Source organism: Vibrio paucivorans, assembly GCF_054053395.1.
Map to the genome: position 1 here is coordinate 1149701 of NZ_CM133230.1, position 57671 is coordinate 1207371.

47 protein-coding genes and 2 pseudogenes (2 of these 49 running past the window's edge) are annotated in these 57671 nt (G+C 45.2%); 22 read left to right on the top strand and 27 right to left on the bottom strand.

The annotated features are described in order from the left end of the window. The 3 genes in view from ACXABW_RS05445 to ACXABW_RS05455 are tightly spaced (each overlapping or abutting the next) and all read left to right on the top strand, a layout consistent with a single transcriptional unit that may run on beyond the window. Positions 1 to 96, top strand: partial view of an ABC-three component system protein gene (locus ACXABW_RS05445; RefSeq protein ID WP_457524395.1) — the 3' end only. 912 nt of this gene lie to the left of the window's left edge; only the last 96 of its 1008 coding nucleotides appear in the window; its start codon lies beyond the left edge, outside the window; it ends in the stop codon at positions 94 to 96. Continuing rightward, on the top strand, positions 93 to 536 hold the full coding sequence (locus ACXABW_RS05450; RefSeq protein WP_457524397.1) for an ABC-three component system middle component 2: 444 nt from the start codon (positions 93 to 95) through the stop codon (positions 534 to 536). Before ACXABW_RS05445 ends, ACXABW_RS05450 begins: the two co-directional genes overlap by 4 nt. Then, positions 533 to 2386: a hypothetical protein gene (locus tag ACXABW_RS05455; protein ID WP_457524399.1), complete on the top strand. Its 1854-nt coding sequence runs from the start codon at positions 533 to 535 to the stop codon at positions 2384 to 2386. Before ACXABW_RS05450 ends, ACXABW_RS05455 begins: the two co-directional genes overlap by 4 nt. 176 nt (positions 2387 to 2562) lie before the next feature. On the opposite strand, the gene ACXABW_RS05460 is transcribed toward ACXABW_RS05455, so the two are convergent. Continuing rightward, positions 2563 to 3537: a nuclease-related domain-containing protein gene (locus tag ACXABW_RS05460; RefSeq protein WP_457524401.1), complete on the bottom strand. Its 975-nt coding sequence runs from the start codon at positions 3535 to 3537 to the stop codon at positions 2563 to 2565. Positions 3538 to 3753: 216 nt separating this feature from the next. On the opposite strand from ACXABW_RS05460, the gene ACXABW_RS05465 reads away from it, so the two are divergent. Next, positions 3754 to 4383, top strand: coding sequence for a class I SAM-dependent methyltransferase (locus ACXABW_RS05465; protein WP_457524402.1), 630 nt, complete (start codon positions 3754 to 3756; stop codon positions 4381 to 4383). After that, positions 4373 to 5500, top strand: a complete 1128-nt coding sequence (locus ACXABW_RS05470) for an HNH endonuclease (protein WP_457524403.1) — start codon at positions 4373 to 4375, stop codon at positions 5498 to 5500. The genes ACXABW_RS05465 and ACXABW_RS05470 overlap by 11 nt, the downstream gene beginning before the upstream one ends. A gap of 17 nt (positions 5501 to 5517) precedes the next feature. Here ACXABW_RS05470 and ACXABW_RS05475 read toward each other — a convergent pair whose 3' ends face one another. The 9 genes from ACXABW_RS05475 to ACXABW_RS05515 all read right to left on the bottom strand — a co-directional run bounded on the left by ACXABW_RS05475 (position 5518) and on the right by ACXABW_RS05515 (position 16912). Then, on the bottom strand, positions 5518 to 6279 hold the full coding sequence (locus ACXABW_RS05475) for a substrate-binding periplasmic protein (protein ID WP_457524405.1): 762 nt from the start codon (positions 6277 to 6279) through the stop codon (positions 5518 to 5520). Positions 6280 to 6407: 128 nt separating this feature from the next. Beyond that, positions 6408 to 7913 carry an NADP-dependent phosphogluconate dehydrogenase gene (gndA, locus tag ACXABW_RS05480; RefSeq protein ID WP_457524953.1) on the bottom strand — a complete coding sequence of 502 codons (1506 nt, stop codon included), beginning with the start codon at positions 7911 to 7913 and terminating at the stop codon, positions 6408 to 6410. Then, positions 7904 to 8401, bottom strand: coding sequence for a gluconokinase (locus ACXABW_RS05485; RefSeq protein WP_457524407.1), 498 nt, complete (start codon positions 8399 to 8401; stop codon positions 7904 to 7906). Before ACXABW_RS05485 ends, gndA begins: the two co-directional genes overlap by 10 nt. An 87-nt stretch (positions 8402 to 8488) precedes the next feature. Then, a complete protein-coding gene (locus tag ACXABW_RS05490; RefSeq protein ID WP_457524409.1) occupies positions 8489 to 9811 on the bottom strand; it encodes a TRAP transporter large permease in 1323 nt (440 codons plus the stop codon). Further along, positions 9804 to 10361, bottom strand: a complete 558-nt coding sequence (locus ACXABW_RS05495) for a TRAP transporter small permease subunit (protein ID WP_457524411.1) — start codon at positions 10359 to 10361, stop codon at positions 9804 to 9806. The genes ACXABW_RS05490 and ACXABW_RS05495 overlap by 8 nt, the downstream gene beginning before the upstream one ends. Positions 10362 to 10446: 85 nt before the next feature. Then, the gene (locus tag ACXABW_RS05500; protein ID WP_252030365.1) at positions 10447 to 11463 is read right to left on the bottom strand and encodes a TRAP transporter substrate-binding protein; all 1017 of its coding nucleotides are present in this window, start codon (positions 11461 to 11463) and stop codon (positions 10447 to 10449) included. Between the two features lie 424 nt (positions 11464 to 11887). Continuing rightward, entirely contained in the window at positions 11888 to 13288 is a 1401-nt protein-coding gene (locus ACXABW_RS05505; protein WP_457524413.1) for a fructose-specific PTS transporter subunit EIIC, read from the bottom strand. Positions 13289 to 13663: 375 nt separating this feature from the next. Next, positions 13664 to 14890: a mannose-6-phosphate isomerase, class I gene (manA, locus tag ACXABW_RS05510; RefSeq protein WP_457524955.1), complete on the bottom strand. Its 1227-nt coding sequence runs from the start codon at positions 14888 to 14890 to the stop codon at positions 13664 to 13666. Between the two features lie 120 nt (positions 14891 to 15010). Beyond that, positions 15011 to 16912 carry a PTS fructose transporter subunit IIABC gene (locus ACXABW_RS05515; RefSeq protein ID WP_457524415.1) on the bottom strand — a complete coding sequence of 634 codons (1902 nt, stop codon included), beginning with the start codon at positions 16910 to 16912 and terminating at the stop codon, positions 15011 to 15013. Between the two features lie 370 nt (positions 16913 to 17282). Here ACXABW_RS05515 and ACXABW_RS05520 point away from each other — a divergent pair, with 370 nt between their 5' ends. Continuing rightward, positions 17283 to 18122: a helix-turn-helix transcriptional regulator gene (locus tag ACXABW_RS05520; RefSeq protein ID WP_265687505.1), complete on the top strand. Its 840-nt coding sequence runs from the start codon at positions 17283 to 17285 to the stop codon at positions 18120 to 18122. A 3-nt stretch (positions 18123 to 18125) separates the two neighbouring features. Here ACXABW_RS05520 and ACXABW_RS05525 read toward each other — a convergent pair whose 3' ends face one another. Beyond that, entirely contained in the window at positions 18126 to 18902 is a 777-nt protein-coding gene (locus ACXABW_RS05525; protein ID WP_457524417.1) for a PTS sugar transporter subunit IIA, read from the bottom strand. A gap of 10 nt (positions 18903 to 18912) precedes the next feature. Then, entirely contained in the window at positions 18913 to 19212 is a 300-nt protein-coding gene (locus ACXABW_RS05530; protein ID WP_252030374.1) for a PTS fructose transporter subunit IIB, read from the bottom strand. A 260-nt stretch (positions 19213 to 19472) separates the two neighbouring features. On the opposite strand from ACXABW_RS05530, the pseudogene ACXABW_RS05535 reads away from it, so the two are divergent. Together ACXABW_RS05535 and ACXABW_RS05540 are read left to right on the top strand one after the other, a co-directional pair. Continuing rightward, positions 19473 to 19884: pseudogene (locus ACXABW_RS05535) on the top strand (PTS sugar transporter subunit IIA); the annotation flags it as partial. Between the two features lie 80 nt (positions 19885 to 19964). Then, positions 19965 to 21344 (top strand): annotated as a pseudogene (locus ACXABW_RS05540) (fructose-specific PTS transporter subunit EIIC); the annotation flags it as partial. Positions 21345 to 21452: 108 nt separating this feature from the next. On the opposite strand, the gene ACXABW_RS05545 reads toward ACXABW_RS05540, so the two are convergent. Together ACXABW_RS05545 and ACXABW_RS05550 are read right to left on the bottom strand one after the other, a co-directional pair. After that, the gene (locus ACXABW_RS05545; protein ID WP_265687508.1) at positions 21453 to 21782 is read right to left on the bottom strand and encodes a DUF1496 domain-containing protein; all 330 of its coding nucleotides are present in this window, start codon (positions 21780 to 21782) and stop codon (positions 21453 to 21455) included. Between the two features lie 90 nt (positions 21783 to 21872). Beyond that, positions 21873 to 22769, bottom strand: a complete 897-nt coding sequence (locus tag ACXABW_RS05550) for a 1-aminocyclopropane-1-carboxylate deaminase/D-cysteine desulfhydrase (RefSeq protein WP_457524419.1) — start codon at positions 22767 to 22769, stop codon at positions 21873 to 21875. Positions 22770 to 22930: 161 nt separating this feature from the next. Here ACXABW_RS05550 and ACXABW_RS05555 point away from each other — a divergent pair, with 161 nt between their 5' ends. Further along, positions 22931 to 25408 (top strand): bifunctional diguanylate cyclase/phosphodiesterase, encoded by a 2478-nt coding sequence (locus ACXABW_RS05555; protein ID WP_457524421.1) that lies wholly within the window; start codon positions 22931 to 22933, stop codon positions 25406 to 25408. Here the strand turns inward: ACXABW_RS05555 and ACXABW_RS05560 are convergent. Further along, positions 25398 to 26666, bottom strand: a complete 1269-nt coding sequence (locus tag ACXABW_RS05560) for a sensor histidine kinase (RefSeq protein ID WP_457524423.1) — start codon at positions 26664 to 26666, stop codon at positions 25398 to 25400. The genes ACXABW_RS05555 and ACXABW_RS05560 overlap by 11 nt on opposite strands. Then, complete coding sequence (locus ACXABW_RS05565) at positions 26666 to 27340, bottom strand: response regulator transcription factor (RefSeq protein WP_252030386.1); 675 nt, start codon at positions 27338 to 27340, stop codon at positions 26666 to 26668. Before ACXABW_RS05565 ends, ACXABW_RS05560 begins: the two co-directional genes overlap by 1 nt. 158 nt (positions 27341 to 27498) lie before the next feature. Here ACXABW_RS05565 and ACXABW_RS05570 point away from each other — a divergent pair, with 158 nt between their 5' ends. The 6 genes from ACXABW_RS05570 to fabV all read left to right on the top strand — a co-directional run bounded on the left by ACXABW_RS05570 (position 27499) and on the right by fabV (position 35056). Next, positions 27499 to 28503 (top strand): glycosyltransferase family 2 protein, encoded by a 1005-nt coding sequence (locus ACXABW_RS05570; protein WP_457524425.1) that lies wholly within the window; start codon positions 27499 to 27501, stop codon positions 28501 to 28503. Further along, positions 28500 to 29900 (top strand): ArnT family glycosyltransferase, encoded by a 1401-nt coding sequence (locus ACXABW_RS05575; RefSeq protein WP_457524426.1) that lies wholly within the window; start codon positions 28500 to 28502, stop codon positions 29898 to 29900. Before ACXABW_RS05570 ends, ACXABW_RS05575 begins: the two co-directional genes overlap by 4 nt. Further along, positions 29897 to 30289, top strand: a complete 393-nt coding sequence (locus tag ACXABW_RS05580) for a GtrA family protein (protein WP_457524427.1) — start codon at positions 29897 to 29899, stop codon at positions 30287 to 30289. Before ACXABW_RS05575 ends, ACXABW_RS05580 begins: the two co-directional genes overlap by 4 nt. 371 nt (positions 30290 to 30660) lie before the next feature. Further along, positions 30661 to 31287, top strand: coding sequence for a TetR/AcrR family transcriptional regulator (locus ACXABW_RS05585; RefSeq protein ID WP_457524429.1), 627 nt, complete (start codon positions 30661 to 30663; stop codon positions 31285 to 31287). Between the two features lie 81 nt (positions 31288 to 31368). After that, on the top strand, positions 31369 to 33651 hold the full coding sequence (locus ACXABW_RS05590; protein ID WP_457524431.1) for an acyl-CoA dehydrogenase: 2283 nt from the start codon (positions 31369 to 31371) through the stop codon (positions 33649 to 33651). A 202-nt stretch (positions 33652 to 33853) separates the two neighbouring features. Then, positions 33854 to 35056, top strand: coding sequence for an enoyl-ACP reductase FabV (fabV, locus tag ACXABW_RS05595; protein WP_457524433.1), 1203 nt, complete (start codon positions 33854 to 33856; stop codon positions 35054 to 35056). Between the two features lie 68 nt (positions 35057 to 35124). Here the strand turns inward: fabV and ACXABW_RS05600 are convergent, their stop codons facing one another. Beyond that, complete coding sequence (locus ACXABW_RS05600; RefSeq protein WP_252030395.1) at positions 35125 to 36807, bottom strand: aspartate:alanine antiporter; 1683 nt, start codon at positions 36805 to 36807, stop codon at positions 35125 to 35127. 243 nt (positions 36808 to 37050) lie between these two features. Beyond that, complete coding sequence (locus ACXABW_RS05605) at positions 37051 to 37314, bottom strand: GrxA family glutaredoxin (protein ID WP_239842121.1); 264 nt, start codon at positions 37312 to 37314, stop codon at positions 37051 to 37053. A 264-nt stretch (positions 37315 to 37578) separates the two neighbouring features. Between ACXABW_RS05605 and ACXABW_RS05610 the strand changes: the two genes are divergently transcribed. Further along, the gene (locus ACXABW_RS05610; protein WP_457524435.1) at positions 37579 to 38811 is read left to right on the top strand and encodes an iron-containing alcohol dehydrogenase; all 1233 of its coding nucleotides are present in this window, start codon (positions 37579 to 37581) and stop codon (positions 38809 to 38811) included. Between the two features lie 56 nt (positions 38812 to 38867). Here the strand turns inward: ACXABW_RS05610 and ACXABW_RS05615 are convergent, their stop codons facing one another. From ACXABW_RS05615 to ACXABW_RS05635, 5 genes are all read right to left on the bottom strand, one after another. Further along, positions 38868 to 39722, bottom strand: a complete 855-nt coding sequence (locus ACXABW_RS05615) for a MurR/RpiR family transcriptional regulator (protein ID WP_252030397.1) — start codon at positions 39720 to 39722, stop codon at positions 38868 to 38870. 303 nt (positions 39723 to 40025) lie between these two features. After that, positions 40026 to 41672 carry a pyridoxal-dependent aspartate 1-decarboxylase PanP gene (panP, locus tag ACXABW_RS05620; RefSeq protein WP_457524437.1) on the bottom strand — a complete coding sequence of 549 codons (1647 nt, stop codon included), beginning with the start codon at positions 41670 to 41672 and terminating at the stop codon, positions 40026 to 40028. 196 nt (positions 41673 to 41868) lie between these two features. Continuing rightward, positions 41869 to 42381, bottom strand: a complete 513-nt coding sequence (locus ACXABW_RS05625) for a hypothetical protein (RefSeq protein ID WP_252030399.1) — start codon at positions 42379 to 42381, stop codon at positions 41869 to 41871. Positions 42382 to 42465: 84 nt separating this feature from the next. Beyond that, positions 42466 to 43371 (bottom strand): lysine exporter LysO family protein, encoded by a 906-nt coding sequence (locus ACXABW_RS05630; RefSeq protein WP_457524439.1) that lies wholly within the window; start codon positions 43369 to 43371, stop codon positions 42466 to 42468. Positions 43372 to 43395: 24 nt separating this feature from the next. After that, entirely contained in the window at positions 43396 to 44316 is a 921-nt protein-coding gene (locus ACXABW_RS05635) for an HDOD domain-containing protein (protein ID WP_457524441.1), read from the bottom strand. Positions 44317 to 44698: 382 nt separating this feature from the next. Here ACXABW_RS05635 and ACXABW_RS05640 point away from each other — a divergent pair, with 382 nt between their 5' ends. Further along, a complete protein-coding gene (locus ACXABW_RS05640; protein ID WP_457524443.1) occupies positions 44699 to 45286 on the top strand; it encodes a TfoX/Sxy family DNA transformation protein in 588 nt (195 codons plus the stop codon). Between the two features lie 109 nt (positions 45287 to 45395). On the opposite strand, the gene ACXABW_RS05645 is transcribed toward ACXABW_RS05640, so the two are convergent. From ACXABW_RS05645 to ACXABW_RS05655, 3 genes are all read right to left on the bottom strand, one after another. Next, entirely contained in the window at positions 45396 to 45941 is a 546-nt protein-coding gene (locus tag ACXABW_RS05645; protein ID WP_457524445.1) for a hypothetical protein, read from the bottom strand. Between the two features lie 160 nt (positions 45942 to 46101). Continuing rightward, positions 46102 to 46599, bottom strand: coding sequence for a response regulator (locus ACXABW_RS05650; RefSeq protein ID WP_457524447.1), 498 nt, complete (start codon positions 46597 to 46599; stop codon positions 46102 to 46104). Beyond that, positions 46592 to 48547 carry an ATP-binding protein gene (locus ACXABW_RS05655; protein ID WP_457524448.1) on the bottom strand — a complete coding sequence of 652 codons (1956 nt, stop codon included), beginning with the start codon at positions 48545 to 48547 and terminating at the stop codon, positions 46592 to 46594. Before ACXABW_RS05655 ends, ACXABW_RS05650 begins: the two co-directional genes overlap by 8 nt. A gap of 212 nt (positions 48548 to 48759) precedes the next feature. Here ACXABW_RS05655 and ACXABW_RS05660 point away from each other — a divergent pair, with 212 nt between their 5' ends. The 3 genes from ACXABW_RS05660 (at position 48760) to ACXABW_RS05670 (ending at position 52002) form a co-directional block, all read left to right on the top strand. Then, a complete protein-coding gene (locus tag ACXABW_RS05660) occupies positions 48760 to 50022 on the top strand; it encodes a DUF945 family protein (RefSeq protein WP_457524450.1) in 1263 nt (420 codons plus the stop codon). A gap of 130 nt (positions 50023 to 50152) precedes the next feature. Then, a complete protein-coding gene (gene serC, locus ACXABW_RS05665) occupies positions 50153 to 51247 on the top strand; it encodes a 3-phosphoserine/phosphohydroxythreonine transaminase (protein ID WP_457524451.1) in 1095 nt (364 codons plus the stop codon). Positions 51248 to 51393: 146 nt separating this feature from the next. After that, positions 51394 to 52002 (top strand): hypothetical protein, encoded by a 609-nt coding sequence (locus tag ACXABW_RS05670; RefSeq protein WP_457524453.1) that lies wholly within the window; start codon positions 51394 to 51396, stop codon positions 52000 to 52002. A gap of 84 nt (positions 52003 to 52086) precedes the next feature. On the opposite strand, the gene ACXABW_RS05675 is transcribed toward ACXABW_RS05670, so the two are convergent. Further along, entirely contained in the window at positions 52087 to 54411 is a 2325-nt protein-coding gene (locus ACXABW_RS05675) for a YgiQ family radical SAM protein (protein WP_252030411.1), read from the bottom strand. A gap of 135 nt (positions 54412 to 54546) precedes the next feature. Between ACXABW_RS05675 and ACXABW_RS05680 the strand changes: the two genes are divergently transcribed. Both ACXABW_RS05680 and ACXABW_RS05685 read left to right on the top strand, forming a co-directional pair. Continuing rightward, positions 54547 to 57060 (top strand): EAL domain-containing protein, encoded by a 2514-nt coding sequence (locus ACXABW_RS05680; protein ID WP_457524455.1) that lies wholly within the window; start codon positions 54547 to 54549, stop codon positions 57058 to 57060. Between the two features lie 438 nt (positions 57061 to 57498). After that, positions 57499 to 57671, top strand: partial view of an EAL domain-containing protein gene (locus ACXABW_RS05685; protein WP_457524457.1) — the 5' portion only. The gene runs 1912 nt beyond the window's last position; 173 of the gene's 2085 nt are visible here — the first part of the coding sequence; it begins with the start codon at positions 57499 to 57501; its stop codon lies off the right edge, out of view.

Here is a 57671-nt window from a genome sequence, read left to right on the forward strand (position 1 = left end):
GGTAAACTTTCATCTCTTGCCAAAATAGATGTTAAGCAAGGCTATTGCCATCATTTTGTCAATAATGGCAATATAAGGTCATGGAGCAAAAAATGAATACTCAAGAGTTCGATATATATAATACTAATCTTGAATCAGGTATTCGTACAGTAGTAATTTTAGATGCTATATTTCCTAATCAACTTGATTTTGAAAGCCTATTAAAATCAGATTTTATATTGGTTAATTCAGGTGATTTTTTGGGGCCATCAAGTTTACATGTCAAAGTCCCCAATCGAAAAGGAGAACTTATTACAAGGCGTGAGATTGTACGTTCAGGCATTGAACTGATGATGCGCTTTGGTCTAGTTGGTACTAATTTATCAAAGAGTGGGGTTAGCTATATTTCTACTGAGGAAGCAAAGCCGTTTCTAAAATTAATGGATGCGAAGTACTCTAAAGACCTTCAGTCTGTCGCTCGTTGGTTGGCAAGTAGAATAAATGGGAATGAATTTGATGAGTTCGATGATGAGCTGAGAAAGGTGATGAGTATATGACCAGTGATGGCATAAGAATAGAAGAGTTGGTTTTATTTGGTACTGAAAATAGAAGATCTTCAGTAAGAGTAAGTGAACCAATTAAGATTATTAATGGCGCATCAAATACAGGTAAGAGTTATTTTATATCACTGATTGAATTCATGCTTGGTCGAGAGGATGTAAAGTCAATCAAAGAATCAAAAATATATTCAGAGTGTCTGTTAAAAATAACTATTAACAATAAGCCTTTTTCAGTTTATAGAAAGCTAGATGATATAAAGTTTGAGGTTTATAATGGTTTTAAAGGAAAGGTAGAGGGTGAGTTTTATTCATTTTTCAAAGTTGGGAAGGCTACTAATACTGTTAAGAATATAAGTGAATTCTATCTTGGTAACCTAGGGGTTAGAGGTGTTAAGATATGTAATAACTTATCTGGTTCGAAAGAAAATCTTACTATTAGAACTTTATCTAAAGTGTTTGTTGCAGATGAAAAAAGTATAATCGATGATATTTCTCCTATACTTACTCTGAATAATAGAGAAGACACTAAATATCAAAATATATTTTACTATATGTTAAGTGGAAATGATAATAGTAAAATAGCAACTTTGAAAAAAAGAACTGAGTTTATTAGTGAAAAAAAAGGAAAAATAGATGTACTGGAGGATGTTGTTGGTGATCTCGAAAACGATTTAATTTTCCCTAATGAAGATAAAAAATCGCTTGAAGAACGTCAAAGTAAGCTTAAAGATAGTATTGTAGAAGTTAGAAAGAAAATATCCAACTCTCAAGGTGGACTTAGTGATGTCCTTGAAAAGAAAAAACTGACATCTCAGAAGTTAGATAAGATAAACTACGAAATAAGAAATCTCAAAGTTAATGAGGTTAATTTCATAAAACTCAATGAGTTATATGAAAAGGACATTGAACGGCTATCTTCTCAAGAAGAAGCAGCTTTTCTACTTAAGATAAATCATAGGGGTGTCTGTGGTTCTTGTGGTAGTGTGATTGAGCAAAGGTGCAATGACATTTCAGAGATAAATAAAATTTCAGAAGCATCATTGGCAGAAATAGAGAAAATTAAAGATAAAAAAAACGAGTTGTCGCTTGCAATTATCTCAACAGCACATAAAAAGCAATCACTTGAACCTGAAGTGACTAGGCTTTCATCAATGCTGAAAAATCTTGATGTGGAATGTGATAAAAGAGCTCCAGAGATCAAGCGATTCGATGAAGACTTAGGTATTTTGAGGCATGAGTTGACAAAAGTTTCTATCGACTTACGTACTCATGATAGGCTTAGTAAATATAAAAAAAGGTTACAAAAGTCTGAGCTTGATAAAGCACCCAAGCCATATAACAAAGATGTTTTTAAGGTAGATGAAGGGTTTGTTCATAAGTTTTGTAAGAAATATCAAGAAGTTCTTAATGAAATAAAATTCCCAGGTGAGAATAAAGTTGAATTTGATTCTGAGCTACTTGATGTGGTAATTGACGGCAACCCTAGGGAAAGCAATGGTAAAGGTGTGAAGGCTATTTTACATTCAGTTTTTAAAATAGCCCTGATGCTTCACTGTAGAGAAGAGAGCTTGTTCCATCCTGGCTTAATATTATTGGACTCTCCTCTTGTTACTTATCGAGACCCTGTGACGCATAAATTAGGAGAGCTGTCTGAAGATGAAGCTAAATTGTCTGAAACATCAGTGCGCTTCAATTTCTTAAATTATCTGACAAAGATTAGCCATTTGGCTCAGTTCATCATCGTGGAAAACATAGATATTCCAGAGCAGTTTAGGGAGTCACATTCTGTAGAAACATTCTACGGTGCAAATGCAACAAATGGTTTGCGTAAAGGGTTGTTGGTATAGATTTAGCGTGATGCGCGTCGCAAAATTTGCATGTGTGACAGAGTGTATATCTCCGAAAGTCGACTTGATATAAGTCTTTATTAATCAATAAGATATTGTGCTTAGTCGAATCCCTCACTCACCGCCATATTCTAAAGCCCCAGCAGAAATGCTGGGGCTTCTTCGTTTATGTTGCTTTAATCAATGCAGGATGAGAGCGTATAGTGAAATTGGGAATGCGCCCCACACTTGCAGCCGACGGTGTAAACATCTTTACGTTTCGAAACTCGAGTATTTTTGTCTCCACAACTAGAGCAAGTCTGAGCCATCGAAGTATTTGTATCGCAATCTGAACAAGTCACGTAATAGCCATACTTACCGTATTTAGGCAGGGTATTGTTACTCTGGCATTTCTTACATTGAAACCACGAAAAAACCTTTTTGGTGTTTGGGTATTGAGTGCCTTCAGCCAGTATTCTCTCTGAATGGGGAGCACTTTCGTCTAACTTAGCATTATCTTGTTTTTGGTTAGGGGATAATGGCTTATGGGCCCCAAGTAAGAAGTATTTGATGTTCTTGAGTTCAGATGAGCTAAAAGAGGGGTTCGGTTTTAAAATATTGCTGTTGCTAGAAATAATCTCCTTAACTCGTTTCCCGATCATTTCCGCTTTAACTATCTGTGGAGATAGTTTAGGTGGGATATGATTTCGGTCAATAATGGCATCGTTGGAAGCAGCACATAGTATGTCCCAGCAACGTCCACCAAAATATCCTTGAAGCACAACGACAAGTATCTTCGCCAGTATTGACTCGGCATTCTCGTTTAATAACTCTTTCAACAGCTTGGCTTGCAGCTCTGCTTGGGTAATTGGTGATGGCATGCCGGCCCACCGACCTCGCACCGTTCTTTGCCACTCCAATTGCTTGTTTATCTTCACAGTGCCCTTTATGGACTTTGACTCAATGAGAATAAAGCCCTTTTTATAGATAACTAAATGATCTATCTGAGCGAACTCACTTTTGTGTTGAATTCTTAAATCATTGAAAACAAGAACATCGCTTCGATCTGAAAATTGACGTTTTAAATAAAAAGCAACATCACTTTCCACTTGATCGCCCAGCTGCTTTTTGTAGTTGGTTGATGTCGAAAGATCTTTGTCTTTAACTATCATTGCCCTAGCCTTTTTGTTTTCTTTTTATGCTACCACGCCCTTATTCTTGTTGGGGGAAGATAGATTAGAGTATGCGTATTTTGTGATGCAGAATAAAAATAGCTAGCTATAGAGATGAAGGTTTCCATCACATTAACTCACTCTTTTCTACTGCTTTATCGCCATATACAATTAAGATGGTTATCATGCCTTTAGGGAAATTTTTGGGTACTTGCCATGGATGTAAATCTTTCTTTTTACGACAAAAATGCCGCTCAATTGGCTGAGCAGTATGACTCTGTTGATTTTGAATCCGTACATAGCAGTTGGCGTTCATACTGGCCTCTCTCTGGGAGCTCAGTGCTCGATGTAGGGGCAGGGTCAGGCAGAGACGCCAAGTGGTTTGATTCGCATGGCTGCAAGGTTGTGGCGATCGAGCCTTCAGCTAGCTTTCGTCTTTTGGGCCAAGAGCGTACCTCGGCCGCAGTTCATTGGATCGATGCCCAGCTTCCAGGCCTTAGTTCCTTAGATGCTACATCTCACAGCTTCGACCTTATTCTTGCCTCAGCAGTTTGGATGCATATTCCTGTGCCTAAACGCTATCAGTCTCTTCTCTCTATGTCGGAGCGGTTGGCTGAAGGTGGCAGACTAGTCATTACTCTACGACATGGAACGTTTGGTGATGGCCGTACAAGCTATGGCGTATCTATTGCTGAACTAGAACAGATTACTCAACGATTAGATTTGGTGATTTGCCACGTTGCTGAGACAGAAGATGGCCTCTCTCGGACAGGAGTGACTTGGCAGACTGTGGTACTAGAAAAAGCCCCTTCTGTGCACAATAAGGAAGTAAGCCGTGTCTCTTGAGTTCTATGTAGAAAAGTTCCAGAATCTAAACATGAATAGTACCGGTGGTAAGAAAAGCCCACATAAGGTGTGCATGTTGCTGACCGTAATGGACTTAATCCAAGCGGGTCATCTGGTAAAGAATCGTATCGAGTTCAATCAAGCGGTGAAAGATCGCTTTAGCCATTACTTTGAAAGTTACGCCCAAGGCAATGATCGTAATACTCCAGAGAATCCGTTTTACCATCTAAAAAGTGAAGGCTTTTGGCACTTGAACTATCACACTGGCTTTGATGAGGTAAACACCAAAAGGTATTCAGCCAAGGCGATAGAGTATGCTTATTTAGACCAAGAGCTGTTTGAATATATGGCAAGCCCTATTGTTTCAAATGATTTGAAAGACGCGCTTGTGGCGAATTTCGCCGATCTTCCATCCTTGTTCCGCCAGTGGCTATTAGATATTGGTAAGTCAGAGAAAACGGCGAAGAACTACGTGGGAGCAATTAGAGGCGCTATCTCTAATTGGCTCGCAGGTACAGGTGAACTGGAGCAGCCACTCACTGAGGTTAAATCTTATAAGCAGTTTATTCGTTATGAAGAGCGAGTCAGGCAGTTGGATGAGTTTAAGGTTCGTGATTCTCGTGGTAAAGGGATGTATAGCGCTGCTTTAAATCACTACCACCAGTTTTTAGCCGATCTATCTCAGGTTGATGTTAATGCCGATGTTCGTGGTGTCATGAGCGATAAAAAACTGACGGAAACCGAAAAAACAATCTTGATTAATACCCGAATGGGGCAAGGCCAGTTTCGCTCAAAACTTATCGAGATGTGGGGTGGCTGCGCGGTGACGGGGTATCGAAATACTCAACTTCTGCTCGCTTCACATATTAAGCCTTGGCGCAGTTCAAACAACGAAGAGAGGCTCGATAAGTTTAACGGATTGCTGCTTGTTGCGAACTTAGATAAAGCATTCGATCTCGGGTTTATATCATTTGATGATGTCGGCAAGGTGATGATTTCAAAGTATCTAGAAGCGCCCGATGTTTTAGGGCTAAGGGAAGGGATGTCCTTTAATATCAGACGAGAGAATAAGCCTTACCTTGGTTACCACCGTGGAGTTCTATTTAAGGGCTTATAAGTAGTCAATCATCTACCTTATTGTAGATACCCATCCATAATACCCTGTAGTGTTCCATCTTTCTTCGCTCTTTCGATGATTTGGTTGATTTGGGGAATATAGTTGGTACAGGGTGATTCACGTGACATGCCAAAGTAGACGTCTGTGGTGGAAACGGGAGTGGGCAGTGCCACGACTTTATGCAGCAAGCCTTGCTGTTTAAGGTAGAGAGTGCCGTCGACGTAGTCTTGTATGAAATAGTCGACTCGTTTTGCGATAAGCATCTTGACGCTTTGCTCTTTGTCTTTGCCGAGCTGAAGCGGCAAGTTTTGCTGCTTGGCAAATGTATCGAACTCTTCACCAAAACTTCCACCCAGTGGGATCATGCCTGTGAGGCCGATTAAATCTTCAAACTTTTCAAATTGGAACTCGTTACCTTTGAGTACGAATAGCCGTGCTTCATTGGTGTAATAGGGCGCGGTATAGCGGTAGGTAATACTGCGTTGTTCAGTCCAATACAGCGCAGACACAAGGTCTAACCGTCCGGATTGTACATAGGCTAATGTACGTTTCCATGGTAGCGAGATATCAATTTGTACAGGAATATCCAGTTCTTGACCGACAAACCTTATAAAGTCATTAGCGATACCGGTTGGTTGCTGAGTTTGAACGTCGGTATAGGTGACGGGTAACCAGCCACTAGCCCCACCCACTTTTAAGACTTCACAGCCCTGAGCATAGGCATTGTGAGAAAATATCAATGATGAAATCGCACATAATGACGCTAGTCTCTTCATCATTCCCAATTCCTATCGAGCCCACGGTCCATACGAATTATAGTCTATCTATTCGGGAGTTATATCGCAGCTTAGCGCGTATGGGACTTGAACAAAAAGCGCCCACAGTGGAATGTGGGCGATGTAGTGGTCTAGCTGACTTGAACTTGAGTCCGAGGGTGAATGCTCCAGCTCATATGGTACTTTTCCTCTTCTGGCACATCGATACGGGAGTAGGTATGAGAACCGAAGTAGTCTCGCTGGGCTTGTAGCAGGTTTGCTGGAAGCACTGCGCTAGTGAGTGAATCAAAATAGTTGAGTGCTGAACTGATCCCCGGCATTGGAACGCCATTGAGTGCTGCATTGGCAACGGTATGGCGCCAACCCGTAGAATACTGGCTAAGGCTTGTTTTGAAGCTTTGCGCAAACAGTAAGTTTTCTATGTCTGGTTCGGTTTGATAAGTGGTTGCAATATCTTGCAAGAACGCAGCTCGGATAATGCAGCCAGCTCGCCAAATCTTAGCGATGGTCGTGAAATCTAATTGCCAGCCTTCCATCTTCGATGTCGCTTTAAGCAAGTCGAAGCCCTGCGCGTAAACAGACAACTTGGAGCAATACAGCGCATCGTGCAGTTGAGAAATGATTTCGTCTTTGTCCAAACCAGAGTGTGCTTGACGCTGAGATTGGAACATTGCACTGCCTTTAAGGCGAGTGTTCTTCTGGCTACTTTGCGCTCGTGCAAAAACCGCTTGTGCAATGGTTGGTGCTGGCGCGCCAGTTTGCAGGCTATTTACCGCAGTCCAAAGCCCAGTACCTTTTTGGCCGGCTTTATCTAACACAATCTCAACGAACGGTTTGTTGGTCACGGGATCGGGTGTTTGTAAGATATCGGCGCTAATTTCCATGAGATAGCTATTGAGCGCACCTTGATTCCATTTTGCAAAAACCTGTCCGATTTCATGGGCTGGCATGCCTAATACTACCGACATGAAATGGTACGCTTCGCAGATAAGCTGCATATCGGCGTACTCGATGCCGTTGTGAACCATTTTTACATAGTGCCCAGCTCCCGCCGGTCCAAGGTAAGCAGCGCAGGGCTCGCCTTGCTCAAACTGACCAACAGGAGTGCCACTGGTATCGACTTTAGCCGCGATAGCCGTCCACATAGGCTCGACAAACTGCCATGCACTTTGTTCACCACTCGCCATTAACGCTGGGCCGGTTCTCGCACCAACTTCACCGCCAGATACCGCAGTGCTAATGAAACGCAGTTTACCTTGGTATCGCTGTGCTCGCGCTTCGGTATCGGTCCAAAGGCTATTGCCGGTATCAATAACAATGTCGTCTGTTTCTAGCCCGGCACTTAGCAATTCGTCGATAACCGAATCCACAATATTGCCGGCAGGCACTGAAAGCGCGATAACGCGCGGCTTTTCAAGCGATGCCAGTAACGCTTCTAAACTATCTACGATATTTAGTTGGCCTTTGTTCTCAGCGCTGGTGGAGACTTGATTTCCTTCTAGCCTTGCTTTCTCGCGGTGTACTTCACTGATATCAAAACCAGTCACATTGAAACCTTGGTCGAGAAGATTGAGCGTTAAGCTTTTCCCCATCACGCCAAGACCAATGAGTGCGATATTGGAGCGAATCATGATAATGCCTCGATTGCCCTTAAGGCTTGTGATGTGACTTGGTCGGCAGGCAGCGATATGTCAATAAACAAGGCTTCGTTTGGCGCTGGTTCAACTAAGGCTTCAAATTGGCTTCGTAGCATGGCTTCGCCATTGAAGTAGTGGTTTTCGCGTGAAGACAATCGTTGCCAAATGGTCTCGAAATCGCCTTGCAGAAATACGATGACTAAGTCTTCGTTGCTGCGACGTAAAATGTCACGATACATAGGTTTAAGTGCCGAGCAGGCAATCACTGCCGACTCGTTGTCGGTGTAGATACGGTTGAGTGTTTCCAGCCATCCGATTCTGTCTTCATCGTTGAGTGGAATACCTTGAGCCATTTTGTCTACATTGGCTTTTGGGTGGTAGTCGTCGCCATCATGAAATGGCAGGCCGAGTGTTTTGGCGATGTTGCTACCAATCAGGCTTTTTCCGCAGCCTGATACACCCATTACTAAAATCTTTTTCGCTTTCATTGGGCAATACTATCCTTAGCCTCCAGCTTGCGCTGGAGGGCATACCTAATTTTAGGGAATTTGTACGAGTTTTTTATTGCTGGTGGATTACTTCCACCACATGGCGAGCTCTGGGAAGGCAATCACTAATCCAAGCACTAAGACTTGTAGGCCTATGAATGGCAGTAGTGACGAGAAGATCTCACCCAAGCTGATGTCTTTTGGTGCTACAGATTTCAAGTAGAACGCAGCTGGGCCAAACGGTGGCGACAAGAATGACACCTGCATGTTCAAACAGAAGACAACACCAAACCAAACAGGGTCGTAACCAAGGCTGGTGATAATCGGGACGAAGATAGGCATGGTTAGCAGTGCCACACCCACCCAATCTAAGAACATGCCCAGCACTAATAGAATGACCATCATGATCAGGAGTGTCGCGAGTGCGCCTCCGCCACTCAGACCGAGGATCACTTCTTCTACAAAGTCGATACCGCCCATTAGGTTATAGATGCCAACTAATGCACTAGCACCAATACCGATCCACATGATCATCCCACAGGTGCGCATGGTTGCGATGGCACTTTCCTTCAGCATATTGAAGTTCAGTTCACCTCGGATCAGAGCAGAAATCATGATGCCAACGACACCCAGAGCCGATGCTTCGGTAACGGAAGCCACACCGGTGTAAATACTGCCTAGTACCGTTGCAACGGATAGCAGTGGGAAGAAAAGTGCTTTGAAGTAGTTGGGCTGATTCGCCATGTCTTCAGCCAGCTCTTCATCACTTGGAATAGGGGCAAGCGCTGGGTTAAGTTTACAGCGAATCAGCACGTAGCCGATGTAGCAGCCAGCAAGAATAAAGGCTGGCAGAAACGAGGCTTTAAACAAGTCACCAATCGATACACTGGCGGTCATGCCGTAAATGATCAGTACGATCGAAGGTGGCAGCATGGTACCCAAGGCACCGCCAGCACAGGTAGTACCGATGGCGAGCTTACGGTCGTAGCCGAGGCGGAGCATCTGTGGCAGAGCCAGAATACCAAGCAGTACGGTTTCACCGCCGATAACACCTGACATTGAAGCCAGAAGTACCGCAACCAGCAAGGTTTGAACCGCGACACCACCTCTCACGCGGCGGCCAACAGATTTCATTGCATCGAATAAATCTTTGGCAATGCCAGAACGGTCAAGCAGCGCAGCCATCAAAACAAACATAGGGACGGCCAAAAATACGTAACCTGAAGCAAAGCTGTAAGTTCGGCTGGCGATTAATGGCAGGGCGTCTGGGCCAAACCAAAATAAGGTAAAGAAGATAGCGACAAAGCCCGTCACGAACGCTAGCTGCATACCGGTAAGTAGCAACCCGATCATCATTACCAGCATGAGGATACTGCCCCATGCGATACCAATCGAAGATAAATCAAACATCGTCTTTCTTCCCTAGACCTACGATCTCTTGGATGAGGTGCAATACAAACTGGACAACAAGAATACAAAGACAAACGAAGATGATGCCTTTTAGAAGAGCAGGGTAAGGAGCGTTCAATACCGAGCCGGAGGTTTCAAGGCGCAGTTCACCCCATGGAGTAAACCAAGATTCTTGAACCATTGAATACGAGGCGTAAGCAAGCATGCCAGCAAAGGCTAACCCGATAATATGGTGAATAAGGTTTAGGTACTTACGGGCTTGGTTCGATACTGAATCATAAATCAGTACCACTCGAACGTGTTTGTTCGCAGCGAACGCATAAATACCACCGACGATAAACAGCGAGCCACCGATAAAAGAGGCGGTTTCGTGCACCCAAGTGGTTGGCGCATCGAACACGTAGCGCATCACTACTTCGTAGAAAGAGATCAGCACTGTGAAGATGAAGAAGCCGCTAAGCAAGTTACTGACTTTAATGATTGCGCGGTCTAAAAAGTTTCTCGGCTGCTCTTCCTGCTCTTGAGGAGCATGGGGAGTTTTTTCATTCATAACGTTTTTCTCAAAAAGAATGGAGGGCAATTGCCCTCCAAAGAGGAGCGAAGTCTGGAGAACTTACTCCCATCACTTCAGTGACTTAAAGTAGATTGTTGTCTTCTAGGAAGGTTGTGACTGAATCGTAAACTTTAGCGGCGTTAGGCGAGCGTTGTGCAAACACTTTCCATTGTCCTTTTGCGATTTCGCGGAATTTTTTACGTTCTTCTTCCGACCAGTTATGAATAGTAATTTCTGGATTCGCTTGCGCTTCTTTTACCGCTGCTTGGTCAGCCATTTTCAGCTGAGTGGTCATGTCGTAAGAGAAATCACGCACTGAGGTTTGCAGAATGGTTTGTAGATCTTCTGGCATTTTGTCCCATTTCTTCTGCGAGATAGAAATGTCGATTAGTGGCAGTGAGTGGAAACCAGGTTGAACAGGGTGAGTGGCGATGTCGTTCATGCCTGCTTTTTGGTTAGTCGAGAATACCGTGTAGTCTGCGGCATCAATTACGCCCTTGCTTAGGCCAGTAAACACTTCTGAACCTGGTAGGTTAACGGGTGTCGCCCCTGCCGCTGCAAATACTTGTTGAACTAGGCCTTCTGGAGCACGAAGTTTAAGGCCTTTCAGGTCATCTACGCCGTCGATAGGTTTCTTAGAGATAAATGACTCAACACCCGTTGTAGAAGCACCAACGAATTTCACACCGTAAGGTGCGTATAGCTCGGTCATTAGCTCATTACCACCGCCGTAGTTCATGTATTGCAGAAGCTGAGTAGTATCAGACCAAGCACCTACCATGTTACCAATTAGGCCAAATGCAGGATCTTTACCCGAGAAGTAACCCGTTGCTGTTACGTGGCCATCTAGGATACCCATTTTGATTGCACCTAACGTTTCGGTGTGTTTTACCACTGCGCCTACGGGTAGTAGGTCGATTTCGATACGGCCGTTAGACATTTTTTCTACACGTTCAACCCAGTTTTGCTGAACTTTGAAGTTCAAATCACCAGATGGATCAGATGACTGGATTTTTAGGTTGAAATCAGCAGCGAGTGCTGAAGCTGAGAATAGACCAGTAAGAGTGGCTGCAAGCAAAGTTTTGTTCATCGCTTTCATGATGGGGGTATCCTTTAGATTGTTTCAGTTTTTCCTAATTACACAAACGTCCGGTTGTTATAGAAATATGTTACCGGTAACGAGTAACTAAATGTTACCGGTAACCAATGTTTACATTCTGTGACAATTGTCATGAATTTGTGTTCCTACCGACAAAGGGGTAATAGAGCGGTAAAAAAATGGGATGTCGCAAACGCGACTGGTTGAATAAGGCGTTGTAAGCGATTACTAGAACGATGTTGTCAGGTTAGGCTGAAAATGGAGTAGGTAACGGGAGGTGAAACACTTTGAAAAGTTAAATTAAATGAATGATTTAATGATGAGGTATTTAGGCTTATGGGCTGGAGTATTGTTGGCTTAAGTTAGAATTTTAATCACCCCAGTTTGTGGCTGGGGTGGATTTTGCGAGGTAAACCCAAACAGATTAGGCTTGGACTAATTGCGCTGCTTTCTTCATCGCTTCTTTGGTTGAGCATTCGATTACATTTGATTTGGCAAATCGCTCTGCGTCTTTCACTTGAATATCATGGGCAAGAATCACCAGTTTTGCATTAGCAACATCGAGCGGAGAAATACGGTTCTGAATACCATTTTGCCCTTGAGTCTCTACCTTAATTTTTACTCCAGCAGCGGCGGCTGCTTTTTCCAATGATTTTGCTGCTAAGAAAGTGTGTGCAACACCGGAAGGGCAACAGGTAACTGCAACGATGTCGTATTCACCTTCGCCAGCCACAGGAATTGCTTGTGCGTGCGTTGGTGCAGTTTCTACGATTTGGTCTTCAGACTCTTCCTCTACAACTGGCTTCCAGAAACCTACGATAAGGGCAGTAGTAAGAGAGCCAAGTGCGATACCGACAACATACATTGGTATATTGCTTGATACTGGTGCAGTAATCAGGCCGCCCCATGGTGCGTGTAGTAATACGTCGGTTAAGAAGCCAAAGACACAGCCAACGATACCGCCAGCGACAATTGAAGGAAGTACGCGTACTGGATCATTAGCCGCGAATGGTATTGCGCCTTCAGAGATACCGATAGACCCCATGATCGCAGCAGCTTTACCGGCTTCTTGTTCTTGCTTGCTGAATTTCTTTTTGAAAAGGAAAGTCGCGAGAGCCATCCCCAGTGGTGGAGTACAAATCGCGATACCCACACCACCCATTAACCATGGTTGTGTATCGACCTGAGTTTGAGCAAACAGCGTTGCCACTTTGTTGATTGGGCCGCCCATGTCAAAAGCCGTCATACCGCCAAGAATGGTTCCCAGAACAACCTTTGAAGCTCCCGCCATAGAAGCAAGAAACTCGTTCATTGAAGCCATGAAAATTTTGATGGGTTCGCCAATGCCCCACAAGACAATACCGGCAGAGATTAATGTGCCAATGAGAGGGTAAATAAAGTAAGCCCCCAACGCGGTCATGTTAGCGGAAAGCGGGATTTTCTTTAGCTGAAATACCACGCCACCTGCGATAAAACCTGCAACGATACAGCCAAGGAAGCCGCCGCCCATATCAGCCATGATGCCAGAAGAGATCATAGCAGGGGCTAGTGCTGGCTTATCCGCAATGGAATATCCGATGAATCCCCCAAGAATGATTGGAAAAAGCACCAAGCCTTTGATGCCAATATTGGAGATGTCGGCCAGCAATCCGTCTGCTGGTACAGCGCCCTTGCCTGATGCCATGACGGCTAGGGCGAGTAAAACGCCCCCCGCGACGATAAATGGCAGCATGTGAGAGGTGCCAAACAGTAAGTGTTGCTTGAGTTTACTGAGGTTCTTTTTTAAATCGTTATTACTGGTTGCAGGTGCGGTAATGGTACTCATATCTAAGTCGCCTTATGAATGAATTAAATTAGCGGAGGTTTTTAAATATGGAGTTTTAATTTATTTATTAGGTATGCAGTTAAAATTCATGGCATCCAATATTTGTTATTTCGGTTTATTTATCTCTATGATTCAAAGCCGTTGTATTTCAAGAGAGTAAATAAACGCTTAATTAATCTTCCATGATGAAAAATTAATCCATTTCTAACTTTTCAGAAATAGTAAAAAAAATGCCTTAGCTATACTTTTGTATCATGGAATAATAACTGTGATTAGCATCGTTATTTCTGCATCTTGAGGTTACTTGGGTATAAAAAAAGCCTCGCTGAGCGAGGCTTTTTTTAGTTTAACGACTTACATCTTAACAGCACATAATTAGCAAAATGCGCGAGCGACTCGCCCAGCGGATTTCACAGTGTAACGTTCGCTGCAAGCTGGGATGAACACCGAATGCCCCGGTTTCAGGTCGCACGAATCGCCATTGGTATGCTGCAAGTTAACGGGGCTATCAATCGCGAGTAAGATTTCGCCACTCCGAGTTTCCACCTCCATTGGGTGGGTTGGAGAGAGAATCGAAAACTTAAAATCATCGACAGGTATGGCGTAGTTTAGAGTGTCTCCAGATTGTGTTGGTGACAACTTTAAGCTGCTTAGCGGCTTAGCTTCAAAACGAGTACATGCAATAAGCTCTTCGACATCGATGTATTTGGGTGTCAAACCTGCTCGCAATACATTGTCTGAATTGGCCATGATTTCTAACCCAGTGCCTTTAATATACGCATGTGGTGTTTGCGCATCTAAAAACATCGCTTCTCCGGGTTGTAAGGTAATAACATTGAGAATTAATGGAGAGAATAGGCCAATATCTCCCGGATATTGATCTGCCAGATTTGAGATCAGAGAGCAAACGGGTTCTTCTATGATGCTTATTTTATCAATGAGTTTATTGATGGCACTTTGCTTTATTTTTTCATCCAAAGTGAGCAGTGAAGAAAAAAACTGAGATAAACCTAAATCGGTTTGGTTATTGATTAGGTGATCTATTATTGGAGCTAGTTCACTAATATCTAACTTTGCGAAATATTCAATGATCTCTTCGAGCGAACGAAATCCATTCATTGCTTGGTAAGGGGTTAAGGCGTACACCAATTCTGGTTTATGGTTTGGATCTTTATAGTTGCGGTTGCCTGCGGTAAGCGGGGTACCTTGATTTTGCTCTTTTAAGAATCCAGCCTCTGCTTGGAGTTTGCTCGGGTGAACCTGAATCGATAGGGCCTTTTCTGCGGCTAATACCTTAAACAGATAGGGCAATTCGCCAAATTGTTCGAATGTGGTTTTGCCAAGGTATTGCTCGGGTTGCTTAGCAATGAGCTCAGCTAAGTTGTGTTGCTGACCATCAATGTCGACGTAAGAGCAGCCGTTAGGATGCGCCCCCATCCACAGTTCTGCCTGAGGTTCCTCTTTGTCGTTGTTGAAGCCAAACAAGCTTTGCAATGAGTTGGTACTGCCCCAAGCGTAGTTCTGGATAACGTTGTGCATCGGTAGGAATGCGGGTATGTGCTGTTTATAAGTGGCTTCGTTTGCGTAATTCATCGAGTCCAGTAACGATGAGTGACTGTGCTCGGCGTGGGCATGAGATGCCGTGAATTCTGGCATTGTTATCACCATTATCGAGAGAGTGGCTTGAACCAAGGTTCAAGCCACTAGTTGAGTTGGAAGGGGTTAAGCGACAGCTGGGATCAGCTTTTCTTTGCGGAGTTTTTTCAATGTCACACAGGTAACTGCAGTAACAGCAGTACCTGCAGCCATACATACAATGGCCAGCAGCGGGTAGTTCATCGCTCCAAGCAGAGCCACGACAGGACCACCGTGTGCAACGCTGTTAGTGATGCCAAAGGAGAACGCCATCACAGCTGCAACCATAGAACCAAGGATATTGGCAGGAATGACCGACATTGGGTCTTGAGCTGCGAATGGAATCGCGCCCTCTGAGATCCCGACTAGGCCCATCGCGCCGGCGGCTTTGCCTGCTTCAACTTCAGATGACTCGAACAGCTCTAGCTTACGACCAAGTACAGTTGCGAGTGCCATACCTAGTGGGGCAACTGGAATTGCACAGGCCATCGCACCCATAAATTGTGTTTGGCCACTGGCAATCATGCCGACAGAGAATAAGAAGGCGACCTTGTTAAACGGGCCACCCATATCGAAGCCAGCCATACCACCAAGCACAATGCCAAGTAAGATAACGTTCCCGGTACTCATTGAAGTGAGCAGTGCAGTTAGGCTGTCCATTAGCCCTGCGATTGGTGCGCCGATAACAAAGATGAACAGCCCGGCGATAAAGAGCGAGCCTGTAATTGGGGCGATCATGATAGGGACAAGTGGCTGTATGAACTTGTGGTAGTTGATGGACGTGACCCATTTAACGAAGTAACCAACCAGCAGGCCGGCAACAATAGCGCCGATAAAACCCGTGCCGGCTTCTGCACCATAGAAAGACCCGTTGTTGGCAATCCAGCCACCAATTAGGCCAGGAGCCAGTGCCGGTCTATCGGCAATCGCATACGCAATGTAGCCAGCCAAGATTGGGATCATCAACGTAAAGGCGACCACACCCACTTCAAGGATCTGGTTCCACATACTGCCTTCAGGAATAGCCATCCCCGCCTCTGTCGGCTCACCACCGATTGCAAGCGCAAGGGCAATCAACAAACCGCCAGTGACTACAAATGGGATCATGTGTGATACCCCATTCATTAGAAAACGGTACAAATCGGAGCGAGCTTGCGATGCTTTACTGGCAACGGAGGTATCGGATTTTTGTGCTTCTGCGTAATACTGAGGAGCGTTGAGTGCTTGCTGTATCAACCCTTCTGCATCTTTAATCGGAGCTTTGACGTTGGTTTTTATTACGCGCTTTCCTGTGAAGCGCGCCATGTCGACCTGTTTATCACAGGCGACAACAATTGCGTCAGCGCGAGCGATCTCTGCGTCAGTTGGACTGTTCTTAACGCCAATAGAACCATTGGTTTCGACTTTGACTTCATAACCTAATGCCGCCGCGCCTTTTTCTAATGCTTCTGCCGCCAAATAGGTATGAGCGACACCCGCTGGGCAACCTGTAACGCCGATGATAAAACCCTTGTCCTGATTGATGGCTTGTTCCACTTCCGCAGGCTTTTCTAGCAGTAAGCTGAGCGCTTGTTCTGAAGAGGTGGATTGAAGGAAGCTATCAATAAAGCCGTCTTCAATCAGCTTCGAAGACAGTTCTGCTAGCACTTCAATATGGTGATTGTCACCGCCATCGGGAGAAGCAATCATAAAGAACAACTTTGATGGCAGGCCATCTTCCGCTCCGTAATCAATACCGGCTTTGTGCACGCCAATGACTACCGCAGGCTCTACCACCGCTGCACTTTTCGCATGGGGCAGTGCGACGCCTTCTTCAAACCCAGTATTACCGAGTTCTTCTCGAGCTTTGATGTCGGCAAGAAACTGGTGTTTGTCGGAAATTCGGCCTTGTGATTCAAGAACATCGATCAGCTCTTTAAACACCTCTTCTTTGGTGTTGGCTTGCAGGTCGAGCTTGATTAATTGCTCGTTGATAAGTTTGGTGATCATTTGGAACCCCTAATGACTTTTTTGTTGTATTGGGGATATTTTGAGAGGGAGTGGAAAAGGTATGTAGTGAAGAAAGAATGCATTTACTAGACGATTGTAACTGCATTTTTGACGTGTGATCTTGATCGGTTGGTGATAGGTTTTAGTGCCGGTTTTTATGAATTAAGTTTATTAAAAACAAATAGATATAATTAAAATTTTGCTGTTTTATGTAGAGGTAGATACTGGATTTTTAGAACTATAACTAGATATATGTAACATTTGATTGAAATTGTGATTTCACTCAATAGCGCAAAATGACGAAGCAGGGTATATCTACTTTCAGTTATTGAACGTCACTGTCGCTGCGCGGCATCACTGAGCCTCAAGTATGGTATTTCACGATTTAATTAGTTCGCTATTAGCAGAGAGAGAATCTAGCCAGAAGATCTGGTTTGCGGGCGATTTTCACACGCCACCAGAGTTCAGCTATCAGGTTAACTTCCCCCGTTTAGAACTGGTGTTGGATGGTGAATACATCAATGAGATGGAAAATCACGAACGGAAAGTCTGTAAAATTGTAGCTAAAGCCGGCGATGCGATTTTTGTACCGCCTAACTGCTGGAATAAGCCTGATTGGGATACCGATTGTTCGGTACTGAGTATGTTATTTGGGCGGCGCCAATTAGGTTTGAGTTTGGTCAGCAAGAGAAAAGGTGAGGCGACTTTTTACGACATTCAAAAACACAGCATTCAAACCCGCTCTGGCTTTGCAATCGACAACATTTTAGAAGCACTTAGCTCGCTGGCTCGCGAAAATACCAAACAGCCTATGGATGAGTTACTGCTACAAGCGTTACTGCAGTATTGCAAGTCGATGTTGGAAGCGCCAGCAGAGCAATCTCATAGTCGTGTACAGGACTTGTATCAGGGGATCTGTATCTACATTCAAGAAAACTTCCATCGCCAGATAACACGTAATAGCATCGCTGAACGTTTCAGTATTTCGCCCAACCATTTATCGCGATTGTTCCGTCAACAGGGTCACATGACGCTGGCAGACTACATCACTTGGGTTCGAATTGATCGCGCTAAATTTATGCTCAAGAAGTACAACTTCAAACTCAATGAAGTGTCATTGCGTTGCGGGTTTAAAGATGTGAACTACTTTTGTCGGGTTTTTAAAAACCGAACGGGCAGAACGCCCTCTGATTACCGAGGTTCTATTTAGTCGTTAAGCCAAAATGCGAGTCATGGAGTACATCAGTAACGCTTGAAGCTCAATCGGGTTTTTAGTGTTTCTCAATCTGTCTGATAGCTGATCACACAGCAGATTTCGAGTTAGGTTCGTGGCGGTAATGATCTGCTGCCTAGTTGGTTTACTCGGCATCACCAGTGCTATAGCAAGATGCACATTGCCCATCTTTGAGGCCCAGTCAATCGGCGAGTCACTGCTGATGACTGCCACTGAAATTTGTTCTACACCCTCGAACATCACGTGAGGAAGAGCAATTCCGGGTGTCACGCAAGTGGAAGAGCGTTCTTCTCTTTTAATAAACGACAGAATAAGCTCATCGGGATGAGTGGGGTAAATGAGCTGTGCGAGGCCTTTTAAACACTCAAACTTGGTCAAGCCTGTTTGCGCTTTGGCAAACCACCATTCAGTGGCGATCGGCGGAGACAGCGGTGGGTGGCGCTCGATAAGTTGGTTAGAAAACTGATAATTGATTTGCGCGCCGATCAAAGAAAAGTGCTCTGCAATCAAATCCTTGAGCACAAAACACGCCAGCTCCGCATCTATGCCAAACGCTGTAATTTGGCATAAGTCGCCTTCGACCAGAGCCGCTTGCAGCATGGCCATCGAGCGCGATAAGTCGGCGGTTCGATTACGCGTAATATTGATGATGCGTACTTGGCTTTTGAACTTTTTTGCTAGTCGAGATAGGGGTTTAGCGACCGTTGCACTTGCATTGGGGTCTTCAACTAGAAAGGAAATCTGATATTCGTTCATTGGAGCGAGACTAACGGCAGTGCAGCAAAAACACTTTGTCGACGTTAAGCAAAACGTCTTCGATTGGCAGTTGAATACATGTCTTTCCCTCAAAGCGAGCCATTTGTTCGATTTCAATGTCAGAAACAATCAGCACTTTATCAGCATGGGCGATATCTTGCGGGTTGAGTGGGTTTTCGATCCCCATAGCACCTTGGGTCTCTACCTTGATGTGAACCTTGTGTTTTGGCGCGGCTTTGGTCAATGCATCTGCTGCCATGTAAGTATGTGCAATACCAGTAGGGCAGGCAGTAACGGCAACAATTTTCATGATGATTCTCGCGATGGATTTTTCGCGATAGTAGCACAGAGGTAATGGATTGCATTGACTTGGCTGTGCATTTTGAAAGATGCAGTTCACAGTTTGATGTGGATGTTACAATAATCCAGTTGAGGGGCGTTTAGTCCTATATATCGATTGGGGCGAGATGGATAATCTAGCCATTATCGATGCCCTATTTGGAACAGAAACGGCTTGTTCGACGGTGATTGGAGTTACAGGGCTGACGTGCGGCAAGGTAAACGGTGACAATGGATATTACAAACCTCGTTGAGACAGAGATGATTTGCCTTGAGCTAGAGGCAACGACCAAACAACAAGCGCTTGAAGAGTTGGTTGAGCTGCTCGACGCGGCAGGAAAGCTTGCCGACAAGCAGCGATTTCTCGACGATATTTGGAAACGTGAAGACGTTGGCAATACGGGTTTTGAAGAGGGTATTGCCATTCCTCATGCGAAAAGTGCTGCAGTGTCTACACCTGCTGTTGCAGTAGGCATTAGCCGAACTGGTATCGATTATGGCGCCGAAGATGGTGAGTTGTCGGATGTGTTTTTTATGCTCGCTTCACCAGATGGCGATGATCATCATCACATCGAAGTTCTGGCTCAGCTGTCGAGTAAACTTATCGAAGACGGGTTTGTCGAGCAGCTAAAAGCGTGCGAGAACCTAGATGACGCTTATCAGCTTATTACAGATATCCCTCTAGAACCTGTGTTCGGCAGCATAGAGCCGTTTCAACAAGGCGATGAACCGCTCAGCCCATTCAAGCAGCGTATGGCTCGCACCAAAGAGCACTTGTTATTCGGTACGTCCCATATGATTCCCTTTATTGTGGCGGGTGGCGTCCTGCTATCTCTTTCGGTGATGCTGTCTGGTCATGGCGCGTTACCTGAAGACGGCATGTTGGCCGACGTGGCTCAAATGGGTTCGGCAGGGCTAATGTTATTTACTGCCGTGCTGGGTGGTTACATTGCTTATTCGATTGCAGATAAACCTGGCTTGGCGCCTGGCATGATTGGCGCTTGGGTAGCCGTAAATCAATACAACACAGGATTTCTAGGCGCTATCGTGGTGGGCTTTTTTGCTGGCTACGTGGTGTGGGGGTTAAAGAAGATCCCTTTGCCAGACAGTATGAGCTCTTTAGGCTGTATTTTCATTTATCCACTGGTTGGTACGTTTGTAACGTGCGGTGCGGTGATGTGGGTGATAGGCGCTCCTATTGCATCGGCGATGTCTTCGTTGAACGGTTTACTCACTGGAATGGCGGGTTCAGGTAAGGTGCTACTAGGCACGGTTCTAGGAGCAATGACCGCATTTGATATGGGGGGGCCAGTCAATAAAGTGGCTACGCTGTTTGCTCAAACACAGGTGAACACACAACCTTGGTTAATGGGGGGCGTTGGTATTGCCATTTGTACACCTCCACTTGGGCTGGCGTTGGCAACGGTACTGTCCCCAAGCAAGTTTAAGCGTGATGAACGAGAGGCGGGCAAGGCTGCTGGTATCATGGGAATGATTGGTATCAGCGAAGGTACGATCCCATTTGCGGCTGCCGATCCGGCCCGAGTATTGCCCGCGATAGTGGCTGGCGGAATTGTCGGCAACGTGACGGGATTTATGTTCCATGTGATTAACCATGCGCCGTGGGGCGGCTGGATTGTGTTGCCTGTGGTAGACGGTAAATTAGGATACATCGTTGGCACGGTTGCCGGCTCATTAACGACCGCACTGATTGTTATTGCCCTTAAGAAGACCGTCAAAGACGAAGAAGAGAACTATAATGCGCTAAGCCATGCATATAGCTCGGTAGAGGCGGAAGGAGAAGCGGATGTGTTAGCCGTGACCTCTTGCCCATCAGGCGTCGCTCACACGTTCTTGGCGGCCAAGTCATTGGAAAAAGCAGCATATTCTATGGGGGTTCGAATCAAGGTAGAAACCCAAGGTGCAAATGGGATCAGTAACCGAATCACTGAACTTGATATTAGGCGAGCGAAGCTGGTGATTTTCGCTCACGATGTTGCGATCAAAGAACCCGAACGATTTAAAAATATCTCGATTATTGATGTGAGCACCAAAGATGCGATGCTCAATGCCGCAGCGCTCATGCAATCAAAGCGAGTATGAATTTAGTCAGATAGTTCCCCCGAACTATTATGCTCTTGGCTCCATTTCTTAATGGAGCCTTTTTTATGCCAGAATTGATTGCTTAGGAACGACTAAATCAGGGTCTATTTATTTCAGTGAATAGGTTTTTACCGAGCCGTCTTTAGGTTCACTTATTTCCGTGTTTGAAGTGTCGATAGCGTTGAGGCTAAACCAGCGTAGCGCGCCGTTGGTTTCATAGTCGTTAGCTTCTTGGCAAACGATGGTGTTATCCCCAATTTGCAGCATTGCCCCTAATGAGTATGCTTTGTCTTCGTAGTAGCAGACGCGCTTTGCCGCAGCACTACCATCAACGGCGACGATGGGTTTGGATGGCGTACTGATGATTTTTGCGCTCGCTGGTAGAGCAAACAAAACCGTAGAAAACAGTGCAGTGGCAGCCATAGTCATGCGTTTCATAGTTCGAGTTCCATCCTATCGGGGTAACGCATTAAGTATATACCTGAATCAACGGGGATTAATACGCTGCTGTGTAATAGTTGAGCCAATTCAGTCCCATTTGCGCTGATACCTTGGCAGCATGCTCTCATTGCCAAGGATCCCGCCTTGGTGGATATAAATAAGGGTTTTATCCGGATTTATTGGAATCCATGATTCTAAGCAACGCCACATCATAGGGTCGTAGAGCAGATCAAATTCTACATGGGTTTGCTCCAACAGGGCTTGCCAGATTCGATAGTCTTGTTGGTATAGTTTGCCAAAGTGATGCTTGTTAGGCAGCGTCAGTATTGTGGGGTGATTATGTTCCCCTAATTCTTCAAACTGTTGAATCAAATAGCTTTCGCCACCGACGCACGGACATGTGATGACTTCGATACCGTGAGGCTGCAGATGTTTGTGCAGATAAAGCGCAGTGGTGCCAGTACCGGATGGAAGCGCGACCGTAAACTGTTTATCCCCCTCATATCGGCTCCATGAAAGAATCTCGCTAGCAAGTTGCTTGATCCCCGCTTCTGCCATGGTGGAACGCCCACCTTCTTCAACAACTAAGCAATGTGAATCAGGTTTTCGTACCTGCGTTATATAGTCGGCAGGGTGTCGTGACTCATCCAACGACTGCATATCAATGATGCGAGCTTCTAGTTCTAAAGCGCCGCGGTAATTGCCTAGTGGGTGTTCCTTCAACCACTCTGGAAGGTGATCGACATAAAACTCTAATTGCCAGCCTTTAATACGCGCCAGTGCGGCCAATGAATAAAGTGAATTAGCCTGCGCAGATCCGTAACCAATCAGCGTCGTAATAGTAGAATCGTTGACGTCGAGCAGTGACATAAACTTACGCGCTTTGTTGCCGGTAAAGTGACTATGTAACTGATCGTCACGTTTTAAATAGAACGTGGTGTCTAGAAATTGGTGCTGGGTGATAGGGGTATTACTGAGCTTCATCACAATAATCGGCTATGGAAGTGGCTGATAATTATATCAACCCGACATTTTCATCGCCACCCAACGCACTACAGGCGTTAGGTTGCTATTCTAAATACAGGGGCTTAGAAGTTTCGCGGGAAGTGAGACTCTTTGGAGAAGTTAAGGAATGGCAAAATATCATGTATAAAGTTTCCGATGTGAAGCTGGTTAAAATCGTACGTTATTTTCCTTTTTTAATTGTCAGCATGTTTGTTTTGGCGTTAGTGGTTTTATTAACGCATCACAATCAACAGAAAACTCGCATTTTAGTCGATGGACTAAGAGCAGATTTTATAGCCAGCCAAAAAGCGGCGGTGCAACAGAGAGTGGATGCGATCATCGATAAGATGAACTATGAACGCGCTCAAACGGTGAATATCCTCGAAAGCGATATTCGAACTCGCGTCCTTGAAGCCCATCAAATTGCCCAACACATCTACGATTCCAATCGTGAGTTACCTAAATCAGAGATTACTCAACGAATCTATCAAGCGCTTCAGCCGATTCGCTTTAACCAGCAGCGTGGGTATTTCTTCGTCTTTACCATGCAGGGAGTCAATGTTCTGCATCCTTTACTGCCTCAAATTGAAGGCCAGTCCAAAATCGGTTTGAAAGATGTCCATGGCACGCCAATTTTAAAGGAACACATTGATCTTATTGCGGCATCGGACATTGGTGAAGCCTTCTATCGCTGGTGGTTCAGAAAGCCAGGCTTTGGCGATTTAGAGTTCGAGAAAATCGGCTTTGGTAAGCGTTTCGAACCTTATGATTGGTTTATAGGCACTGGTGAATATGTGGTGGATGTTGAAAGCGATATTCGTAACGGGTTACTGCTATGGCTATCTGGTTATACGTTTGAAAACAAAGGCTCGGTTGTCGTATTGGATGAAGACAACACCGTGATTTCGCACATCGATAACAGTAAGGTCGGGCAAAAGTGGCAGTTTGCTGACAAGCTAGCGGGGCAAAACTTTATTGAAGGTGGGCAGTTCATTGATATGACGCAAGCGAACGATGCCAACCCAGCACTGTTTTATGTTTATCACTATCCGCGCTGGAATTGGACCTTGGTTGCGTCTGTGCCTGTCACTCGAATCGATTCGTATTTGGTTGATAAAGAGCAAACCTTGGTTGAAGAAGGCAAGCAAGCCTTGAATAAGATACTGATAGTCTGCTTGGTGTTTGCGCTGATCTCGAGTGCTATTTCGTTATGGCTCGGTAGCTACATCAACAGACGCTTCTATGCGTTTAAAAACAATATTCAAGACAACATCAACCAGCTAGAGAAGAGCAAAGAGCAGCTTCAATACTATGCCCACTTTGATTCGCTCACTGGTTTAGCCAATCGATTTAAACTGAGCGAAGATATTGAAGCCGCAATCAACCGCTGCCGTGAACAAAACAGCATGCTCGCGGTAATGTTTGTTGATTTAGATGACTTTAAGAAGGTGAACGACCAGCATGGCCATCGCGTTGGGGATGAACTGATTCAGCTGATCAGCCGTAAGCTAGAAACTCTCACCACAGAGCAAGACACGGTAGCGCGATTTGGTGGCGATGAATTTATATTGTGTTTTGCCAATATGAACAGCCTTGAGGAAATCACTGAGAAGTCACAACAAATACTGGCGCTGGTTAATGACACTGTGCTGCTCAATGGGGTGAGGTTAAAGGTGTCCGGCAGTGTGGGAATTTCGACATACCCAGCCGATGGCGATAACGAACAACAGTTGATCAGTAAAGCTGACATTGTGCTGTACCAAGTGAAAGGAAGACAAAAGGGCACGGCGCTGTTTTATAACGAAGACATAAACCAGCATGTACAGCGTCAATTCTTGGTAGAAGATGAACTCGCTAATGCGTTACAACGCGACGAAATTTCGGTGGTTTACCAACCCCAAGTCGATGGTGTTACTGGAGAGCTCAAAGCGGTAGAAGCACTTTGTCGTTGGTCGAATGACAACCTAGGGTTTGTGCCTCCCGATGAGTTTATTCCTGTCGCAGAATCGAAAGGATTGATTGACTCTATTGGAGACTACGTTTTCCTAAAGGCTTGCACGGATGTGCAGCGTTTTTGTCAGCTTACCCAATTGAAAATTGGTGTCTCCGTCAACTTCTCTCCGATTCAGTTGTTGGAGCCAGAGATAGTTGACCGCTTATTGAGCATGGTTGAACAGTCTGGCATTGATACTGAGCAAGTGACGATTGAGATTACCGAAAACATTCTGATTCATGACTTAGTGTCGACGCGCCCAATTTTGGAGCAGCTGAGAACGGCAGGATTTGGTATATCTTTGGACGACTTTGGTACCGGTTATTGCTCTTTGCGCTACTTAAACCAGCTTCCAATCAGCGAAATTAAGATTGATCGCGCATTTATCAACGAGGTAGCAGTGAACCTTCAAGGTGAAGGGGTGGTGTGCTCTATACTCGCCGTCGCCGAAGTCTCTGGGCTGATTACCGTAGCGGAAGGGGTCGAAACCGAGCAGCAGAGCGAGTGGCTGAAAGCCTCGGGTTGTCAGTTATTACAGGGCTATTTGTTCGATAAGCCGCTACCGTTTGAGGACTTACTTCATCGTTATGGAGATAAAGTTTCAGGCAGTCATACTAGTGCGTAAATTGAATGTCTGCTCGACAGCCTTTACCTTGCCTATTGGTCAGAGAAAACTGCCAGTGATAGCGTTGGCAAAGGTCGTCGACAATCAATAACCCCAACCCATGCCCTTCTTGGTTAGGCTTTTCGGCTAACCCTTCCCCTTCATCTTCCACAACCAAACAATGCTTAGAAAGTGAGACTGTCACTTTGCCCTGATTGGTGGCTGCGATGGCGTTACGAAGTAAGTTGCCAAGCACCATATTGACGATGGCAGGTGATGCGTCAATGACTGGCTCAGAAGTAACTGAAACCACCAATTCGACATTCTTTGTGATGGCTTGCGCGCTGTTTTGAGCCACAATTTGTTCCAGCTCTGTCTTACCAAACACTCGGGATTCACAGCTTGATGCATCGCGTTCGTATCTTACAAGGCTGAGTAGTGCATCAACCATGGTGCTCATCTGCTGACTTGCTTCGTCGATGCGCTCTATTTGCCGATGTTGGAATTCTGTTGGCTGGGCTTTTGACAATAGTTTGTTAGCCCCTTTGACGATGGTAATCGGGGTTCTTAGTTCATGGCTAGCATAGCGAGCAAAAGCCTGCTCACGTTTCAGTAACGCGTGAATATCAGAGCGATAAGTGTTAAGCCGTTCAGTTAGGACTTGGAACTCAACAGCAGCGCCAGGGCGAATTTCAAATGGTTGCTGAGCATCACCAGACAGTTGTTCAAGCTGATTGGCGATGTCGTTGACAGGTTCAATCAAGCGTTGAGATAAGCGGTAGAGTAAGGTGCCGAACATGAACATCAGAGCCGCAACCAAACCAATGACTATGGTTCCCGAATAGACCAATTCATCGACCCCAAATTCTACTCGGTCGATTTGTGATAAGAGGACTAAAGGCATCTGCTCACCCTTCACCCAGTAGTGTCCAACGTAGACCATGTGTGACAGCGGGTCAAAGTCGTGACCCACTTCGCCAAGAAAGTTCTGTTTGCCTTTTATAAACTCATCATAGGGTTTGGGCAGTAGGGATAAGTCGTTGTATGCGTAGGTGAGGGCATCTATTTGGATAACTCCACTTTCTCCTTGAATAAAGCGCTGGGCTGCTTCGTCTCGGTCTATCAATATCCGGCGTTCACCCATGCGATCTTCCGACCACTGCAAAGCCGCGATAAACATCAGGAAGGTGACGAGGCCAATCACCACCGATACAAAGGTGAAAAACGTCGCCAGCCTACCAGTGAGAGACTTGGTGCTGTTGAGAAAGTGGGTAATCATCACTGCTCCTCTAAGCGAAAGCCTACTTTAGGAATCGTGGTCAAAAGTGGGGTGGTGAATGGCTTGTCGAGCTGGTTTCTCAGTTGGTAGATGTGGCTTCTCAATACATCGTTGTTTGGCTCGTTCTCTTGCCATAGCTTTTCAGAGATTTCTTCTCTACTGACTACTTCGGGTGCTTTTAAACATAGCAGTTCGAGTATGGTGTAAGTGGTAGGATTCAGAGCAAGAAGCTTATCTGAACGGTAGGCTTTTCGCGTCTTTTGATCAATTCGTACTTGGCCAAATTGGATGGAAGAGTGAGACACTTCACCACGGTAGCGTTTTACTAGCGCATTCATTCTTGCTTCAAGAATTTCGAGATCGAATGGCTTGGTGAGGTAATCATCTGCGCCGTGTTTAAAGCCATTCAGCATGTCTTCACGGTTGTCTAAAGCTGTGAGCATTAATACCGGAGTGTTGTTGCCTGCTTCACGCAGCTTATTGCACACGGTAAGGCCATCCATTCGAGGTAGCATGAGGTCGAGCAGGATAACGTCGAAACGGCCTTCTAGGGCGAGTTGAAGTCCGAGTTCACCGTTGTCTGCATAGTCGAGTTCCATGCCGAGGCATTCAAAGTAGTCAAATAAAATACCGGCAACTTCTCGGTTGTCTTCAACCAGTAACACTTTCTTCATGGCTATCTCTCATCTTAATACAGCGCCAAATATCCAGAAAACGCGTGAAAAAAATGTGTACGACATTGTTTCCACGTTTCGATTGATATAACGCTTTCATCATCCAATGACTGCTGCAACCTAGCGGTATTGGTCACTTACGTTGAAAGGTAAACGTTATGAGCACAATAACTCTTGTACCTAGACAGTCTGATTCTTCGGTGATCTTGTCTGTGATTGTACCTTACTTTAACGAGCAAGAGGTGTTAACCGAATTCCATACCAGATTAACTTCGGTACTGGATTCACTAGAGGAGTCTTGCGAGATCGTCTACGTCGATGATGGCAGCTGTGATGGTAGTAAAGCATTAATCGAGCATTTCCCCAGTACATCGAGTGATGTAGTCAGTATCAGCTTAAGCCGAAATTTTGGTAAAGAAGCGGCGATGAGTGCAGGGCTGGAACACTGTCGAGGTTTAGCAGTTATCTTGCTCGATGCCGATCTTCAAGATCCCCCAGAATTGATTCCTCAAATGTTGGTCGAGTGGTGTAAAGGCGTAGATGTGGTCAACATGCAGCGCAGCAAACGCGAGGGAGAGAGTTGGTTCAAACGTTTCTCGGCAGCAAGTTTTTACCGGGTTTTGAACACTTTGGTAAAAACCGAGATTCCCGAAAATGTAGGCGATTTTCGTTTGTTGAGTAGAGAAGTGGTCGATCACATCAACAGCTTGCCTGAACGCAATCGTTATATGAAAGGCATTTTTGCTTGGCCCGGCTTCAAACAAACGACCTTGCAGTTTGAACGAGACCCACGTTACTGCGGAGAAACCAAGTGGAATTACTTCAAACTGATGGGGCTCGCCGTGGATGGCATTACCTCGTTTTCTATTCGCCCGCTTAGGCTAGCAACGATTTTCGGTGGTTTGATTGCGCTGGTGGCGTTCCTATACGGAGCCGTGATTGTGTCAAAAACTGTGTTGTTTGGCGATCCGGTGTCTGGTTATCCCTCAATGATGGTAGTGCAGCTAGCACTTGGCGGAATTCAACTATTGAGCATCGGTGTGCTCGGCGAATACATCGGTCGAATCTTTATCGAAACCAAACAGCGACCGCTGTATTTGGTGCAGTCGGTGGTCGAGCAATCATCGAATACTCGAAATGAAACACTGGAGAAAAGCGCGTGAGAATCAATAAAGTGCACTTGTGGGCGATTCTGGTAACCGTGCTGCTGATTCGTTTGTTGTCCCTAGGTGCTTATCCATTGATGGATACGACGGAAGCGCGTTATGGCGAAATGGCCCGCCTGATGATTGAAACTGGCAACTGGCTTACACCACAGTTCGACTATGGGGTGCCATTTTGGGGTAAGCCACCACTCTTTACTTGGATGAGTGCGGGTGGAATCGAGCTGTTTGGCTTAAATGAATTTGCGGTGCGAGCTCCTCATTGGCTTGCTGGCTTACTGGTTATTGGATTGATGGCTTATCTAGCGCGCCGAGCAGGGTTTAGCGGACTGATTACTTCGCTGGTGATTGCAACTTGTGGTGTGTTTGCGATTTCTGCAGGCGCTGTGATGACGGACATGGCTCTAACGCTGGGCTTAACCTTGGCGATGGTCGGCTGTTACTTATGCTGGCAAGGGAAGCCAGCATGGGGGTATTTGGGATTTATCGGGTTAGCGATTGGCTTATTAGCAAAGGGGCCTTTGGTCATTGTTCTAATGGGTTTAGCGGTTATGCCTTGGCTGATTCTACAGCATGGTGTCATCGGTGGATTTAGAACGCTTTGGAATCGATTTCCGATCGTGCTTGGTATGGGTTTAATGCTGATTATTGCGTTGCCTTGGTATTTACTAGCTGAGCGAGCGACACCGGGGTTTCTTAACTATTTTATTGTAGGCGAGCACTTTAAACGTTTTGTGGTAAGTGGTTGGGAAGGGGATCTCTACGGCAGTGCCCATGATGAGCCAAGAGGGATGATATGGCTGTTCTGGCTGTATTCGGCACTGCCTTGGTCAATCGTTTTGCCAGTGTTGCTGTGGAAGAACAAGACGAAACTCAAAGTGCTAAATAAAGACAGTGATGGCTTAGTGACTTACCTTATGTTGTGGCTGGTGTCTCCGTTAGTGCTCTTTACTTTATCAGGTAACATACTGCCCGCTTATGTTTTACCGGGTATTCCCGCGATGGGCTTGCTTGTCGCTATGCTAGTGAAAGACATCGACTACGATGCTAAGTGGTTTAAGGTGTCGGCGGCGATAGTACCAGCGTTACTGGTACTTGCTGTGGTGTATATCCACCTGTTTGTCGCAGATAAACGCAGCGACAAGGTCATATTTGTCGAGGCCGATAAATCGATTCCGACATACTACATCGGTAAACGACCTTTCTCTGGTCAATTTTACAGTAGTGGCAAAGCCAAGCAGTTAACCGACGAATCTGTTTTACAGCAGTTGGATAAAGTGCAATTGGTTGGTGATAGAAATTCGGTAGAGTCATTGGTTCAACAAAAGCAGCTAACGTGTGTTGCTCAGTACACGGCGAAAAGCCATCGTGCTCTTTATCTTTGTGAACGAACATGATGGTGTCTGAAACGTTCGTGAAGTTTGGCATGGTAGGCAGCATCGGCTTTTTAGCCGATGCTGGTTTATTCTCGCTGTTGTTTTACCTAGGCGACTGGGCCCCTTTACCGGCTAGAGTGGTCGCGTTTCTTTTTGCTGCAACGGTAACTTGGTGTGGAAATCGCTGTTTTACTTTTACTCACTGTCAGCATGTAGCGAAAGGAAAACAGTGGCTGAAGTTTATTGTGGTGGCACTTCTCTCGGCCATTCCCAATTTGATTGTCTTCAATCTGGCGCTGTTAGTGCTGGGTACTGGTGGCATTGCGGCGCTGGTGGCACTAGCTTTGGGGGTACTGGCTGGAATGGTAAGTAATTTCTTGCTGAGTTCTCGGTGGGTGTTTTCGCCTTAGAACGAAATTGCTCGAAGTAGAGTGAGAAGGATAAAAAAAGCCCAGAACAAAAGTGTTCTGGGCGGATACAAACATAGGAGTTAATAAGAAAAAGCAGCGTTAATTAGTAGCAACAGTAAGAAAACAAGTTTGACGGCCTGTGAAACTCTTAATGCTCTGCTAACTACACTTATTCAGACCGGGCTAAATTCAAACAGTTCCCCAAAATAGCAAAAAAATTTAATTAAATTCTTTGCGCTTACTTTTCAGCTTGTTACCTACCTTTATTTCTTTCTGGTCTGACCAATATTAAAAAATGTGATGTTAATTGCTTGTTAAGTAAATGTGTCGAGAGTATATTTTCAAACAGTTGTTTAATACGAGTGATTGAAATGGCCCCGAGAAGTAGCACGAAAGAAAAAATCTTAGACGTCGCAGAAGCGTTGTTTGCCGAGTACGGGTTTAACGACACGTCGTTGAGAACCATCACCAGTAAGGCTGGAGTGAACTTAGCCTCGGTCAACTACCATTTCGGTGACAAGAAAACGCTAGTGCGTGCGGTGATTGATCGCTACCTAGAAGCGTTCATGCCAGCTCTACAAGACGCATTGATTAATCTGAATCTCAATGAAGATTATGAAATGTCGGACGTATTTGAATCTCTGCGTTCTCCGTTACGTTCTCTGAACGACGTGAGGCCAAATGGAACAAGCCGATTCATGCTATTGATTGGGCGCGGTTATACCGACGTACAAGGTCACCTTCGCTGGTTTATTACCACTCGTTATCAAGAAGTGCTATCGCTGTTCACTCAATCTGTTTTAAAAGCGAACCCTAAGCTGACGCAAGAAAGCTTGTTCTGGCGCCTTCATTTCACGCTAGGCACCTGTGTCTTTACCATGGCTTCGAGCCAAGCATTAGCTGAAATTGCAGAAAATGATTTTGGACAGAAGGTCGATGCAAAAGCCGTCGTTGATCTTTTGATCCCATATTTATCCGCCGGCATGGCCGCCGACTAAAATAATAATTAGCTATACGAATAACACAAATAACCGACCCAATAATAAAACACACAAAACTGTGAACAAAAGGATCTGATTATGAGCTCTCTACGTAGAAAATGGATAAGCGACCCAGCTTTCAAGTTTTTTAAGAAGGTACTGCCACCCCTATCAAGTACTGAAAAAGAAGCAATGGAAGCGGGCAGTGTCTGGTGGGATGGAGAGCTTTTCTCAGGTTCTCCTGACTTCACTAAGCTGCATCAATACCCAACGCCAACATTAACAGCAGAAGAGCAGTCCTTTATGGACAACGAGCTTGAAACGCTGATGTCGATGCTCGACGACTACAAGATTGTTAAACAAGACCGCGATCTGCCGAAAGAAGTGTGGGAATACCTCCGTAAAGAGCGTTTCTTCTCTTTGATTATCTCGAAAGAGTACGGTGGTCGCGAATTCTCTGCGTTAGCAAACTCGACCATTGTGTCGCGAATAGCGACGCGCAGCATCAGCGCTGCGGTAACCGTGATGGTTCCGAACTCTTTAGGTCCAGGTGAGCTAATTTCTCACTATGGTACACAAGAGCAAAAAGACTATTGGCTGCCACGTCTAGCTGACGGTACGGACATCCCATGTTTTGCATTAACCGGCCCAGAAGCAGGTTCTGACGCAGGTGGTATCCCAGACCAAGGTACGGTGTGTTACGGCACTCATGAGGGCAAAGAAGTTCTGGGTATTCGTTTGAGTTGGAACAAGCGATACATCACTCTTGCTCCTGTATCTACCGTACTAGGCTTGGCATTTAAGCTGAATGACCCAGAGCACCTATTGGGTGACAAAGAAGAATTGGGTATCACATGTGCACTTATTCCTACCTCGCATGAAGGCGTTGAAGTGGGTGAGCGTCACGATGCGATTGGCCTAGCGTTTATGAACGGTCCAACTCGTGGTGAAGATGTCTTTATTCCAATGGAGTGGTTGATTGGCGGCCAAGAATACGCAGGTAAAGGTTGGCGTATGCTGGTGGAGTGTCTGTCGGCTGGTCGTGGTATTTCCCTCCCAGCACTTGGCACTTCAATTGGTCACTTAACTTCCCGCACTACGGGTGCATACGCTTACGTGCGTAAGCAGTTCGGTATGTCTATCGGTAAGTTTGAAGGCGTTGCTGAAGCGCTTGGTCGTATCGGTGGCTTAACATACTTGTTGGAAGCGACCCGAACGCTTACAACGACCTCTCTGGATATGAAAGAAAAGCCTGGTATCGTAACCGCAATGGCGAAATACCATATGACGGAAATCGCCCGTACGATTTTGAATGACTCGATGGACATTCACTCAGGTCGTGCAATTCAAGAAGGCCCAATGAACTACCTGACTTCGGCTTATCTGGGTGTGCCAGTTGCGATTACGGTAGAAGGTGCGAACATTTTGACGCGTAACCTAATGATCTTTGGTCAAGGCGCGACACGTTGTCACCCATATGTATTGAAAGAGATGGAAGCAGCGGCGAACCCTGATGAGAAAGAGGGTGCTAAAGAGTTTGATAAGTTGCTGTTTAAACACATTGCTCATGCGACCAAAAACACCTTTGGTGCATTTGGTGCGGCATTGACAGGTTCACGCTTCATCAAAGCCGACATGAGTGGTCCAACGCAGCGTTACTACAAAGATATGACTCGATTGAGCCGCGCTCTAGCAGTAAGTGCAGACTTTGCAATGTTGACTTTGGGCGGTGACTTGAAACGTAAAGAGATGATCTCTGCACGTTTGGGTGATGGCTTAAGCTACCTATACATGGCTTCTGCGGTACTGAAAAAGTACGAAGATGAAGGCCGCCAGCAACAAGATTTAGATTACGTGCACTACGCAATTCAGCATTGTTTGCATAATGGTGCTAAGTCGCTTCAGGAAGCGTACACAAACTTCCCGCAAAAAGCGGTAGGTCGCCTGCTGAAAGTACTTATCTTCCCACTAGGTAACCATTTTGCTAAACCGAGCGATGACCTATCTGTGAAATTGGCTGAAAGCTTAATGACTCCGGGCGCACATCGTGACCGTCTAACTCACCTTTGTTACGTGGGCAAAGATGAAGACGACAGTGTTGGTCTGATGGAGCAAGCATTCCTAGCAATGTATGGCATTAAGAGTATCGAGCGTAAGATGTTTAAAGCGGCGAAAGAGGGTAAAGTGGCGCGTAAAGGCCCACTAACAGAGCGCCTGCAGCAAGCGTTAGATGCTGATGTTATTTCTCAGGAAGAAGTGGATAAGGTGCTAGCGGCGGATAAACTTCGCTACAAAGCTATCCAAGTGGACCACTTCAGCCATGATTTCAGCGAGGTGAGAACGCACGGCAAAAAAAAGGCAAAGCTGAATAGCGCTGCGTAATCACTGAAATATCAACAAAGGCACCTCCTAGAGGTGCCTTTTTCTATTCATAAACATCGAAGGTGGTTTGTTAGCGAAACGGAGAACTAAATCGGACAATAGTGCTCCAACCACTTGCAAATTCGCAGCATTTTTGAAGAAATTAGGTGAGATTTCACCGCGAACCTTTTATCCTAGCGGTGATTTTTTAAGGAAGTTGAATATGATCATCAAACCTAGAATTCGTGGATTTATCTGTACCACTACACACCCAGTGGGTTGTGAAGCGAACGTAAAAGAACAAATTGCTTACACTAAAGCGCAAGGTCCAATCAAAAACGCGCCTAAGCGTGTATTGGTTGTTGGCTCTTCAAGTGGCTACGGTCTATCTTCTCGTATCGCGGCGGCATTCGGCGGCGGTGCATCAACTATCGGTGTTTTCTTCGAAAAAGAAGGCACAGAGAAAAAACCAGGCACTGCTGGTTTCTACAACTCAGTGGCATTTGAAAAGCTTGCTCGTGAAGAAGGCCTTTATGCTAAGAGCCTAAACGGTGACGCTTTCTCAAACGAAGCAAAACAGAAAACGATTGATCTGATCAAAGAAGACCTTGGTCAAATCGATATGGTGGTTTACTCACTGGCATCTCCAGTGCGTAAAATGCCAGAGACAGGCGAAGTGATTCGTTCTGCTCTAAAGCCGATTGGTGAGACTTACACATCAACTGCGGTAGATACTAACAAAGACGTTATTATCGAAGCGAGTGTTGAGCCAGCAACGGAAGAAGAGATCAAAGATACAGTAACCGTTATGGGCGGTGAAGATTGGGAACTTTGGATCAATGCACTATCAGAAGCTGGCGTTCTAGCTGAAGGCTGTAAGACAGTGGCTTACAGCTACATTGGTACTGAGCTAACTTGGCCAATCTACTGGGATGGCGCGCTAGGTAAAGCGAAAATGGACCTAGATCGTGCAGCAACAGCTCTAAACGATAAGCTATCAGCGACTGGCGGCAGCGCAAACGTTGCTGTTCTTAAGTCTGTTGTGACTCAAGCAAGTTCTGCAATTCCTGTAATGCCTCTGTACATCGCAATGGTATTCAAGAAGATGCGTGAAGAAGGCGTACACGAAGGCTGTATGGAGCAGATCTTCCGTATGTTTAGCCAACGTCTATACAAAGAAGACGGTAGTGCACCTGAAACAGACGATATGAACCGTCTGCGTTTGGATGACTGGGAACTGCGTGACGACATTCAACAGCACTGTCGTGAACTGTGGCCTCAAATCACTTCAGAGAACCTAAAAGAACTGACTGACTACGTTGAGTACAAAGAAGAGTTCTTGAAGCTATTCGGTTTCGGTGTTGAAGGCGTTGACTACGATGCAGACGTAAACCCTGCAGTAGAGACAGACATCATCGATATCTAATCGTTGTGGTACGAAAACGAAAAAGGCGCTCTTGAGAGCGCCTTTTTTATTATCCGATTTTGTAATGTTTAGCTGAGTATGATGAGTATCGTACCTGCTAGCGTCATTAAAATGTTGGCTATCGCGTAAGTGCCAGCATAGCCTAGTGCTGGAATAGTCGACTTCGCATAGTCGTTTACAATGTCCATCGCTGGTGCACAAGTGCGCGCGCCTATTATTGCACCGAACAGCAGTGCGCGGTTCATTCTAAGTACGTACGCACCCACCAAGTAAGCGATGGCGACAGGCACCACACTGACTAAGAATGCTAAGCCAATAACCTGTACACCGACTTGAGAGAGGTGTTCAAACATCTTGCCGCCGGCGCTCAGCCCAATTCCAACCATGAAGAACATAAGGCCAAGATCTTTGACCATATTCAGCGCGCCTTGCGGGACGTAGCCGAAAGTAGGGTGGTTAGCTCTTAGGAAACCAAGCGTTATACCTGATAGTAATAGACCAACCGCGTTACCTAAACCAAACGATACTTGACCAAAGGTCATGGTAATCAAACCAAACATAATGCCAAGGATGAAGAAGCTACAGAATGCCAGTAGGTCGGCCATTTGGCTGTGGATCGAGATGAAACCGATTTTTTCAGCAAGTCCATGTACACGACTTTTCTCACCACTCACCTGAAGCACATCGCCTTTTGCCAAAACGATATCGAGATCCATCGGCATTTCGATTTGTGCGCGAACCACTCGGTTTAGGAAACAGCCGTATTCAGAAAGGTTTAGGTCTGATAGGCGTTTACCCGCCATGCTGTCGCTCTTAACGACGATCTCTTCTTCTACGATACGTAAGTCAAGTAAGTTACGGTCGAAAACTTCTTTACCATTCCTAAAGCTTGGGTCTAGTCGGGCGTGGCTGTCTGGGAAACCAACCAAAGCGATTTCATCGCCTTCTTGTAGAATCGCATCACCATCTGGATGGGCGAGAATGCCATTACGACGAATACGCTCAATGTAGCAACCTGTCTGGCGGTAGATACCCAACTCACGAAGGTTTTTGCCGTCTGTCCAATCAATCAGCTCTGGGCCCACACGGTATGCGCGAATGATAGGCAGGTAAACTTTACGTTGCCCTGAGCTACCTAGTCCCCGTTCTTGAGCAATTTGTTGTGCTGAGTCGGAAAGGTTTTGTTTTTGAATTTTTGGCAACAGTTTGGCGAACATGATCATGCTGGTTAAACCGACCAGATACGCCATCGCATAGCCCACCGATAAGTTCTCTCTGACACTCGAAAAATCCATGTCTCTTGGTACAGTGGCGAGACCAGAGTTAAGTGCGTCTTGAGCACCTACCAGTACTGGTGTCGCGGTCAGCGCACCTGCCATCATACCCGCCGACAAACCATAATCTAAGTTGAGGTAGTGGCTTGCAAAGTAGGTAATCGAGACAGCTGTCACGAGAACGACAAGGCTCAAAATAAAGTAATGTTTACCATCGCGAAAGAAGATACCGAAGAAGTTTGGCCCTGCTTCAATACCCACACAGTAGATAAACAGCATGAAGCCAATTGTTAAGGCGTCCGCATTAAATGAGAAACCAAGGTGCCCCATGATTAGGGAAGTAATTAGTACGCCAATAGAGTTACCTAGTTGGAAGTTTCCAAAGCGAATTTTTCCAAAGGCAAGGCCGATAGCTAATACAACAAAGATTAGAAGGATAGGGTTTTGTTCAAGCAAAAGTACGACGTCGATATTCACAGCTCGGCTCTATGGGTTATGCCAGCAAAAAGAGTAAATACCAGATCTAGCTGGTATAGGTATAAGTGTGCGGATTGTATCTGAATATTGCAAAAATATAAGTGAAATATTTTTGTTTTTGCAATTAGTTGACGTAAGGGAAAACGTTGAAATTTCTATGACCGAGAAGCGGTATTCTGAGACGTTCAGAAAAGAAAAAGCCCGCTAGTGAATAGCGGGCTTTTTTGTATTCTTTACAAGAGATTAGTCGAATAGACCTAGGTTCTCTTTAGCGTATGCTTCGAAGTCGTCACAACCACCGATGTGCTCTTGATCTACGAAGATTTGAGGTACTGTTTCTACTGGCTTACCAACAGTCTTCTCTAGGTCAGCTTTGCTGATGCCTTCAGCGTGAATATCAACATAGCGGTAGTTGAAGTCGTCACGTTTTGCTTTCAGTGTTTCAGCGTGCTCTTTTGCACGTACACAGTATGGACAAGCTGGGCGACCAAAGATAACTACGAACATAAATCTTTCTCCTTTATTTTATTACGTGCAACTATGCCTCATCCTCAGGAGGAAATAAAGATGCAATTACCTGTTACTCTGATAGGAAAAATCTATCGATTACAAAGTCGGCAATAATCGAAGTGTTTACTGAGTATCAATGTGATATGACACATAAAAACGTCAACTTTGTAGGGGTATTGCAAACAAAGTGCACCTCATCAATTTAATTTGCAATCGATGAGGGCAAGCTAAACTGAGTTGAGCAATTTGAGGGATGCAAACATGTTCCAGTTTATGACATCGACTCGCATTATTTTTGGAGAGGGAGCACTGCAATCATCACTGTCGACACTAAACCAATATGGCTACAGTGTACTGTTGGTGACTGGGCAAGATCCGAGTCGCTCGGAAATCGTTGTGAACTACCTAAAAAGCCAGAGTATGCGCTATCAGCATGTGGCAGTTTCGGGTGAGCCTAATATCACCATGATAGAAGAAACTGCAGTAGTAGGGAGGCGCTTTAAGCCCGATATGGTTGTGAGTATTGGTGGTGGTAGTGTCATCGATATGGGCAAGGCACTTGCTGCGATCATACCCAATCAAGGGGATGTGTATGATTATGTGGAAGTTGTAGGCCGAAATGTCCCGCTCAAAACAAAGCCTTTGCCTTTCATTGCTATTCCAACCACTGCAAGCACTGGCTCTGAAGTAACGAGAAATGCGGTACTGCGTTCAGGGCAAGATAAGGTCAAGGTCAGCCTACGTAGCCCTGACATGTTGGCCGATGTCGCTATTGTTGATCCCACTTTGACTTATGGCACTGACTTATATACTTCTGGGCGAGGTGCTATGGACGCGTTTACTCACTTAATGGAAGCGTATGTATGTGGAGAGCCTAACCCACTCACTGATATGGTGTGTGAAGAAGGTCTAAGGCGCTTAAGTGGCTCTATTCTCGCAGGCTGCTTACAAGATGATCATCGCTCCAGAGCGGATTTGTCGTTTGCAGCGATGTTGGGTGGTATGGCTATCACTAATGCTAAGTTGGGCGCTGCGCACGGGTTGGCGTCTGCGCTTGGTGGAAAGTTGAATGCACCACACAGCGTGATTACCGCGCAGTTAGCGCCCCATGTTATGAGAGAAAATATTGCGGCGGCCAAGCTGGCAGGGCGTAACGATGTGATATACCGCTATAGCAAAATAGCACAGTTGGTGACAGGAAGAACCAACGTCCACGTGGACGATGGAGTACTTTGGGTACAAATGATGTTGGATCGTTTGAAATTACCATTGCTCAATGAGTTTGGGGTTTGCTCGACTTCATTTGAGCAGGTTGCAGATGACGCCCTGATGTCGATAGCAATAAAAGGCAACCCTTTACCGTTAACCAAAGCGCGTTTGGTCCATATTTTGGAGCAAGTATGTGAGTTCAATGGAAGTTGCTCGAAAGGCGAGCCTGAATCAGTCGGTTCGGTGGAATTGAAATCATCGTTAGAAAGAGAAAGCCATCATTGATGGATGCAGACCAGCAGTAAAACAAAAAGCGGAGCACTTGGCTCCGCTTTTTAATGTTAGAACTGTGATAACTTGTCGTACCTTGAATCTTTTAGAGCGTCTTTGACACGCTTCAGGTTTTCACGGAAGCGCGTACCACGACGTAGTGTGAAGCCTGTTGCTAATACGTCAATAACGGTCATTTGCACTACACGACTTGCCATTGGCATGTAAACGTCGGTGTCTTCTGGGACATCAAGTGAAATCGACAGTGAACTTGCTTTGTCGAGTGGTGAGTCTTTAGCGGTGATCGCGATAACAGTAGCGCCGTTTTCGCGTGCTAAGTTTGCGATTTCAACTTGGCTCTTAGTGCGCCCTGTGTGAGAAATCAGAACCACAACGTCGTTATCTGTGCAGTTAATACAGCTCATACGCTGCATTACAATGTCTTCAAAACACGTGATTGGAATATTGAAGCGAATAAACTTGTTTTGCGCATCTTTTGCTACGGCTGAAGAAGCCCCTAGACCAAAGAACGAAATACGTTTCGCTTGAGTGAGAAGGTCAACCGCACGATTAACTTGCATCGCGTCCAAGCTGTTTTTGGCTACATCCAAACACGCCATGGTTGATTCGAAAATCTTATGCGTGTAGGCGTCTGGGCCATCGTCTTCTTCAACATTACGGTTTACGTAAGGTGTTCCGTTCGCCAAGCTTTGAGCAAGGTGAAGTTTAAAATCAGGGAAACCTTTGGTATCCAGACGGCGACAAAAGCGGTTAACAGTAGGCTCACTGACATCGGCCATTTTTGCCAATGTAGCAATGCTAGAGTGGATAGCTGTTTGAGGAGAAGCCATGATTACTTCTGCAACTTTTCGCTCAGACTTGCTAAAATTTTCCAGGTTTTTTTGAATTTTTTCTAATGTATTCATAGTGTTCACAAGGGCATAGAGAACAACTCGCCGACTTTACCGTTTCACGGGGAGGTGGTTAGAATCAAAAGCTGATATCTAAAAGGTAATAACAAGCCAGCGCCATAAAATGAGTATAAACCTAACCCAAAGGTTTAATTGCGTTCAATTGGTGAGAATATGACAAGCCTCAAACAAAATTTCACAAAAACAACCAGATTATTAATAAATCTGCTGTTTTAGGCGATTTCGACAGCAATTACTGACATCTGAGTTACACCAAACCGAAATAAATTTTCATTTTTGGCCAAAGAGTGTTGCGAATTATGACGCCAATATCTCGTCTGACAGGTGTTTGATTGACGCCATCAAATTAGGCGCTTGCTTTGCAATGTCTCGCTGTTCATCAAGCACTTTGGTCAGGATGTCGTTCGTTGTCAGCGGGTTCGCAAGTACGACACGGAAAACCAACGTATTGAGCTTATGCCATTTCTCTGGATTTAGCCTTGTGCGAGATACAAAAGACTTACCTGTTTCACGTTGTCGTTTCTGAATAAACTTGGTGAGCTCGTTTAGAAGCTCATTGAGTAACTGGGCTTTTTCTGGCGTTGCTTTGGCTAACGCGGCGCGAGCTGACTCTGGAATATAGCGGTAAGTGAGTAAGCAAAGTTCTGGCTGGGACACCAATTCAAAGTCTGATTGCTTCTTGATCAATGAGGCGAAGAACTTCGCTTTTTCAATGCTTTGGTCAATCAGCAATTCGTAGCCAGGTCGGCTGATGATGTGCATGCTAGCGTAAACCAGCATTGCCATGCCTGATCGAGAACCTTCTAGCGTGTGGCTGCCTAAGTCTTTAGAGCCTTTACGGAGAATGTACTGTGCGTGATGCTCAATGGAAGCCATTGCATCTGGATTCTTAAACAGAACCATACCGGCGCCCATTGGGATATAAAGCTGTTTGTGTGCATCGATAGTGACAGAATCGGCTAGCTCAATACCGGCAAGAAGATGACGGTAGTTGTTCGACATCAGGGTCGCGCCACCCCAAGCAGCATCAACATGGAAATGACACGCTTCCTGCTCACAGACTTTAGCCATCGCTTCAAGAGGGTCGATATTGCCTGTCTCAGTGGTGCCGGCAACACCAATCACTGCAAAAGGTTTAATCTTTTGTGCTTTTAGTTCTTGGATCTTCTCTTGAAGCGCAACAGGGCAAATTCGGTTGTTAGTGTCAGTCTTGACCGGCACTAGGCCTTCTTGGCCGATACCAAGGACGTCAGCGGCTTTCTTTAACGAATAGTGGCCACGTTCTGAAACCAAGATAGCTAAACCTTCATAGCCATAGTGCCTCATGGCTTTGAATAGGCCTTCTTTCTCTACGCCTTTGAAATCACCATCAGGTTTGAGAGCATTATTGCGCGCTACCCAAAGAGCAGTGATGTTAGCGATGGTACCACCGGAACAAAATGCACCTAATGAGTGGTTAGCGCTGTGCATCCAACGAGAGTAAAACTCATCATTTTCGCTATAGATAAGCCTATGAAGCATGCCTAATACTTGACGTTCCAACGGCGTAAATGCTTTGGAGGTCTCGATTTTGACCAAGTTCTGATTGAGGGCAATCATGATCTTGGAAAGAGGCATTAAAAAGTAGGGCAGTGCGGAGGTCATATGACCGATAAAACTAGGTGCTGAGGTGTGAACCGACTGCGATACTAGGGTATCGAGCAGGTGCTGGGTATGATCAGAAACGAACTCAGGTTGCTCTGGAATGATGGAGTCAGAAAAATCTTGTTCGATGTGACGTAGAGGCTTTTCTTCCGCTACGATGTGCTCACGCAAAAATTGGTTAAGGTTTTGCGAAAGCTTTTCTTCTATTTGGGTCAGTGTTGAATCTGGCCCTTCAGGTACTGTGAAGATTCGAAGTAGACTATCGAAGCTCACATCTACAGTTTTCTGTTCCGATACCATACAGCTACGTTTTGTATTTCTAGTTTTAATTACGCGGACGGCACAATCTAAACGAAAACGGGCGCAAAGTCCCGTCTTAATTCATTGAAGTTAGATTTCAATTTCTAACCATTATTCACGCCGTGCAACGAGTGAGTGATGATTTTCAACCGTGCAAATGACAAGGTTACGGCCTCACTCACCCTATCAGTGGCTGCTATTTGCACTTCATCGCTTCGAGTTCACCGATCGCGTTGTTGTACTTCTGTAGCACCTCATCTATTTGCTTTGGATGACTAAGTAGTTCTGCGAACGCAGAGCGAAGCTCGTAGTTTTGGTCGTGTGGTTTCGCCTGACGGTCGTCAAAGGTGAGCTTTGCGGCTTGGCCTAGTTCATCGCTACGAGACGCAAGCACTTTGACGTCATGTTGGTCTAGCTTAAGCCAAGCTTCAACTGGTTGCTCGGTGGCAACTTTAGTCGGATCGTTATCAAGGTAGTAGTGAACCGCGACACGATTGAGTTCGAAATGGTTTTTACGTCCTTCAAGGAACCATTCGCTTACTTCAGTAAGTTCTGGGTACTGGCTTGACGTGAGGGATGCAAGGTCGGCATACCAAGTGAGTGAAGCATCAATGTACGCATCATATTTTTTTGCTAGGCACTCGTTGTCGGCGGAAAAAGCAGAAGTAGAGGTAAGTGCGACCAGTGCAGCAACCATTAAGCGTTTCATAGGTAATCCTTTTTGGGCTGAATTTGTATTTTATAAGAATTTTAGCGGTGCATTGTAGACGAATTGATTGCCTAATCCTGCGATCTAGCCAGCAAGAGAGACAAAGAACAACATCATTACAGGTACCAATAAGCTGAGAATAAAGCCACTTACGATAGCGATAGGGACGCAGCGCACACCACCAGTGGTTTGTATCACCGGCAGAGTGAAGTCCATCGCAGTTGCACCAGCGTAGCCTATTGATGTACAAGGCTTTGTTCTGATGAGCATAGGTATTAATACCAGTGCGACCAATTCGCGAAGCAGTTCAATCATAAATGATGCACCACCATAGACAGGGCCAAAGGCGTCGCCCATTAGAATGCCCGCCAATGAATACCATCCAAATCCTGAAGCCATGGCTAGTGCTTTGAATAAATCGATATCGAGTACGACAGCAGACAACACGCCACCAACCATAGAGCTAACGATAATCACTAGCGCGATAACCATACCATGCCTGTTTAGCAGGATTTGTCTGAGGGTTAGCCCGCTGTTTCTTAGTTGAATACCAATGAAGAACAGCAACAAGAACAGAATCCATTCGCTGGCGGTGTCTACCCATTCTAAAGAAATAGGAAGAAGCAACCCAGCAATAAGGCCGCCACCAACGACAAAGATCAGTTTTGCTGACTCAAACGCCATACTGGATAACGGTACTTTGCTGTTTTTAACGTCGGTAATAATTGGCATTAAGCGATCAATAAACGGGAGGCACGCCAAATTGCATAAGCTAATGCAAAGAAAAAACGTAGCAGTGTAGGTGAGAATAAGCTGCAAGTTTTGGCCGAGATTATCAAGCGCCGCCAAACTTAGCCCCATCAACGATAAGATCACATAGATGAGATAAGAGGTGGTCTTATTGATGGCCGAAAGAAGTTTTTCTTGAGATATAGAAATTAGGTACCCCACCACAAGTGGGGCAAAGATAAAAATCATCCCTGAGAACATGAATCATCCTATGATACGGCCTATTTATAGGCCACTAGCACTAATTACTTCGCTGATCTGCGTTTTGAAGTCAATATCACTCAAATTAGACAGTTTGTACAGAACATCTGCGCCAGTAGTATCAATTTCAACAAAGTGCTCGTCAATAGAGTCATCTTGACGGCGGAACAATAGGATGTGATTCGCGATACGTGCGATATCGAGGTAGTCGACTTTCTCTGATAGGTTAGATGTAGCTTTATTCGCTGCGACGCGAATAAAGTCATCATCGAAGCCCCAAGAACTTAATACCACTTCACTGGTATCTGCACATTGCGAGTCGAAGATTTGCAGCGCGATATCTTGAGATAAGTAATTGCCGTTCTCTAAATACTGATGATATTCGCTAACTAAACAGAACAAGCCTATGTCGGCTAATAGGCCAACCAGAAGTGTCTTTTCAACTTCTAAGTGGCTGTAATCAGATGGATTTTCTTCTTGGAAGGCTTTGGTGACCATCACCATGGTTGCGGCGAGTTCTCTTGAGCATGCCGCACTTTTAACCAAGAGTTCATTACACTCTTTGCTCAAACTTACTGAGTGTTTGAGCTGCTCTATCGCTTGTGCGGTGACGATATCGCGAACGCGCAGGATGCCGAGCCTAGATACAGCTGTAAACAAGTCTGTGCAGGTAATATTACGACGATTAAAGATCACCGAGTTTGCTACGCGAATAACAACCGCAGCGAGGCCCGGGTCTTCAAGCAGACAATCCGCTACATCTACAATACCAGTGCCTTCTTCGGTGCATAGCCTTTGAATTTTCAATACCACTTCGGAAATGGGCGGAAGAGTGATTCGGCCAGAACTGACAGACAGGGAGACGAGCTGAGAGAATTCGCTTTCTATGCCTTTCAAAAGCGCTTCTTTATTATCTGGAAGCCAGTAAAACGATAAGTGATTCATAGATTAAATACCAAAACAGTTCCGTCTACAGTTTAACGAATAGCTAGTTAGATTAGCAACTACTTACGTATGTTATTGGTGAAGTCACACCCCGACTTATTGATATATCAATTACCATAATTTCAGTGTGGTTCTATAAACGTGTTGATTAAATAATAGACGCTCTGTGATACTGGTCTCATAAAAAGTCATTTTTTACGTAATTGATGTGAAGTTTGCACAGACTTATTTTTCATCGTTAACTATGATTCTAGTTACAAAGTACGACACATCAGTTTCTATTCAAATAATATTCGTCGTATATCCAATTTTAGTTTATCGCTTAAAAACTGCTGCTATCTGGTGATCATAAATAATCGGGGTAATGTGATTACAGGGATCAATGGATATGACAGAGCAAATTTTTATGGATTACGTGGGCAAATTTGGTGAGTTCCAAAAGCGCTCAATGTTCGGTGGTGTAGGCCTTTTCAAGAGTGAGGCAATGTTTGCCTTAATCAGTGGAGAAAAGATCTTTATCCGTGGTGGAGACAACCTAGATACAATGTTGAACGATCTAGGCTGTGAAAAATACCGACACGTGAAAAAGCAAACTACAGCAACTGTAAATTACTACGACATTACTGAAATTTTTCATCAACAAGGTGAGACTTTACATGAGATTGTAGAGTCGTCGATTAAACTTTCAGTCGATCAACGAAAATTCCAAAAGTCTACGGCTAATCGTCGTCTACGTGACTTGCCAAATATGCAACTGACGCTAGAAAGAATGGTGAAGAAAGCCGGCATCGAAGACGTGGAAAGTTTCATGAACTTAGGTCCTGCGGAAGTCTACTCTAAGGTCCGTAAGGCGTATGGTACTGACGTTGACGTCAAGCTACTATGGAAATTTGCTGGTGCGGTGGAAGGCATTCACTGGAAGCTAATCCAAGAGCCAAAAAAACGTCAACTACTAGCAAGTTGTCACTAGAGCTGGATTCACTAGCAAGCTAATACAAACAGCTCATGTGACTGGGAATAGATAGATACAAAAAAGCCGAGGTTTAAACCTCGGCTTTTTATTTGCTCGCTAATCCTGATTACAGGTTGAAGCGGGCAGTGATCATCGCTTGTTCACCGTAGGTGTCGTTGAATCGCATTTCAGCACCTAGAGAGAATAGCTCTGTCGCGTGGAAACGAGCGTAAGCACTTGCTAGCCAATCATCATCGTCGTCGATAGATTGGTAACCTGCTTTGCCACCCACTTCAAGTTGTGGACCAAGCCATTGGCGAATGCCAAGGTTGAACTCAACACCAGATTGCGTACCAGAGTCACCCACTTCACGTAGGCGGTACATCATTTGGCCAGTTACGTCTGCCCAGTTGTTGATCGGAGCGTGGAAGCCTGCACCGATTGCTGAGTCGTAATCACTTTCAAACTCAGAGTCGATTCTAGCGATGAAGTGAGCATTAGGGTGGATAGATTTGCTAAAAGCACCACCAAACGTTACTGGGCTAATACCAAATCGTGCTTCAGCATAGTCGTAGCTGAAGTTGCTCATTGTAGAAGGTTTGTCCGAATCAGGGTTTGCTAAAGCTGGCGAGCAAGCCATTGCTAAAGCTGTAGCAACGATAATTTTGCGCATAGTCTCGATGAACCTATTTCCTGTTTATTTCCATTGTCTTATACGGCGACCGCAATGACATAACTTATCACGACATCATAATGCATCCTTGGTCATAGGCACTATAAAAAAATGTCATTCTTTTGTCGTCGAGCTAAAAAATAAGCAACATGAATGCCAATTACTCACCAAAGCTGGTGCGATTTTGTGCGATAGCATTGAAAATTGTTTCGGTATCTAACACGGTTGCCCACGGCATTAGATCTGACTCATGCTCTATCATGTAACTAGTCAGCTGAGTTTTTAGGTCTGACCTAAGCTTTTCACCGTACCAAGGTTTAGCGACGTAGAAGTCTAAGCTGGCATGGTTGACCGCTTCAACGGTGTCATCTAAACCGGCTTGGCCTGTAAGGAGAACCTTTTTGCTTTTTGCTGTCTGCGTGTCTTGGCTTAATTCGATGAGAAAGCTAATACCGGTTTGCTCGGGCATCACGTGGTCACATAGAATAAGGGCAAGCTCTGTGCCTTCTTCTCTGTACTCTAGGATAATATTGCGGGCCTCATTCACAGACTCGGCGGCTTCCAATACGAAGTGTTCTTCGAAGCAATCGAGGTCTTGCATGACGCTATCGAGCACTTCACGCTCGTCGTCTACACATAGAATCAGGTATTTATTCATTTCGCTCTCCTATAGTTTCCATAGAGGTAGTTAACGGAAGCCAAACACTCATACGGGTATATTGGTTTGGCTCCGACGCTACTTCTATTCTTCCATGATGTTGAGTAACAATTTGTTGGCAAACCGACAAACCAATGCCGAGGCCAAAATTGCCTTCTTTCTTTGTGGTGAAGTTAAGGGTGAAAATTTGCTCTTGTAGATCTTGTGGGATACCGCATCCGTTATCTTCGAAGCTCACGCAAACCCATGGTGATTGTTCAATAGTGTGAAGTTCTGTTTCGATTACTAAAATGCCTTGCTCGGGTAGAGCATCAATAGCGTTGGAAATTAGGTTGGTCCACACTTGCTGCAGGGCAATCGGCTGGCAGTTCACCAAGGGCAGCTGGCTGTATTTCTTCTCTACCTTGTGGCGTTTGAGTTTGTTCTCAAAAATGACCAACGTGTCCTCTATACCTTCATAAAGGTCGCTAAGACGAAATACTTCGTCGTCTTGGCGAGAATACCCTTTTAGGCTCTTAACCATATCGGCTATTCGTTGGGCGCAGACGTTGATGGAGCGTAAGGTTGCGCCGGCTAGGTGATAGACTTCATAAGCCTCAAGCACCTCAGTTGCTTTATCTGGCGCCTCTTTTGCTAACTTCAGTAGTTCAGCGTCGTCATTTAAGTGTAAGCGTACTAGCTTTTTGGCAAGTCGCCGATGATGGATTACTTGTTCGAGTTTTCTCGCTTGCTCTCTTTCATAAGCCGTTGAGTTAGGCTTGGAGTGCATGGCTTGCTGTAAAATCTGTTGGCCTTTATCGCCTAAGGCGTTGTCTGATGCTTCACCAGTCAGTTGGGTGATTTTTGATGTCAGGGTTTCTGAACCACGTAGAATGGCAGAGATAGGGTTGTTTAGCTCATGAGCCACACCGGCGACCAACTGTCCAAGCATCGCCATCTTTTCTCTCTCAATAAGCTGCTGATGCGCCGTTTCTAACGATTCTAACGTTTTCTGTAGCTCGAGCTTAGTGTTAATACTGCGCTGTAAGCGTCGGTTAAAGTGGCGCAGGAGTAGGTTGGTGAATAGAGGCAGTAAAGCAGTGTTGGAATGCATGACTTTAGCGAATACATCCCTGTCTAGCTTAATGACTTTGGTTTGAGTCAGTGTTAGGGCGGTTGAAAACGAGGTCTCGCCAGTAACGAAAGACATGCCGCCGACAATATTTCCTTTGCTGTGTCGAACGACTTCTCGCTGTCGCCCCAGGTCGTCTTTTTTATACAACGCCACTTCACCTTCGGTAATAAACCAAAGAAAGCGGTTCTCTTCACCTTCTTTAGTGAGTAGGTGATCGGAAGAGTAGGTTCGGCAGGCTTGGTTTTCATCTTGATGTTCGAAGAACTGATGAAGTGCGTCAATGACTTGCTGAGCTAAGGCAGAATCGGACAGACGGTGGTGATCGGAAATGAACCCTTCTTGATAGCTGCGCATCTTATCTTCTATGTGCGAGCGTAGCAGTCGTTGCTGTTCTAATACCTGGCTGTAAGACAACAAATTTTCGCTGTCGTGTTTTAGGACGAAAGTAGTGAGCTCTTTCTTGGCTGTTTTATAGACCAAACTGTCTTGTAGTGGTTTGGTTAAGCAGTGGTCGAGTCGACCTTCATTAACCGCAGATAGAATGGCTTGAATGTCTTGGCCACAACTTATCAGAATTTTGCGCGCCTGCTGGGTGTGCTTAGATTTATCCAGCTGAATCAGAAAGTCTGCGCCGTTGAACTGTTCGTGGTGGCTGGCAATAACCAAAGCGACCGTTTGCTGCCGTTGTTCACAGAATTCGAGCGTATAGTGAGCTTCCTCGATAGACTCAGCCGTATGAACATCAAACTTAGCGGCAAAAGGGCTAAGCTCGCCCCTTAGTTGCTCAACACTTACTGGGTTATTGTCTAGGCACAGTAAAACAAACGGATTCACAAACTCACTCTCAAACAGGGTCACATTGCTTGAACTGTACCAATAATACTATTTGGGTATTGGGAGCTAAGTACTAGAAATTTGCTCTTCCGGCAAATAAAGGCAATACTCTGATTTAACTCAATGTTTTGCTCATTGTTCATTATTTGCTATGTCGTAGCGAAACAAGCGAAGAGTCTTTCGAATATAGATACGTTGGAAATCAAAATAATATGAATCAACTGAAGAAGTTAGGTGCGATTGGGGGTGCAGTTGCACTCGTTTTATGTTGGCCTCTTGCGGTAGGGCAGATCGGCGAAAACGTGATTACAGATGCGATTAACCATGTCGATAACGATGCGGTTGCAGCGGAGATCATCAGCTATGATCGTGGTTATCTCTCCTCTCAAGTTCAAACCCGCTACAGCATTGTCGATGAGAGTCTAAAAGCACAATTCATTGCAGATGGTCTTCCAACGGAGTTCATTGTAAACAGTGATGTGAGCCATGGACTTGCTAGCCTAACGGCACTTTCGACTTTGCAAGATGTGGATTTTCCGCTTTCGGTAGAAACGACGACTCAGCTTAACGGTAATACAGATTATGTCGTGAACCTTGCAAGCTGGCATCACCAAACTCAAGGTGAAGACAGTGTCACTATTTCTACCTCTCCAGCGTCTATTTCAGGAAGCGTAACGGTTCTTGGACAGCTCAGCTATGTGGTTGACCTCCCTTCGGTTGAGCTCGACTTTGCAACGGGCGAAAAGATTACTATTGCCGACGTAGACGGTAACGGTGAAGGTAAACAAGAAAAAGGATTTTGGCTTGGTAAGCAGAGTATCAGCCTTGGTGAGTTCTCTATTCGTGGCGTTGATGGAAGCCAAGCGTTTTCAATGAACAAAAGTGAGTATCAGTTCAGCTCAGACCTTAATAAAGAGCAAGGTCGCTTGAACAGCAATCATATCGTAACGATGGAGTCTCTACTGACTCCAGAAGGGGCTATTAACGATTTTCAGTTGGACTTCTCGCTTGGAGATGTTGATAGCCAGTCGTTTGAGCAGTTAGTCGCTTTGTATCAAGAAAGCCCGGTTTTGACTGAAACAGAGATTCAAAAAGCGATTCCTTATATCGAGACTCTATTCGCCAAAGGCTTTTACCTATCGATGAACAAAATGGCGCTTAAGGTCGGTGAGGGTGATTTTGAATCAAAGTGGAAGGTTAGCGTGCCAGAAGGAACGGACAACATCGCTCAAAATCCGGCGAAAATCCTGCCATCGTTGACGGGCAAATTGAACACTTACTTCTCCAACCAAATTGTGGCTGATTACCCGTTTATTAAGCAGGGCGTTGATGAAGCGATTATCATGGAAATGATCAGTCAAACCAATGAAGGTTACGAGATAAACGCAGACCTAAAAGATGGAAACTTGGTGTTTGCAAGTGGACAAGAGATACCAGTTGCAGCTCTGTTACTGCCGGTGGTGTTCCAGCAATAGTTGATCATAAGCCTAGTTAGCGAAAGAAAAGAGGTCGAAAGACCTCTTTTCTTGCTTTTTATCCTGTGAAAAAAGTGGTATTAATCACACTAGAGTACAAATTTTTATTTAAGCAGGAGCAAGGAACCTCATGGAGCCGAATACGGACAATGTGTTCAATTTTAGTGCTGGTCCAGCTGGGCTGCCAAAAGCAGTGATGGCAAAAGCGCAATCTGAGTTGGTTAATTGGAATAATCTAGGTACCTCAGTGATGGAAATCAGCCATCGCAGCAAGCCATTTATCCAAGTTGCAGAAGAAGCAGAGCAAGATCTACGTGACCTGCTTAATATCCCAGAAAATTACAAGGTACTGTTTTGTCAGGGCGGTGCACGCGCACAATTTGCGGCAGTGCCTCTTAACCTATTAGGCGATAGTGCTAAAGCGACGTATATCGATGCTGGTTACTGGGCTGAGAGCGCAGTAAAAGAAGCGAAGAAATACTGTGAAACGGACGTATTTGTTGCGAAAACCGAGAAAGACGGCAAAACGGCAGTTGTTCCAGCATCGCAGTGGCAGATTGCAGCTGATTCTGCTTACGTTCACTTTTGCCCTAATGAAACCATCGACGGCATTGAAATCAACGACTTACCAAATACGGATAAGCCAATTGTAGCAGACATGTCCTCGACGATTCTGTCACGTGAAATTGATGTATCTAAGTATGGTGTTATCTATGCGGGCGCTCAGAAAAATATCGGGCCTGCTGGTATTTGTATTGCGATTGTCCGTGATGACCTGCTCGACCTTGCAAGCGATCTTCTGCCAAGCTTCTTGAGCTACAAAGTGTTGGCAGAGAAAGACTCTATGTTTAACACGCCTCCAACATTTGCTTGGTACCTGTCTGGGTTAGTTTTCAAATGGCTTAAACAGCAAGGCGGCGTGAAAGCGGTTGAACAAATCAACCGAGAGAAAGCCGCAATTCTGTACAACCATATTGATGGTTCGGACTTTTATAAAAACGGCGTGCATGCGGATAACCGTTCACTTATGAATGTGCCGTTCCAACTTGCTAAGCCTGAACTTGATGGAGCATTCTTAGAACAAGCTGAACAACGTGGTTTGGTCGCTTTGAAAGGGCACCGCGCAGTGGGTGGTATGCGTGCATCAATCTACAACGCGATGCCGCTTGAAGGGGTGCAGGCTCTAGTCGAATTCATGAAAGAGTTCGAGCAAGCAAACGCGTAAACAACATGCTTCAAATGATGAGCTAACAGCAAAGCCTAGTGGGGTTACCTACTAGGCTTTTTTGTGCCTTCTAATTCTAGAATCCAACGCAGACCAATCATTTTCTACTAGGCTATTTACAAGATTGTAAATAAAATGGTGGCGTTGTGGGTATATTCCATTTGGCACTGGTACTGATATTTTCGGTGTTAGCGGTATTGCTGATCTTGTTTGGTTTTGGTTGGAAAGCCTTCATTGCTGCAGCCTTCATCATCGCGCTATGCTTCGCCATATACTGCTATTTAGAGCAACAGATATCTCAAGAAGGGCACAGTAAAGTGTTCCATCATTTACGCGCCGTCATATTACCGGAGTTACTCGAGCAGCTTAAGTTCTCTTATAAAGCCTGCAGCCAATCCGTAAATCAAACGACGCAATTATATGAAGATTTGAATCAACATGTTGAACAAGCTAAGGCCACCTTACAACAGGATACGATTGATGTTGAACAGCTACAGCAAGATATTGATAGCCTAAATTCAACTTGTGAACGTATGCTTGCATTGCATCAGGTGAGCGAAAAAAATCTTCAGTGCCAACTTGGGGTTATGGAGTCGATGACCATGCTGCTGGAAAGCATCCAGAAGGTAGAGCAGGGCGAGGGCTATTGGTCTGAAGAAGAAGTACTTGAACAGCTACGAGAGATCGAGATGCGCACTCAAGCGATTCAGCAGCATTTAGGTGAAAAGGCACGCAACGAACAAAAAATTGACTAAGACCTACAAATAGAAACTAGAAGCGCTGCCATTGGGCAGCGCTTTCAATTTAAGCTCAAGTCATTCGCTTGTTAAGCGATAGGCTTATCGTCGTTTTGGCTTACGATTTCCCGTAGGCTTACCCGCTTGGTTAGTACTTTGGTTTCGCGAGTTAACATTGCCACCATTTCCACGTTGCCCACCCTGAGGCTTGCCACCTTTCCCATTTGGTTTTGAACTGCCATTAGGTTTAGAGTTCCCATTTGGCTTTGAGCCCGGTTTACCTGAGCCACCTCTGCTTTGCTTGTCACCGCCAAAGCCTGGTTGGTTTTTGGTGTGTTTAGTAGCAAAACGGTTAGCACCATGGCGACCCGATTTTCTGCGCTGTGCTGGTGTTCTTGCGTCTAGATCTTCCGCAGGTACTAAACAACCCGGCTTATCACCGATCAGGTGCTTTTTACCCATGTCGGTCAGTGCTTCACGAATGATTTTCCAGTTATCCGGATCATGATAGCGCAGCAGTGCTTTATGCAAGCGGCGTTGACGCTCGCCTTTCGCGACTGGAATGTCTTCACGCTTCTTATACTTCACTCGCTTCAGAGGGTTGGTCTCTGAATAGTACATCGATGTCGCGTTACACATTGGCGATGGGTAGAAGTTCTGTACTTGGTCACACTCGAAGTTGTTCTTCTTCAACCACAGCGCAAGGTTGAGCATGTCTTCATCTTCAGTGCCTGGGTGAGCAGAGATGAAGTAAGGAATTAAGTACTGTTTTTTACCTGCTTCTTGGCTGTACTTCTCGAACATCTCTTTAAAGCGGTCGTATGTACCCATACCCGGCTTCATCATTAGGTCGAGAGGCCCTTTTTCAGTATGCTCTGGCGCTATCTTTAAGTAGCCGCCAACGTGATGAGTGACAAGTTCACGAACATATTCTGGAGATTCGATAGCAAGGTCATAGCGAACACCAGAAGCGATCATGACCTTTTTGATACCTTTGACTTTACGCGCTTCGCGGTACAGGTCGATGGTATGTTTGTGGTCAGTGTTAAGCTTGTTACAGATGCCTGGGAATACACAAGATGGCCTACGGCAGTTAGCTTCGGCTTTTGGATCATTACAGCCAAGGCGATACATGTTGGCGGTAGGGCCACCTAAGTCAGAGATTGTTCCGGTAAAACCAGGTACTTTATCTCGGATTTCTTCCAGTTCGCCTAGAATCGATTCTTTAGAACGGTTTTGAATAATACGTCCTTCATGCTCTGTAATAGAACAGAACGAACAGCCACCGAAACAGCCACGCATGATGTTAACCGATGTCTTGATCATGTCGTAAGCTGGGATTTTGGCTTTGCCATAGCTAGGGTGTGGGACACGTGCGTAAGGCAGGCCAAACACATAGTCCATTTCTTCCGTTGAAAGTGGAATCGGCGCTTGGTTTACCCACAATTCACGGTCACCATGGCGTTGAATCAGTGCACGACCAGAATATGGGTTTGTTTCTAGGTGCATGATACGACTTGCGTGAGCGTAAAGAATTCGGTCGTTATTGAGTTTCTCAAACGGTGGCAGCCTTACCGCGGTTGTTTTCGCATCGTGACGTGACGGGCGAATGGTAATCGGTTTCGCTTCTGGTTCTGGCTGCTCTTTTTTCGTGTCGCATTGAGTTTCGACTTCGTATGGGTTAATCGCAACGAAGGACGCCTTACTTGGCTTCTCAATACGTGAAGAGTCAATCACAGTGTAACCTTCAGGCTCAGCAGGTAAGTTTACCGCAGTACCTCGGATGTGGGTCAGGCTTGAAATGTCTTCTCCATCGGCAAGGCGATGTGCAACTTCCACTAGTGCACGCTCTGCGTTACCAAATAGAAGAATGTCGGCTTTCGCATCGAATAGGACTGAACGACGGACTTTATCAGACCAATAATCATAGTGAGCAACACGACGCAAACTCGCTTCAATGCCGCCTAATACGATTGGCACACCCTTGTAGGCTTCACGACAGCGCTGTGAATAGACAAGCGTAGCACGATCTGGGCGTTTACCACCTTCGTTGTTTGGTGTGTATGCGTCATCATGGCGCAGCTTTTTGTCTGCGGTATAGCGGTTAATCATGGAATCCATGTTACCGGCGGTAATGCCAAAGAAGAGGTTAGGCTTACCGAGTTTCATGAAGGCATCTTTATTGTTCCACTCTGGCTGAGCAATAATGCCTACTCTAAAACCTTGAGCTTCTAATAATCGTCCAATAATCGCCATGCCGAAACTTGGGTGATCAACATACGCATCACCAGTGACAATGATGATGTCACAGCTATCCCAGCCTAATGCATCCATTTCTTTCTTACTGGTTGGCAAAAATGGCGCGCTACCAAAGCACTCTGCCCAGTATTTTTTATGTTCATGAATAGGCGTGATGTTGCTGTACATATTTTAACCTCTAATTCTGCGAGGGCGAATTATAGCGACTTGTGGCGACACTATCTAGCGGAAGATATTACGCATTTTTTATATGGATATTCTACACTTAATGTGTGTGGGTGCATATGAGAGGGGAGTGCCGCAATGAGTGGAATGGAATCCAACGCTGTGATGATACCAATACGGAGCAATAAGCTGCCAACACGTCCTTACTCCTATTCGGATTGGAGTCTAAATACTGTGGATAAATCGTTTCTCTTTGAGCCCGGCTCGTTTATCAATGCGCTTGCATTTGAACGGCCAATAAAAAACGTGAATGACCTGCTATCACATGTATCTGATGATGAAAAAGTGGGCATTCTGGATGTAGTCAAACGTTTGTCGAAATCAGGTGGGGCAGAGTACCTGAGTTGCTGTGTTCGGCCAAACAACAATTACGTCGTATACACGGAACTTTATATAGAACGCCTTGATAAACACACCATCCAAGGTACGGTGAGACAGATGCTTGTTTTGCCTAATGGTGATCAAATGACCAATGTGTTTTTGGCATTGTTTGAAAACTCCCACCATGGCGTGGTCATCACTGATGAACAAACTCGTATCCTTACCTGCAATCAATACTTCGAGAATCAAACTGGTTTTAGCCGGAATGACTTGATTGGCTTGAAAACTAACATTCTAAACGCCGATAAACATTCTCCCGAATTCTACCAACAGATGTGGTGTCAAGTTGATGAACAAGGTTATTGGAAAGGGGATATTTTATCTTGCCATGCTAATGGGAGCATCTATCCGCAAGAACTTACGATTCAGAAGCTGCAACTCAATGGTCAAACTTATTATATCGGCCTCACGGTTGATCTGAGTAACGACTTAGGCCGAGTGGCAGGTGAGGGCGAAGGCGATGTGGAGATGCTTACGCAGTTGCCAACCAAAGAGAAGTTCATCGAATTGTTACAACACCGCTGCGAAAGCCCATTGAGTGAGTCTGGGAAAATAGTGTTGGTGATGGAGCCCAAAATAGCAGAAGAACATGCTCATAGTCAGCAGCTCGCGTTTTCGGGAATGTTGCTTAGAAATCGCCATTGTTACATAGCTGGTTATCTCTCGAATGGTTTGTTTATCGCTTGTGTTGAGTACCCTATGGTAGCGCAAGGCACCCCAAGTCGTGCCCTGCAGCAGTCGATTAAGCAATTTTTTAGCGACTGCAAGCTGGAAGGCGGTGATGAGATGCACAGTCGAATCACTAATGGCCGTGTGGGTGTTTCTTTGCTTGGTTACGATACAGACAGCCCTGCGAGAAGTGTTATTCATGCCACGCAAGCAATGCTGGAAAATCATGGCAGTTCTAAAAGTGTCATTAACTTTTACCACAGTAAAATCCACAAAGAGCTAATGCGTAAAAAGCGCTTAGAAGAGGTGGTTGAGTCGGTTCTCGCACAAAAAGCGATTGAAGTTTACTACCAACCGATCATCGATACTGCCACTTGGCGGATCGTGAAGTTTGAAGCGCTGTGTCACTTTACATCAACCAGGGAGTCGTCATTCAACACCCAAGAAATGATCAACGTAGCGGAAGACTTAGACCTAATTCCTGAACTAGACAAGTTGGTGGGAGAGAAGTCTTTGCAGGCACTGCCGACTATTCGTCAAGTCTATGGTGAGACAACGGGGCTGACGATCAACCGATCGCTCAATACCAAACTAAGTGCCAAGCAAATCTTACGTAATACCGTAGATCTTATCGAGAAGTATACAGACTGCCCTGAGAACATCACTATCGAGCTGACCGAAAGCGCCTATTTTGATAGCGAATCTAGCCACAAAGATGCCCTCAACGAACTGCGCAAACATGGGGTTTCGGTTGCAATAGACGACTTCGGTACTGGGTACTCGTCATTTAGTTACCTAAGTGATAGCCACTTTGACTACCTGAAAATAGACAAAGATTTTGTCACAGATATTGAGGTGAAAAGTAACAAGTATCATATCGTTAAAATGATCACTCAACTGTCAAATACCCTCGGCGTCAAGGTGATTGCAGAGGGTGTTGAAACTCTTCACGAAGCGAGAACCCTACAAGCATTAGGTATTGACTATATGCAAGGGTACTTTTTCTCCAAACCGATTCCAATTGAACGTATTGATGAAGCTCAGCTCTACGAATGTAAACCTGAGTTCAAAGACCTTGGTGATTTTGCTGTACAGCACAATGCTATCTATACATTAGCAAAACATCGGCGAGTGGCGCTCGACCCTGGTGATAGTGTTTCATTTGCGACCAAGCTATTCGAATCTGACGCCCGTTTGATTACCGTCCCTGTTATCACTGAGCAAAAGTGTGTTGGCATTATTGGCAAACGAGAGATTAACTTGTATCTAACGCCAACCATGGGCACAGATTTGGAGTCGAGTAAGGAGTCCGCTATATGGAGGCGTTCGATTCATCAAATGATGTCTCTGTCGTTTTCTCAGATTGACTATCGTACTTCCCTAGAAGAAATTCGCGTGTTACTTGAAGAGCATCCGAGGTTTCCTTGGATTTTGGTTAACGAAGACGGAAAATTTAAAGGCATCGTAGAGCAACGAGATGTCTTAGATTATTTGCTTAATACAGATGCAATTCCAGAGGTACAACCCGAATATCAAATCTAATGAAAATGTCCTAATGTTTATATAGGCAGGTGGTACACCTTTGGGTGTGTAGGATGGAACATGCAAGGACACAGCTTCAGTTCGCAGAGTGGTGGAATAGCTCAAACGAAGCGCCCTTGTGTGGAGTGGAAATGGAGTTTAAAGGATTCGTCCTTTGAAATTAGTCAGAAACAATGCGAGAAGGTATTTGCGTCGAAGTTGCCGCCGTTAACCACACACTTTCTGATGGCGTGCTTATCTTTTGAAGACCAAGAGCGATTACTGACTTTATTTTCGAGAGCGACTAGCACGCCTAAAACGTATAGTTGTTGTATTAACCTCGAGAAAGGCAAGCTTTGCTTTTCGTGTTTTTGTTTTCAATCACTCGATCGCCACACTGTGGTGGGCACACTGTATCCGTTGCTCTCCTTTCCGACTAATGGCTCTACGTATGGCTCTTTGTTTAAACAAGTCTTTGATAACCCTCTTCATGGCATCATAGCTATAGATGCCGAGCGTAACATCCTGTTATGTAACCGTTACTTTGAGAAACACTGCCGCTACGCCAATATTGAATTAATAGGGAAACCGTTTCGGAGCTTAGACTCCGGCAAGCATAGTAGTAGCTTCTA

What these genes read in the sequence shown, in the direction of transcription:
- panP (WP_457524437.1), bottom strand. Translation starts at nt 41,672, where the DNA reads ATGGTATCGGAACAGAAAACTGTAGATGTGAGCTTCGATAGTCTACTT.
- ACXABW_RS05460 (WP_457524401.1), bottom strand. Translation starts at nt 3,537, where the DNA reads ATGATAGTTAAAGACAAAGATCTTTCGACATCAACCAACTACAAAAAG.
- ACXABW_RS05505 (WP_457524413.1), bottom strand. Translation starts at nt 13,288, where the DNA reads ATGAGTACCATTACCGCACCTGCAACCAGTAATAACGATTTAAAAAAG.
- ACXABW_RS05605 (WP_239842121.1), bottom strand. Translation starts at nt 37,314, where the DNA reads ATGTTCGTAGTTATCTTTGGTCGCCCAGCTTGTCCATACTGTGTACGT.
- ACXABW_RS05555 (WP_457524421.1), top strand. Translation starts at nt 22,931, where the DNA reads ATGTATAAAGTTTCCGATGTGAAGCTGGTTAAAATCGTACGTTATTTT.
- ACXABW_RS05565 (WP_252030386.1), bottom strand. Translation starts at nt 27,340, where the DNA reads ATGAAGAAAGTGTTACTGGTTGAAGACAACCGAGAAGTTGCCGGTATT.
- ACXABW_RS05635 (WP_457524441.1), bottom strand. Translation starts at nt 44,316, where the DNA reads ATGAATCACTTATCGTTTTACTGGCTTCCAGATAATAAAGAAGCGCTT.
- ACXABW_RS05525 (WP_457524417.1), bottom strand. Translation starts at nt 18,902, where the DNA reads ATGAACGAATATCAGATTTCCTTTCTAGTTGAAGACCCCAATGCAAGT.
- ACXABW_RS05490 (WP_457524409.1), bottom strand. Translation starts at nt 9,811, where the DNA reads ATGTTTGATTTATCTTCGATTGGTATCGCATGGGGCAGTATCCTCATG.
- ACXABW_RS05475 (WP_457524405.1), bottom strand. Translation starts at nt 6,279, where the DNA reads ATGATGAAGAGACTAGCGTCATTATGTGCGATTTCATCATTGATATTT.
- ACXABW_RS05590 (WP_457524431.1), top strand. Translation starts at nt 31,369, where the DNA reads ATGAGCTCTCTACGTAGAAAATGGATAAGCGACCCAGCTTTCAAGTTT.
- fabV (WP_457524433.1), top strand. Translation starts at nt 33,854, where the DNA reads ATGATCATCAAACCTAGAATTCGTGGATTTATCTGTACCACTACACAC.
- ACXABW_RS05530 (WP_252030374.1), bottom strand. Translation starts at nt 19,212, where the DNA reads ATGAAAATTGTTGCCGTTACTGCCTGCCCTACTGGTATTGCACATACT.
- ACXABW_RS05580 (WP_457524427.1), top strand. Translation starts at nt 29,897, where the DNA reads ATGATGGTGTCTGAAACGTTCGTGAAGTTTGGCATGGTAGGCAGCATC.
- ACXABW_RS05515 (WP_457524415.1), bottom strand. Translation starts at nt 16,912, where the DNA reads ATGATCACCAAACTTATCAACGAGCAATTAATCAAGCTCGACCTGCAA.
- ACXABW_RS05610 (WP_457524435.1), top strand. Translation starts at nt 37,579, where the DNA reads ATGTTCCAGTTTATGACATCGACTCGCATTATTTTTGGAGAGGGAGCA.
- ACXABW_RS05500 (WP_252030365.1), bottom strand. Translation starts at nt 11,463, where the DNA reads ATGAAAGCGATGAACAAAACTTTGCTTGCAGCCACTCTTACTGGTCTA.
- ACXABW_RS05495 (WP_457524411.1), bottom strand. Translation starts at nt 10,361, where the DNA reads ATGAATGAAAAAACTCCCCATGCTCCTCAAGAGCAGGAAGAGCAGCCG.
- ACXABW_RS05455 (WP_457524399.1), top strand. Translation starts at nt 533, where the DNA reads ATGACCAGTGATGGCATAAGAATAGAAGAGTTGGTTTTATTTGGTACT.
- ACXABW_RS05640 (WP_457524443.1), top strand. Translation starts at nt 44,699, where the DNA reads ATGGATATGACAGAGCAAATTTTTATGGATTACGTGGGCAAATTTGGT.
- ACXABW_RS05625 (WP_252030399.1), bottom strand. Translation starts at nt 42,381, where the DNA reads ATGAAACGCTTAATGGTTGCTGCACTGGTCGCACTTACCTCTACTTCT.
- ACXABW_RS05560 (WP_457524423.1), bottom strand. Translation starts at nt 26,666, where the DNA reads ATGATTACCCACTTTCTCAACAGCACCAAGTCTCTCACTGGTAGGCTG.
- ACXABW_RS05450 (WP_457524397.1), top strand. Translation starts at nt 93, where the DNA reads ATGAATACTCAAGAGTTCGATATATATAATACTAATCTTGAATCAGGT.
- ACXABW_RS05660 (WP_457524450.1), top strand. Translation starts at nt 48,760, where the DNA reads ATGAATCAACTGAAGAAGTTAGGTGCGATTGGGGGTGCAGTTGCACTC.
- serC (WP_457524451.1), top strand. Translation starts at nt 50,153, where the DNA reads ATGGAGCCGAATACGGACAATGTGTTCAATTTTAGTGCTGGTCCAGCT.
- ACXABW_RS05550 (WP_457524419.1), bottom strand. Translation starts at nt 22,769, where the DNA reads ATGAAGCTCAGTAATACCCCTATCACCCAGCACCAATTTCTAGACACC.
- ACXABW_RS05485 (WP_457524407.1), bottom strand. Translation starts at nt 8,401, where the DNA reads ATGAAAGCGAAAAAGATTTTAGTAATGGGTGTATCAGGCTGCGGAAAA.
- ACXABW_RS05545 (WP_265687508.1), bottom strand. Translation starts at nt 21,782, where the DNA reads ATGAAACGCATGACTATGGCTGCCACTGCACTGTTTTCTACGGTTTTG.
- ACXABW_RS05630 (WP_457524439.1), bottom strand. Translation starts at nt 43,371, where the DNA reads ATGTTCTCAGGGATGATTTTTATCTTTGCCCCACTTGTGGTGGGGTAC.
- ACXABW_RS05465 (WP_457524402.1), top strand. Translation starts at nt 3,754, where the DNA reads ATGGATGTAAATCTTTCTTTTTACGACAAAAATGCCGCTCAATTGGCT.
- ACXABW_RS05675 (WP_252030411.1), bottom strand. Translation starts at nt 54,411, where the DNA reads ATGTACAGCAACATCACGCCTATTCATGAACATAAAAAATACTGGGCA.
- ACXABW_RS05615 (WP_252030397.1), bottom strand. Translation starts at nt 39,722, where the DNA reads ATGAATACATTAGAAAAAATTCAAAAAAACCTGGAAAATTTTAGCAAG.
- ACXABW_RS05645 (WP_457524445.1), bottom strand. Translation starts at nt 45,941, where the DNA reads ATGCGCAAAATTATCGTTGCTACAGCTTTAGCAATGGCTTGCTCGCCA.
- ACXABW_RS05520 (WP_265687505.1), top strand. Translation starts at nt 17,283, where the DNA reads ATGGTATTTCACGATTTAATTAGTTCGCTATTAGCAGAGAGAGAATCT.
- ACXABW_RS05680 (WP_457524455.1), top strand. Translation starts at nt 54,547, where the DNA reads ATGAGTGGAATGGAATCCAACGCTGTGATGATACCAATACGGAGCAAT.
- ACXABW_RS05570 (WP_457524425.1), top strand. Translation starts at nt 27,499, where the DNA reads ATGAGCACAATAACTCTTGTACCTAGACAGTCTGATTCTTCGGTGATC.
- ACXABW_RS05650 (WP_457524447.1), bottom strand. Translation starts at nt 46,599, where the DNA reads ATGAATAAATACCTGATTCTATGTGTAGACGACGAGCGTGAAGTGCTC.
- ACXABW_RS05585 (WP_457524429.1), top strand. Translation starts at nt 30,661, where the DNA reads ATGGCCCCGAGAAGTAGCACGAAAGAAAAAATCTTAGACGTCGCAGAA.